Consider the following 57,671-nt stretch of genomic DNA (forward strand, 5'->3'; position numbering starts at 1 on the left):
CCCACGCACCCGGGAAATGGCCGAGAGCCTGCGCGCCAAGGATATACACGCGATGCTCGACGCGAGCATCCGCGTTGATGGCCAAGTCATCGGCGTGCTGTGCCTGGAACAGAGCGGCAGCTCACGCGCCTGGCAGGCCGATGAGATCGCCTTTGCCGGCGAGCTGGCAGACCAGTTCGCGCAAGTGATCAACAACCACAACCGCCGCACCGCCACCAGCGCGCTGCACCTGTTCCAGCGTGCGGTTGAGCAAAGCGCCAACGCGTTTTTGCTGGTCAACTGTGACGGCGTGGTGGAGTACGTCAACCCGAGCTTTACCGCAATCACCCAGTACAGCGCCGAAGAAGTCCATGGCCACCGCCTGGCGCAATTGCCGGCCCTGGAAAATCTCAGCGAACTGCTATTCGACGCGCCGTCGAGCCTGGCCAAGAGCAACAGCTGGCAGGGTGAATTCAAGAGCCGGCGCAAAAACCTGGAACCCTACTGGGGCCAGCTGTCGATCTCCAAGGTGTATGGGGACAACCGTGAGCTGACCCACTACATCGGCATCTACGAAGACATCACCCAGACCAAGCTGGCCCAGCAACGCATTGAACGCCTGGCGTACACCGACAACCTGACCAACCTGGGCAACCGCCCGGCGTTTATCCGCAACCTTGATGAACGCTTTGCCCGCGACAGCGACAGCCCGATCAGCCTGCTGCTGGTAGACATCGATAACTTCAAGCGGATCAACGACAGCCTCGGCCACCAGACCGGCGACAAGCTGCTGATCAGCCTGGCCCGCCGCCTGCGCAACAGCCTGAGTGCCGGTGGCAGCCTGGCGCGGTTTGCCAGTAACGAGTTTGCGGTGTTGCTTGACGACGCTGATCTGGAGAGTGGCCAACTGGTCGCCAGCCAGTTGTTGGCAACCCTCGACAAGCCGATGTTCGTCGACAACCAGTTGATCAGTGTCACCGGCTCCGTGGGCCTGGCTTGCGCGCCATTACACGGCCGTGACCCGCAGACCCTGATGCGTAACGCCGGGCTCGCCCTGCACAAGGCCAAGGCCAACGGCAAGCACCAGGTGCAGGTGTTTACCGAGGCCCTGAATGCCGAGGCCAGTTACAAGCTGTTCGTCGAAAACAACCTGCGCCGCGCCCTGACCCAGAACGAGCTGGACGTGTTCTACCAGCCCAAGCTGTGCCTGCGCAGCGGCCGCTTGCTGGGCATGGAAGCGCTGTTACGCTGGAACCATCCGGAAAAGGGCATGATCCGCCCCGATCAATTTATCAGCGTGGCGGAAGAGACCGGCCTGATCATTCCTATAGGCAAATGGATCGCGCGCCAGGCCTGTCGTATGAGCAAGCAGTTGAGCGCCGCCGGCATGGGTAATTTGCAGGTGGCGATCAACTTGTCGCCCAAGCAATTCTCCGACCCGGACCTGGTGGCGTCGATCGCCACGATCCTCAAGGAGGAACAGCTGCCGGCCAATCTGCTGGAGCTGGAGCTGACCGAAGGCTTGCTGCTGGAAGCCACCGAAGACACGCGCCTGCAGCTGGATCAATTGAAGAGCTTTGGCCTGACCCTGGCCATGGACGACTTCGGTACCGGCTACTCGTCGCTGAGCTATTTGAAAAAATTCCCCATCGACATCATCAAGATCGATCGCAGCTTTATCCACGAAATCCCGGATAATCAGGACGACATGGAAATCACCTCGGCGGTGATCGCCATGGCCCACAACCTCAAGCTCAAGGTGGTGGCCGAAGGCGTCGAAACCTGCGAGCAACTGGCGTTCCTGCGCCGGCACCGCTGCGATGTGGGCCAGGGCTACCTGTTCGACCGGCCGATCCCCGGTGCAGAGCTGCTGGAGAAGCTTAAACGCTATCCTCGCGGGCCAATCGCCTGACAGCGCTGTAACACTCGGGCACACTGGCTGTCTGTCTTATTACATAACTCAATCTGACTGAGAGGACTGATCATGGTCTTGCGCTCGGAAATTCTGGTGAACAAAAACGTGCTGCCTACTCAAGAACAAGCTTTGCCTGGCCGTGAAACGCCGATGAATCTGCCGGAAATGCATTTCGTCAACGGCAACCCATTGCTGGGCCCATTTGTCGACAACGTAGAGTTCGCGATTTTCGGCCTGGGTTGCTTCTGGGGCGCGGAGCGCAAATTCTGGCAGCGCGACGGCGTGGTCAGCACCGTCGTCGGGTACGCCGGCGGCTACACGCCGAACCCGACGTACGAAGAAGTCTGCTCGGGCCTGACCGGCCACAGCGAAGTGGTACTGGTGGTGTTTGACCAAGACAAGATCAGCTATGAAGAACTGCTGAAAATGTTCTGGGAACTGCACAACCCCACCCAAGGGATGCGCCAGGGCAATGACATCGGCAGCCAATACCGTTCGGTGATCTACGCGGTCAAACCTGAACATCTGGAGGCGGCGAAGGCCAGCGCCCAGGCGTATCAGAGTGAGCTGACCAAGGCCGGGCTGGGCACCATCACCACAGAAATCGACGAAGCGCCGACGGTGTATTTCGCCGAGGCGTACCACCAGCAGTACCTGGCGAAGAATCCGCAGGGCTATTGCGGCATCGGTGGCACAGGCGTGACGTGCCCGATCTAAGGATCGAAGCCGCAAGTTTCAAGCTACAAGCTGCAAGTGATGGGTTTTACTTGTAGCTTGTAGCTTGTAGCTTGTAGCTCATAACTACTCAGCGATGAGCCAATCCATCTGCCACCCACCCTGGGTCTGGCCAAGCTTCTTGGACAGCCACGGCAGCAACTCACGCAATTCCTCCTCCAACCCCCACGGCGGATTGGCAATCGCCAGGCCCGAGCCGTTCAGGGTATTGGGCGTGTCCAGCGGATGCACCAGCAACTCCACCCGCAGTAACTTCGGCGCACCAGTGCCAGCCAGGTCCTGGTAGAAGCGGCGCAACATGCGCTGGTCCTTGACCGGATACCAGATCGCCGCAACGGTCTGGCGCATACGGCTGACCGCCTCCTTGAGGGACGCCGCGCAGCGCTGCATTTCATCGAGTTGCTCAAACGGCGGGTCAATCAGCATCAGTGCGCGTTTCTCCGGCACCGGTAACAGCGCACGCGGTACATGCCAGCCCTCGCCCAGGTGCACTTTGACCCGGCGATCACCTTTCATGTTGTCCTTGAGCAGCACGCCGTCTTCCGGGTGCTTCTCATTGAGCAACACACGGTCCTGGGGCCGCGTGAGGCGGCGCGCCAGCTCCGGCGAGCCCGGGTAGTAACGCAACTGGCCATCCGGGTTCATTTCGTGCAGCACGCGCATGTAGTCGGCGGTCAGCGGCGGCAGATCGCTTTCACCCCACAGACGCGCGATGCCTTCCAGGTATTCACCGGTGCGGTTGGCCTGGTCGCCCTGCAAGTCGTACAGACCTATCCCGGCGTGGGTGTCGAGGTAGGCGAACGGCTGTTCCTTGCGCGACATCAGGGCGATGAGGCGGGTCAAGGTCAGGTGTTTGAAGACATCGGCGTGGTTGCCGGCGTGAAAGGCGTGACGATAATTCATGGTTGCTCCTGCGCAGGGGGCGAAGTTTACCTTCAACAGGGGCAAAGGTGCAGGGCTGCGTGTCGGGCGGTGCTTATGTCACGAACACAGGCACACCGCAGAAAACAGTCTAATCCCACCTATGGCAGCGGGCTTGCCCGCAATGCAAGTGACGCGGTATTACCCGTACACCGCGGTGATGCCATCGCCGGCAAGCCAGTTCCCACAGTGTTCGGGGGCACCCATGAATCCAAGGAGGTCTATAACAATCATGAAAGACGCCACTATTGCACTGCATCACGGCTTCAAATCGGACCCGACCACCAAGGCTGTCGCTGTGCCGATCTACCAGAACGTCGCCTTCGAATTCGATAACGCCCAACATGGCGCCGACCTCTTTAACCTGGACGTACCCGGCAACATCTACACGCGAATCATGAACCCTACCAACGATGTGCTGGAACAGCGTCTCGCCGCGCTTGAAGGCGGCATTGCGGCCCTGGCCGTTTCGGCCGGCAGCGCGGCGATCCACTACGCGATCCAGACCCGCGCCGGTGACAATATCGTCACCACCCCGCAACTCTATGGCGGCACCTACACCCTGTTCGCCCACCTGCTGCCGAGTTTTGGCGTCGATGTGCGTTTCGCCCGCAACGACTCTGCCGAAGCCATCGCCGAACTGATCGACGACAACACCAAGCTGGTGTACTGCGAAAGCATCGGTAACCCGGCCGGCAATATCATCGACATTGAAGCCCTGGCGGAAGTCGCCCACGCCCGGGGCGTCCCGTTGATGGTGGACAACACCGTGGCCACGCCAATCCTGTGCAAGCCGATCCAGTTCGGTGCCGACATCGTGGTGCACTCAGTGACGAAATACGTCGGCGGCCATGGCAACTCATTGGGCGGCGTAATCGTCGACAGCGGCACCTTCCCCTGGTCCCAATACCCGGAGAAATTTCCCGGCCTCAACCAACCCGAGCCGGCCTACCACGGCGTGGTCTACACCGAAAAATTCGGCCCTGCCGCCTTCATCGCCCGCGCCCGTACCGTGCCGTTGCGCAATACCGGCGCAGCCCTCGCACCGATGAACGCGTTCCTTTTGCTGCAAGGTCTGGAAACCCTGGCCCTGCGCATGGAGCGCCATACCGAGAACGCGCTGAAAGTCGCGCAATTCCTGCAAGGCCACACCGAGGTGGAATGGGTCAGCTACGCCGGGTTGCCGGAGCACCCGCACCACGCACTGGCGCAAAAATACATGCAGGGCAAACCCTCGGCGATCCTGTCCTTTGGCTTAAAGGGCGGCTATGACGCTGGCGTGCGCTTCTACGACGCCCTGCAAATCTTCAAACGCCTGGTGAATATCGGCGACGCCAAATCACTGGCCTGCCACCCCGCGTCCACGACTCACCGACAGATGAACGAGCAGGAACAGGCCAAGGCAGGCGTGAAGCCGGAGATGATTCGCCTGTCAGTGGGCATCGAGGCGATTGAGGACCTGATCGAAGACCTGCAGCAGGCATTGGGTTCAACTCAACGCTGAGGCGAGGTCATCGGCCAGCGCTTCATGGCTGATGTCCGGCCTGCGCGCGAAGTAGGCGACCTTGTGCCGCAAGGTCGCCGGCTTAAAGGCGGTGTACAGGTCAGGGCGCTGTTCCTCGAGCCATTGCAGCAGGTTATCGATCAGCACGTGGGGCGATCGCGCTGCCAGGTGTTCCAGCAACGATTCCGGCACTCGCCACCAAGGGCTGGCTTTGGCGGCGGTGACGGGCCCAGTCGCAACGGTCAGCGGTTGGCCATTGATCAGATACCGCTGGAACACCGGCAATACGCTCCCCGTCTCGTTACCCAGGCTGCGCACAATCGGTAGAAACTGCGCAGCATCCCAGAAGCGCAAAAACACTGCCTGGTCATTGTGCGCAAACACCTTGGTCAAGCTTTGCAGGTGCGCGAGCACTGTTACAGGCGGGCTGGATGAAACCGCCAGCCAGCCCCAATCCATTGATTCGGTGGTTGCGACCCAGTCGAGGAAGGGACTGCCGGGCTCGATGAGCCCAACATAAGGCATTACCTCGCTCCACTGCGCGTAGGCTGTGCCTGCCCAGATCGCCCGGGGCGGCACGCCGGCAGCCATGGTTTGCCAAGCGGCAAAGGGCTTGGCGTCGCTGGTTCCGCTCAGCACCACAAACATCTGCTCATTGGGTAGCAAAGGGCATTGAGCCAGCCAAGCGCGTGGCGCCAAAGCGTGACGCATAAGGGCAATTCCTTATAATTAAAGCTTAAAGGTGTCGGGTGATATCACACTGACCGTTCTTGCAGCGCTCACACTCTTCGCAAAACGGTGCGCTGCGTTTCAGACTGGCCACTTGCACGCGGCTCAACGGTGCGGGAATAACCGCCAGCAGTTTTTCTTTTATTCCCGCCATTAACGGCGCAGCGGCAGGACCGGGCGCACCGCCAATCTGAATCGGCACGCTGCTGAATATCCCGGCCGCCGACACCGTGATCGACTGCCCTCCGGCCTGGATCGTAACGGCGGCACCCGCGTCGATGACAATGCTTTGCCCTGCGCCTATCTGAATGCTGCGACCGGCCCGCACCTGCTGCGACCCGCCGACTACCAGGTGATCGTCCTGCTTGAGCTCGGTCAGGCGGTTGCCATGGGTGATGCGTTGCTCTTCGCCTTGAAGCTCATGATGGGACTCACCACCGACCCTCACCCGGCGCAGGTTATCAACCTGTACCTGCTGGTCATGCAACACGTGCTGGGTCCAGTCACGCTGGGCACGCAGGTAGATTTCCTCGGCACCCTTGCGGTCCTCAATCCGCAATTCGTTGTAGCCCCCACCACCCGGGCTGCTGTGACTGCGCAAAATGCTGCGGGTCTTGTCCGCCGGCAAGTCCAGAGGCACCGGTGTCGATGCGTTGGGCAGACAACCCATCACCAGGGGCATATCCATGTCGCCATTGACGAAGCCCACCAGGACTTCCATGCCAACCCTGGGGATCAGCACCGAGCCATAACGGTCATGGGCCCAGGCACTGGCGACGCGCAGCCAGCAACTGGAATGGTCGTTGTGCGCCCCGTCGCGATCCCAGGCCATCTGCACTTTGACCCGACCGTATTCATCGCAATGGATTTCGCTGTCGGCAGGGCCGGTGACCACCGCGTTCTGATAACCCGCAAGGGTCGGACGCTGCTGCTCAGGCATGGGCGGACGAAAGATCACATCCCACGGCGCAGCGATAAATTCGTTGCGATAGCCCTGGCGAAAATCCCCGCCTTCGACCTCAGTCACGGCCTCCTCGAGCACTTGGGGTTGTTTACCTTCGTGGGTTACTTGCGTCACCAGCCACAAGTTGTTCCATTCTTCACGTGGGTGCCCGCTCAGCATGAGGAAACGCCCGCAGACCAACGCCGGCTCATCGCCTTCGCCGTGGGCGATGCGAGCGTCTCGGCGGTGGCGCTCCAAACCACGTTGCGCGAGGTATTTGCCATGGAGCCGATCAGAAAATTGACCGGGGTAGGTTTGCTCCTCCAGCGTGGGAAACGCCTCGCCGGCGACTTCGCTCTCCAACGCCAGGCGTGGCTTGCGGAAATCGTAATCGCGCAGGCTCACTGACGTCGTGCGGGTTTCCAATTGCACCGCGAACCGTTTGATCGCCGGGGCGCCCGCCACCATTCCGGAACCGGGTGTATACGGGGTGGGCTGGTCAGCCTGGGCAAACACTGTCTGGTCATCGCCGAACACCAGCACGTGCCCCTCGGGCGAATGCTGGAAGTGATAGTGAATCCCCAGCTCGGCACACAGACGCTGAATGAACGCCAGATCGGTCTCACCGAACTGCACACAATACTCACGCTCCGGGTAGTGACCGCTCAGCCGAAACTCGAAGCGGTCGCCCTGAATCCCCTGCCCCACCAGCACCAGCGCAACAATCTGCGGCACCGTCTTGTGCTGGAAAATACGCTGATGGCTGCTGTGCATCAGGTACGCCAATTGCGGCACAAGACTGATCTGGTAGCGCGTAAGACGTCGTCCGGAATCGCCCTGGGCCACCCGATAAACCAGGCCGTGAACGCCATGGCCCTGTTCATCAAAACCCAGATATACCTGGCGATGCAGCATGCTTTCCAGGTCGATATCGGGTTGCTCGCTGACCAACTCAAGCTCAAAACGATAGGGCTGGCTGAGCGCCTCCTGACCTTTGAAGCTAAAGACTTTAAGGTCGCACGCAACCCCATCCAGGGTTAGGTTAAAGGCACTTTGATTGGCAGGAGCGAACATCCGGTGTTTCTCTGCAAAGGGTAGGCGCCAGATTCTGCACCACCGCTGCGCCCGGCTGAGCACGTCCTGGGAAAATCAGTAAAGCCCTACACGCACACGTCCGAATGTTCTTGCCGCGGACGTAAATCGCACGCAAAAAAAGGCCCGCATCCTACGGATGGCGGGCCTTTTTTCAGCTCATCTGGCGCTAAACGCCCGAAGAATTACTTGTTGAGGTTGTAGTCTTTTTCCGCAGCATCAAAACGCTCAACCATACCCGCAGTCGGTGCGCCCAGCTTGCTCACGACGTAGATCGCCAAGCTGGCGAAGATAAAGCCCGGGATGATTTCGTACAGGCCCAGCAGGTTGAAATGCTTCCACACGATCACAGTGATCGCGCCCACCAGAATGCCCGCCAATGCGCCGTTGCGGGTCATGCCTTTCCAGATCACCGAAATCAGTACCACAGGACCAAACGCAGCGCCGAAACCGGCCCAGGCGTAGCTCACCAGACCCAGCACGCGGTTGTCCGGGTTGGCGGCCATAACGATAGCAATCAGGGCAACCAACAGCACCATGGCACGGCCGACCCACACCAGTTCAACCTGGGAAGCGTTTTTGCGCAGGAAGGTTTTGTAGAAGTCTTCGGTCAAGGCGCTGGAGCACACCAGCAACTGACAGCTCAGGGTGCTCATAACGGCCGCCAGAATGGCCGACAACAGCACGCCAGCGATCCACGGGTTGAACAGCAGCTTGGCCAGTTCAATGAACACACGTTCGTGGTTCTCGTTGACCGGCCCCGCCACTTCAGGGTGCGCCGAGAAGTAAGCGATGCCGAAGAAGCCCACCGCCACGGTGCCGCCCAGGCACAGGATCATCCAGGTCATGGAAATACGGCGCGCCTTGGCAATCGACTTCACCGAATCCGCCGCCATGAAGCGCGCGAGGATGTGCGGCTGGCCGAAGTAACCCAAGCCCCAGCCCATCAGCGAGATGATGCCGATGAACGAGGTGTTTTTCAGCATGTTGAAGTTGTCCGGGTTCTTGGCTTCGATCGCCAGGAACGTGGTGTCGATGCCGCCGGTAGCCAGCAGCACGATGATCGGCGTCAGGATCAGGGCGAAGATCATCAGCGTGGCTTGGACGGTATCGGTCCAGCTGACGGCAAGGAAACCACCCACGAAGGTGTAGGCAATCGTCGCCGCAGCGCCGGCCCACAGCGCCGTCTCGTAGGACATGCCGAACGTGCTTTCAAACAGGCGGGCACCGGCCACGATGCCGGAGGCACAATAGATGGTGAAGAACACCAGAATCACCACCGCAGAGATGATCCGCAGCAGGCCGCTTTTGTCTTCGAAGCGGCTGGAGAAGTAATCCGGCAGCGTCAGGGCGTCACCGTTGTGCTCGGTCTGCACTCGCAGGCGGCCGGCCACGAACAACCAGTTCAGGTAGGCACCAACGATCAGGCCGATGGCGATCCAGCTTTCCGACAGGCCGGACATGTAGATCGCGCCCGGCAGGCCCATCAACAACCAGCCGCTCATATCGGAAGCACCGGCCGACAAGGCTGTGACCACGCTACCGAGGCTGCGACCGCCGAGGATGTAATCGGAAAGGTTGTTGGTGGAGCGATAGGCCATGAAGCCGATCAGCACCATTGCTGCGATGTAGATCACGAACGTGATCAGGGTAGGATTACTAACGCTCATAAGAGTGACGCCCTGGCTTTGTTTTTATGTAGCGACGGTCTGTCAGACGCCACCCACTGGTTCAGTGAGTAAACGTAACTGGTTGCCGCGCATTTATGACTGACGTTTCCCCAGGAAAGCCGCCAGCCGATGAACCGAACCTTGAAGGTGGTTGCACCTTGGCCGCGAATGCTATTCAACAAAGCAAATAAGGTGCAACCAGTTTCTTGAGAATAAGTTGCACCTTAGCGTGATTCGTCGAAAACCCTTCTTTTTTGCTCCTTTTCGGAGCAAGAACAGCCGATCTCAGAAGCAAATGCACCAAGGTGAAGCCGATTCGGTTGAAGGCCGGATTTTTTCCTGTGAACCGTCGAAAATTTCCTGAACAAAAGGGTTGCACCCGGTTGCACCTCTTGTTGGGCAAAGCTAATCTTGCCGCCAGCAGATGCCACTCGGTAGTGGCACCCATGAGGATAAAAAGATGGCAACGACCACCCTTGGGGTCAAACTCGACGACCCGACCCGCGAACGCCTGAAGGCGGCCGCGACCTCCATTGATCGCACGCCGCACTGGCTGATCAAGCAGGCAATTTTCAATTACCTGGAGAAACTTGAGGGTGGTGCAACCCTGACCGAGCTCAATGGTTTGGGCAGTAAGGACGCTGAAGACGCCGGCGAAGTCCAGCCCGACCACGCCCACCAGTGCTTCCTGGAGTTTGCCGAGAGCATCCTGCCGCAATCGGTACTACGCGCATCGATCACCGCCGCTTACCGCCGCCCTGAGCCGGAAGTGGTGCCGATGCTGATCGAGCAGGCACGCCTGCCGCAGGCAATGGCCGAAGCCACCAACAAGCTGGCCGCCTCGATTGCGGAAAAACTGCGCAATCAGAAGAGTGCCGGCGGCCGTGCCGGTATTGTTCAGGGCCTGCTGCAAGAATTTTCACTGTCGTCCCAGGAAGGCGTGGCCCTGATGTGCCTGGCCGAAGCGCTGCTGCGTATCCCGGACAAAGGCACCCGCGATGCGCTGATCCGCGACAAGATCAGCACCGGCAACTGGCAGCCGCACCTGGGCAACAGCCCGTCGCTGTTCGTCAACGCCGCCACCTGGGGCCTGCTGCTGACCGGCAAACTGGTCGCCACCCACAACGAAGCGGGTTTGACCTCGTCCCTGAGCCGTATTATCGGCAAGAGCGGCGAGCCGATGATCCGCAAGGGCGTCGACATGGCCATGCGCCTGATGGGCGAGCAGTTCGTCACCGGCGAAACCATCGCCGAAGCCCTGGCCAATGCGAGCAAGTTCGAAGCCAAGGGTTTCCGCTATTCCTACGACATGCTTGGTGAAGCCGCGCTGACCGAACACGATGCCCAGAAGTACCTGGCCTCGTACGAGCAAGCCATTCATTCCATCGGCAAAGCCTCACACGGACGTGGGATTTATGAAGGCCCGGGCATCTCCATCAAGCTCTCGGCACTGCACCCGCGTTACAGCCGTGCGCAGTACGAGCGCGTGATGGATGAGCTGTACCCGCGCCTGCTGTCACTGACCTTGCTGGCCAAGCAATATGACATCGGCCTGAACATCGACGCCGAAGAAGCCGACCGCCTTGAGCTGTCGCTGGACCTGCTGGAACGCCTGTGCTTCGAGCCGCAACTGACCGGCTGGAACGGCATCGGTTTCGTGATCCAGGCTTACCAGAAGCGTTGCCCGTATGTGATCGACTACGTCATCGACCTGGCGCGCCGCAGCCGCCATCGCCTGATGATCCGCCTGGTGAAAGGCGCGTACTGGGACAGCGAAATCAAGCGCGCCCAGGTTGAAGGCCTGGAAGGCTACCCGGTCTATACCCGCAAGGTGTACACCGACGTGTCCTACATCGCCTGTGCACGCAAACTGCTGTCGGTGCCGGAAGTCATCTACCCGCAATTCGCTACGCACAACGCCCACACGCTGTCGGCCATCTACCATATCGCCGGTCAGAACTATTACCCCGGCCAGTACGAGTTCCAGTGCCTGCACGGCATGGGTGAACCGCTGTACGAGCAGGTTGTAGGCAAGGTTTCCGATGGCAAGCTGAACCGTCCGTGCCGCGTGTACGCCCCGGTCGGCACCCACGAAACACTGCTGGCCTACCTGGTGCGGCGCCTGCTGGAAAACGGCGCCAACACCTCGTTCGTCAACCGGATTGCCGACCACACCATCTCGATTCAGGAGCTGGTGGCCGATCCAGTGGCCAACATCGAGCAAATGGCGACGCTGGAAGGCGGCTTCGGCCTGCCGCACCCGCGTATTCCATTGCCGCGCGACCTGTATGGCAGCGACCGCGCCAACTCGGCCGGTATCGACCTGGCCAACGAACACCGCTTGGCGTCGCTGTCTTGCGCCTTGCTGGCCACGGCCCACAACGACTGGAAGGCCGAGCCGATGCTCGGTTGCGCGTCCAGCAATGAAGCCGCCGCCCCTGTGCTGAACCCATCCGACTTGCGCGATGTGGTCGGCCATGTACAGGAAGCCACCGTCGAAGACGTCGACAACGCCATCCAGTGCGCCATCAACGCCGGTCCGATCTGGCAGGCCACCCCGCCCGCCGAACGCGCCGCGATCCTGGAGCGCGCCGCCGACTTGATGGAAGGCGAGATCCAGCCGCTGATGGGCCTGCTGGCTCGCGAAGCCGGTAAGACCTTTGCCAACGCCATTGCCGAAGTGCGTGAAGCCGTGGACTTCCTGCGCTACTACGCGGTGCAGGCCCGTAACGATTTCACCAACGACGCCCACCGCCCATTGGGCCCGGTGGTCTGCATCAGTCCGTGGAACTTCCCGCTGGCGATTTTCAGTGGCCAAGTCGCTGCAGCACTGGCGGCCGGTAACCCGGTATTGGCCAAGCCTGCCGAGCAAACACCACTGGTGGCCGCCCAGGCCGTGCGTATTTTGCTCGAAGCCGGCATTCCGGAAGGCGTGCTGCAACTGCTGCCGGGCCAGGGCGAAACCGTCGGCGCGCGCCTGGTGGGTGATGATCGCGTCAAAGGCGTGATGTTCACCGGCTCCACCGAAGTGGCGCGCCTGCTGCAACGCAGCGTCGCCGGTCGCCTGGATACCCAGGGCCGTCCGATTCCGCTGATCGCCGAAACCGGTGGCCAGAACGCGATGATCGTCGACTCTTCGGCACTGACCGAACAAGTTGTGATCGACGTCGTGTCCTCGGCCTTCGACAGCGCCGGCCAGCGTTGCTCGGCCCTGCGTGTACTGTGCCTGCAGGAAGATTCGGCAGACCGTGTCATCGAAATGCTCAAGGGCGCCATGGCTGAATGCCGCCTGGGCAACCCGGAGCGCCTGTCGGTGGATATCGGCCCGGTGATCGACGCCGAAGCCAAGGCCGGCATCGAGAAACACATCCAGGCCATGCGCGACAAAGGCCGCGCGGTTTACCAAGTGGCAATTGCCGACGGCGAAGAGATCAAGCGTGGCACTTTCGTGATGCCGACCCTGATCGAGCTGGAAAGCTTCGACGAACTGCAACGGGAGATCTTCGGCCCGGTGCTGCACGTGGTGCGCTACAAGCGCAAAGAGATCGACCAGCTCATCGCGCAGATCAACGCGTCCGGCTACGGCCTGACCCTGGGCGTGCACACTCGCATCGACGAGACCATCGCCAAGGTGATCGACAACGTGCATGCCGGTAACATCTACGTGAACCGCAACATTGTCGGCGCCGTGGTCGGCGTGCAGCCATTCGGCGGCGAAGGCCTGTCGGGCACTGGCCCGAAAGCCGGTGGGCCGTTGTACCTGTACCGCCTGCTGTCGACACGTCCTACCGATGCGATCGAGCAATCCTTCGTGCGTGGCGACAAGCTGGCCGCACCGGACGTGCGTCTGCGCGATGCCATGAGCCAACCACTGACCGCCCTGAAAACCTGGGCCGACAGCAACCAGTTCAGCGACCTGAGCGCCCTGTGCAGCCAGTTCGCCGCGCAATCGCAAAGCGGTATCACCCGCCAACTGGCCGGCCCGACCGGCGAGCGCAACAGCTACGCCATCCTGCCCCGCGAGCACGTGTTGTGCCTGGCGGAAGTGGAAGGTGACCTGCTGACGCAACTGGCGGCGGTATTGGCCGTCGGCGGTTCGGCGGTATGGCCGGAAACCGACCTGACCAAGGCCTTGTTCCCACGCCTGCCAAGGGAGATTCAGGCGAAGATCAAGCGCGTTGCTGATTGGACCAAGGACGAGGTGGTGTTCGATGCCGTCTTGCACCACGGTGATTCCGACCAACTGCGCGCTGTTTGCCAGCAAGTGGCCCAGCGTGGCGGGGCGATTGTCGGGGTGCATGGTTTGTCGCAGGGTGAAACCACGATAGGCCTTGAACGCCTGGTGATCGAGCGCGCGTTGAGCGTTAACACCGCTGCAGCGGGTGGTAACGCCAGCCTGATGACCATCGGCTAACTAATGTGGGAGCGGGCTTGCTCGCGAATACGGTAAATCAGTCAGTACATTGGGTGACTGACACTCCGCATTCGCGAGCAAGCCCGCTCCCACATTGACCGCGCTCGCAGCGCCCTTCTCTCGTTCTGCCCTTCCATCACGCAAATCAATCTTGCTATCCAGCCTCCATTCGCACACTTAGACTCAGGCCTATTCCCCTACAGGTAAGCCGCCATGTCCGAGACGCTGCTCAGTTCCCGCAATCTGGCTTTCGAGCTGTACGAAGTCCTCGATGCCGAGGGCCTGACTCAGCGCGAGCGGTTTGCCGAACACAACCGTGAAACCTTTGACGCCGCCATCAGCACCGCGCGCAGCATTGCCGAGAAGTTTTTCGCGCCGCACAACCGCAAGAACGACGAAAACGAGCCGCGCTATGAAGACGGCAAGGCGATCCTGATCCCGGAAGTGAAACCCGCCGTGGACGCGTTCCTCGAAGCTGGTTTTCTGAACGCCGCCCGCAGTTTTGAAGCCGGTGGCATGCAACTGCCGACGTTGCTGTCCCAGGCCTGTTTCGCACACTTCCAGTCTGCCAACGCCGCCTCCACGTCCTACCCGTTCCTGACCATGGGCGCCGCCAACCTGATCGAAAGCTTCGGCACCGAGGAGCAGAAACAGCGCTTCCTGCAACCGATGATCGACGGCCGTTTCTTCGGCACCATGGCCCTCACCGAACCGCATGCCGGCTCGTCGCTGTCGGATATTCGTACACGCGCCGAGCCCGCTGCTGACGGCAGTTATCGGCTCAAGGGCAATAAAATTTTCATCTCCGGCGGCGATCACCCGCTGTCGGAAAACATCGTGCACATGGTGCTGGCCAAGTTGCCGGATGCACCGGCCGGGGTGAAGGGCATTTCGCTGTTTATCGTGCCCAAATTCCTGGTCAACGACGATGGCAGTCTGGGCGCACGCAACGACGTGCTGCTGGCCGGGCTGTTCCACAAGATGGGCTGGCGCGGTACAACGTCCACGGCACTGAACTTCGGCGATAACGGCAACTGTGTCGGCTATCTGGTGGGCAAACCGCATCAGGGCCTGAGCTGTATGTTCCAAATGATGAACGAGGCGCGCATCGGCGTAGGCATGGGCGCGGTGATGCTGGGTTACGCCGGCTACCTCTACTCGCTGGAGTACGCTCGCGAACGTCCGCAAGGGCGCCTGCCCGACAGCAAAGACCCGAGCACCGCGCCGGTCTCGATCATTCAGCACGCCGATATCAAGCGCATGCTGCTGACCCAGAAAGCCTATGTGGAAGGTGCCTTCGACCTCGGCCTGTATGCAGCGCGGCTGTTCGACGACACCACCACGCTGGCCACCGATGCCGAGCGCAAGCACGCCCACGAATTGCTCGATTTGCTCACGCCCATCGTCAAGTCCTGGCCGTCGGAGTTCTGCCTCAAGGCCAATGAACTGGCGATCCAGATTCTCGGCGGCCATGGCTACACCCGCGAATACCCGGTGGAGCAATACTACCGCGACAACCGCCTGAACCCGATCCATGAAGGTACCCACGGCATTCAGTCGCTGGATTTGCTCGGGCGCAAACTCGCGCAAAACGGCGGTGCGGGGTTGAAACAACTGATCCGCCTGATCGCCGAAACCGCCGCGCGCGCTCAGGAACACTCATCACTGACGGCATTGCGAGAACCCCTGGAACACCTGGTGGCACGCCTGCAAAGCGTGACGATTGGCCTGCTGACCGATCTGGCCCAAGGCAAGGTCAACAGCAGCCTGGCGAATTCGGCGTTGTACTTGAAGGTATTCGGGCACACGGTGATTGGCTGGCGCTGGCTGGAGCAGGCGATTCGCGCCGAGGAAGGGTTGGCCAAGGGCAATGCGGCCGATGTCGCCTTTTATAAAGGCAAGCTCCAGGCCGCTCGGTACTTCCTGACCTGGGAAGTGCCGAGCTGCCATCATGAACTGGCGATTCTGGAGGCACGCGATGACACGTGCCTGGGGATGCAGGATGAGTGGTTCTAAGGCGTTCCGATCGCCTTGGAAATCACATCGACCGTGGCGCTGACTTGCTCTTGGTAACGGTCGAGTTCCTGCTGGTGGTGCTTTTGCATTTCGATCTGCTCGGCGCACAGGTTCAGTGCGGCCAGTACCAATAATTTGTCACCGATCAGGGTCGGGTACTTTTTCTTGGTGGTGGCCAGGGACGCCTTGAGCATGGTCACGGCGTGCATCAGGGTTTGATCTCCCCCGTCCGGCGCCTTGATCGAGTAATCCTCTCCGAGAATCGAAACGACCTTTATCCCTTCATTCATGCGCCGACAGGCCCTGCGCTAACACGCTCAACCAACGCCTGGATGCGAGCGGCGGTGGCGCCGTGCTTTTCTTCCTGCTCCATCAGATTCAGTTGCAGGCTGTCATTTTCATCCTTGGCGCGGGCCAGTTCCGCTTTGAGGGATTCGTTGCTGCCCAGTAGGTCCTGATTCTGCTGTACCAGGTCGCTGACCAGTTGTTCCAATTGGCTGAGGGATGCTTCTAACATTTTGATTTCTCGGGCATTTTCAAAGGGCGGTGACGATAAAGAAAATTCACCTCGGATGCCAGGGTTATCCCCGGCGCGCAGCCCGTTTTTTAAGGGCCGGGCCGCACTTTCGAGCCTTAGTGACTGCATTTACCCGATCTGGTTCCTGAATCCGCGCAACTGCTCGTCAGATGCGACAAAAGCGCGCGCCCCCTTAAGACTTTAGTCGCATGGCCGATAGTTCATACACACCCCGTCTCACGGCCGCACGGATCGCGCTTCTCCCCAGGATTCCAGCATGTCTCTTCGTAATATGAATATCGCGCCGAGGGCCTTTCTTGGCTTCGCGTTTATTGGCGCACTCATGTTGTTTCTCGGCGTGTTCGCCCTGAACCAAATGAGCAAGATTCGCGCAGCCACCGAAGACATCACCCTGTCCAGCGTGCCAAGCATTCGCGCCCTCGACGAGTTCACCCAGCTGACTCTGCGCCTGCGGGTGTTGTCGTATCGCCTGCTGACCAACCGCGAGCCGGACGTGCAGCAAAAGACCCTTGAGGCGTTTGAACTGCGCAACCAGCAGATCCGCAGCGCCCAGGGCGTCTACGAAAAACTCATCGAAAGCGGCGAAGAGCGGGCCGCCTATGACGAATACGTGCGTTTGCTCAGCCAGTACCATCAGATCGAGGAGCGCATGAAGAGCTTGTCTCGCGCCAACCAGATCGACGAGCTGCGGGCCTTGCTCAACACCGAGTTGCTGAGCAACTCCGAGCAGGTCAACACGGTGCTGACGCGCCTGCTCGACATCAACAACAAGATGGCCAACGCCACCAACCAGCAAGCCAAAGACCAGTACGACATGGCCTTTGAGCTGGTGGTGGGACTGTTGATCATTGCCACGGCGCTGACCCTGTTGTTCGCGTGGCTGCTCACCCGCAGCATCACCCTGCCAATCGCCCAGGCCCTGGAAGCCGCCGAAGAAGTGGCCGAAGGCAACCTGACGCGCCCGATCAAGGTCGACGGCAACGACGAAGCCGGCCGCCTGCTGGCCGCCATGGCCAAGATGCAAGACAAGCTGCGCGACACCCTGCAACGCATCGCCGGTTCCGCCACCCAGCTTGCGTCGGCAGCGGAAGAGCTGAACGCCGTCACCGACGAAAGTGCGCGCGGCCTGACCCAGCAAAACAATGAAATCGAACAAGCCGCCACCGCCGTCAACGAGATGACCAGCGCCGTCGAAGAAGTCGCACGCAATGCGGTGAGCACTTCCGAAGCGTCGCGCAATGCGACCACTTCTGCAGGTGATGGCCGTGATCTGGTGCAGGAAACTGTCAGCGCCATCGAGCGCATGAGCGGCGACGTGCAAGCCACGGCCACCTTGATTGGCGACCTGGCCAATGAATCGCGGGATATCGGCAAGGTGCTGGACGTGATTCGCGGCCTGGCTGACCAGACCAACCTGCTGGCGCTGAACGCTGCGATTGAAGCCGCGCGTGCCGGTGAAGCCGGCCGTGGGTTTGCCGTGGTGGCGGATGAGGTGCGGGCCTTGGCCCATCGCACCCAGCAGTCCACCAGCGAGATCGAGCGGATGATCGGCAGCATTCAAGCCGGCACCGAGCATGCGGTGAATTCGATGCGCAACAGTACCGAGCGCGCGGAATCGACGTTGAATATCGCCAAAGGCGCCGGGATGTCGCTGGACACCATCAACACCGCGATCGTCGAAATCAACGAGCGCAACCTGGTCATCGCCAGCGCGGCGGAAGAGCAGGCACAGGTAGCGCGGGAAGTGGACCGTAATCTGGTGAATATCCGCGATCTGTCGGTGCAGTCGGCGACCGGCGCCAGCCAGACGAGTGCGGCGAGCAGTGAGCTGTCGCGATTGGCGGTGGATTTGAATGGGATGGTGGGACGCTTCAGGCTGTAACCCACAACCTGCCTGGCGAAGTCGATTCCTGTGGGAGCTGGCTTGCCTGCGATAGCATCGCCTCGGTGAACCTGGCTTACCGGGTTGCCCGCATCGCAGGCAAGCCAGCTCCCACATTGGATGGGTGCAGGCCCGCGAAAGCTTTTTGACAGCACTGCAATTCAACAGGTTAGAATCGCTGGCACGCAGACTGCATGGTCAGTTCGCGCCCGTCTTCCCAGTTCTGGAGTACTGCCTTTGAATGCGACGACCATCAACAGCCTGTTCTTGATCGGCGCGTTGCTGGTGGGTGCGAGCATTCTGGTAAGTTCTCTTTCGTCACGCCTGGGCATCCCGATTCTGGTGATCATCCTGGCCGTAGGCATGGCCGCCGGCGTCGACGGCGGCGGCATCATCTTCGATAACTACCCGACCGCCTACCTGGTGGGCAACCTTGCGCTGGCAGTGATCCTGCTCGACGGCGGCTTGCGCACACGGGTGGCGAGTTTCCGCGTGGCACTCTGGCCGGCATTATCGCTGGCCACGGTGGGGGTGTTGATTACCACCGGCCTCACCGGCATGGCTGCGGCCTGGCTGTTCAACCTTAATATCATTCAAGGCTTGTTGATCGGCGCCATCGTCGGCTCGACGGACGCCGCGGCAGTGTTCTCGCTGCTGGGCGGCAAGGGCCTGAACGAACGGGTCAGCGCCAGCCTGGAAATCGAATCCGGCAGCAACGACCCAATGGCCGTGTTCCTCACCGTCACCCTGATCGACATGCTGGCCAGCGGCCAAACCGGCCTGCACTGGAGCCTGTTGGGCCACCTGATCCGTGAATTCGGCATCGGCGGTATTGTCGGCCTGGGCGGCGGCTGGCTGATGCTGCAAATGGTCAACCGCATCAACCTGGCCACCGGCCTGTACCCGATTCTGGTGATCGCCGGTGGCCTGCTGGTGTTTGCCTTGACCAACGCCCTGCACGGCAGCGGTTTCCTCGCCGTATACCTGTGCGGCCTGGTCATCGGCAACCGCCCGGTGCGCAGCCGTCACGGCATTTTGCACATGCTCGACGGCATGGCCTGGCTGGCACAGATCGGCATGTTTTTGGTGCTGGGCCTGCTGGTCACGCCCCATGACTTGCTGCCGATTGCCCTACCAGCATTGGGCCTGGCGCTGTGGATGATCCTGTTTGCGCGGCCGCTGTCGGTGATGGTCGGCCTGCTGCCGTTCAAAGCGTTCCACGGTCGCGAAAAAGCCTTTATCGCCTGGGTCGGCCTGCGCGGCGCGGTACCGATCATCCTGGCGGTGTTCCCGTTGATGGCCGGCCTGCCTCACGCGCAGCTGTATTTCAACCTGGCGTTCTTTATCGTGCTGGTGTCGTTGCTGGTGCAGGGCACAAGCCTGCCGTGGGTGGCCAAGCTGCTGAAAGTCACCGTACCGCCGGAACCTGCGCCGATTTCCCGCGCGGCCCTCGAAGTACACGTCACCAGCGAGTGGGAGCTGTTCGTCTACCGCCTGGGCGCGGAGAAGTGGTGCATCGGCGCGGCCCTGCGCGAGCTGAAAATGCCCGAGGGCACACGCATCGCCGCCCTGTTCCGCGGCCAGCAACTGCTCCACCCGTCGGGTAGTACGGTGCTGGAAGTCGACGATTTGCTCTGTGTGATCGGCCACGAACACAACCTCCCGGCCTTGGGCAAGTTGTTCAGCCAGGCACCGCAACGCGGCCTCGACCTGCGTTTCTTCGGCGATTTTGTGCTCGAAGGCGACGCCCAGTTGGGCGCGGTCTCCGCCCTGTACGGCCTCAAGCTCGAAGGCATCGACCCGGATATGCCATTGAGCCGCTTCATCACTCAGAAAGTCGGCGGCGCGCCGGTTGTGGGCGACCAAGTGGAATGGAACAACACCCTGTGGACCGTCGCAGTCATGGACGGGAACAAGATTGGAAAAGTCGGCGTCAAATTCCCCGAAGGAAGTCGTCCAGGCCCTGGACTCTTCCTCTAAACTGCGGGGCTATGGCGCCACGCCACCACCTTCTTTACCTTGCTCGACCGGTATCCATGACAACTCTGCGCACCTTTATAGCCACTGCCCTGCTGGGCCTGACCCTTTGTGTCGGCAGCGTTTACGCCGCCGACCCGCCCAGCGCCGACGCCATCCAGCAAACCCTGGACAAGCTGCCCGACCGCAAGCTGCCCGATGCCGACATGAAGGCGCTGCAAACAATCCTGCAACAGACCCTGACCTACCTGGGCAACAAGCAGGATTACGAGCAGCGCCTCGCCGACCTCAAACGCCAGCTGGAAGCCGCCCCGCGCCAGACCACCGACAACCAGCGTGAATTGGTGCGGCTCAAGGCCACCAAAATCATCCCGGTGGCCCAACGCTACGCCACCCTGCCGGTGCCGCAGCTCGAGCAATTGCTGGTGCAGCGCACCACCCAGCAAGGCGACCTGCAAAAAGAGCTGGCCGAGGCCAACAGCCTGACCATCGCCGCCCAGACACGGCCCGAGCGCGCCCAGACTGAAATCAGCAGCAGCCAGACGCGCATCCAGCAGATCAACTCGATCCTCAAGGCCGGCAAAGACAACGGCAAGACGCTCAGCGGCGACCAGCGCAACCAGTTGAACGCCGAACTCGCGGCCCTCAATGCCCTGATCCCGCTGCGCCGCCAGGAACTGGCCGGCAACAGCCAACTGCAAGACCTGGGTAACAGCCAGCACGATCTGGTGGTGGAAAAAACCGCGCGCCTGGAACAAGAGATCCAGGACCTGCAAACCCTGATCAACCAGAAACGCCTGGCCCAATCCCAGCAGACCGTTACCCAACAATCCATCGAAGCGCAGAAAGCCGGCGGCAGCAGCCTGTTGGCCACGGAGAGCGCAGCCAACCTGAAGCTCTCCGACTACCTGCTCAAAAGCACCGACCGCCTCAACGACCTGACCCAGAAAAACCTGCAGACCAAGCAGCAACTGGACACCGTGACCCAAAGCGACTCGGCGCTGGACGAACAGATCAACGTGCTCAAGGGCAGCCTGCTGCTCTCCAAGATTCTCTATAAACAAAAACAGGCGCTGCCACGCCTCACCGTGGATCGCAACCTGGCAGACGATATCGCCAACATTCGCCTGTACCAGTTCGAGGTCAACCAGCAGCGCGAGCTGATCAGCACCCCCAGCACGTATGTGGATAACCTGCTCGCCAACCAGCCACCCGACGACGTAACGCCGCAACTGCGACGTACCCTGCTGGAGCTGGCAATCACCCGCAGCGACCTGCTGGAGCGCCTGAGCCGTGAGCTGAGCGCGCTGCTCAACGAATCGATCACCCTGCAACTGAACCAGAAACAACTGCTCAGCACCGCCACCAACCTGCGTGCGACCCTCGACGAGCAAATGTTCTGGATCCCCAGCAACAAGCCGCTGGACACCGAGTGGCTGGAAACCGTACCGGACCACCTGAGCAAGCAGGTCACCACCCTGCCCTGGGCTTCCAGCGTCAGCGAACTGTATGACGGCCTGACCCAGCGCCCACTGCTGTTCCTGCCGTTACTGCTATTGATCGGCGCGCTGTTGTGGCGGCGCAAAGCCTTGTACCAGCGCCTGAACAAGGTGCACCTGGACATCGGCCACTTCAAACGCGACAGCCAGTGGCACACGCCGCAGGCGATTTTGATCAATATCCTGCTGGCGATGCCGGTGTCCCTGGGCCTGGCGCTGTGCGGCTACGCATTGCAAATTGACGCCCGTGGGCAAAACGCCAACCTGGGCGCTGCCTTGTTGCAGATCGCCCAGGCATGGCTGGTGTTCTACACCGCTTACCGAATCCTCGCCCCGGGCGGCGTGGCAGAGCTGCACTTCCGTTGGGAGCGGCCTCAGGTCCACTTTCTGCAGGGATGGGTACGCAAGCTCGGGCTGGTGGTGCTGGCCCTGGTGGCGGTGGTGGCGATCGCCGAGCACCAGCCGGCAGCGCTGGCCGACGACGTGCTGGGCATCGGCGTGGTGCTGACCTGCTACGCGCTGATGGCCTGGCTGCTGGGCCGCCTGCTGTTGAACAGCCCGACCCACGAAAAAGCCTCGCTGTTTCGTAAAGCCGTAGGCTTGATGTTTACCGCCCTGCCCATCGCCCTGTTTATCGCGGTGTGCTTTGGCTACTACTACACCGCGCTCAAGCTCAGCGACCGCTTGATCAACACCTTGTACCTGCTGATGTTCTGGCTCGTCATAGAGGCCACCTTCGTGCGCGGCCTGGGAGTGGCCGCACGGCGCCTGGCCTATGCGCGCGCCCTGGCCAAACGCCAGGCCGCCAAGGAAGCCGGTGACGGCGAAGCGGTGATAGAAGAACCGACCCTGGACATCGAGCAAGTCAACGAACAGTCCATGCGCCTGATTCGCCTGGCCCTGCTCGGCGGTTTTATCGCCGCGCTGTATTGGGTGTGGAAAGACCTGATCACCGTCTTCTCCTACCTGGACAACGTCACCCTCTACGAATACACCAGCGGCACCGGCGCCAATATCAGCATGGTGCCGATCAGCATCGGCGACTTGCTCGGGGCGTCGATCATCATCAGCATCACCTTTGCCCTGGCGCGCAACCTGCCCGGTTTGCTCGAGGTGCTGGTGCTGTCCAAGCTGGATCTGGCCCAAGGCAGCGCCTACGCCACAACCACCTTGCTGTCGTATGTGATTGCCGGCGTGGGTTTCGTCTCCACGCTGTCTACCCTCGGCGTGAGCTGGGACAAGTTGCAATGGCTGGTGGCGGCGCTGTCGGTGGGGTTGGGCTTCGGGATGCAGGAGATCTTCGCCAACTTTATCTCCGGCATCATGATCCTGTTCGAACGCCCGGTGCGCATCGGGGACACCATCACCATCGGCAACCTGTCGGGCACGGTCAGCAAGATCCGCATCCGTGCCACCACCATCACCGACTTCGACCGCAAAGACATCATTGTCCCGAACAAAACCTTCATCACCGGGCAACTGATCAACTGGTCGCTGACCGACACCATCACCCGCGTCACACTGAAACTGGGCGTGGACTACGGTTCAGACCTGGATCTGGTGAAGGATCTGTTGCTCAAGGCCGCCAGGGAAAACCCCCGCGTGCTGAAAGAGCCGGAACCCCATGTGTACTTCCTCAACTTCGGCGAAAGCACCCTCGACCACGAACTGCGCATGCACGTGCGCGACCTGGGTGACCGCAACCCGGTAATCGACGAGGTAAACCGCTTTATCAACCGTGAGTTCAAGAACCACCACATCAACATCTCGTTCCGTCAGATGGAGGTCTACCTCAAAAACCTCCACGGCCAGGAATACAAACTGGTAGAAGTCGACACCCCGGCCAAGCCCGCCAACGACGGCGGTGCGCAAGAGCCGCCGCCGAGCAAACTCGACTAACGCGTCTATCCCCAGCAGAATGCTCGGACATTCTGCTGGAGATGGCCGGTGAAAGCCCTCGACGAACTGACCTTCGACAACCGCTTCGCACGCCTGGGCGACGCGTTCTCAACCCACGTACTGCCCGAACCCCTCGACGAGCCGCGCCTTGTCGTGGCGAGCAGTGCCGCCATGGCACTGCTTGACCTCGACCCGGCGGTGGCCGAAACGCCGGTGTTCGCCGAGCTTTTCAGCGGGCACAAGCTGTGGGCCGAAGCGGAACCACGGGCGATGGTCTATTCCGGGCATCAGTTCGGCGGCTACACACCGCAACTGGGTGATGGCCGTGGGTTGTTGCTGGGTGAGGTGTACAACGCGGCTGGCGAGCATTGGGACTTGCACCTCAAAGGCGCCGGGATGACGCCTTACTCGCGCATGGGCGATGGTCGCGCGGTGCTGCGTTCTTCGATTCGTGAATTTCTCGCTTCCGAAGCCCTGCACGCACTGGGCATTCCCAGCAGCCGCGCGTTGTGCGTGGTCGGCTCCAGCACCCCGGTATGGCGCGAGAAACAGGAACGTGGCGCCATGGTGTTGCGCCTGGCTCACAGCCATATTCGCTTCGGGCATTTCGAATATTTCTACTACACCAAAAAGCCCGAGCAGCAGGCAGAACTGGCCGAACACGTGTTGAACCTGCACTACCCCGAGTGCCGCGAACAGCCCGAGCCCTACCTGGCAATGTTCCGCGAAATCGTCGAACGCAATGCAGAGATGATCGCCAAATGGCAAGCCTATGGCTTCTGCCACGGCGTGATGAACACCGACAACATGTCGATCCTGGGCATCACCTTCGACTTCGGGCCGTTTGCGTTTCTCGACGACTTTGATGCGCACTTCATCTGCAACCATTCCGATCATGAAGGGCGTTACTCCTTCAGCAACCAGGTGCCGATCGGGCAGTGGAACCTGAGTGCGCTGGCCCAGGCACTCACGCCGTTTATCAGCGTCGACGCCTTGAAAGAAGCGCTCGGTCTGTACCTGCCGCTGTATCAGGCGCACTACCTGGACTTGATGCGCCGCCGGTTGGGGCTCACCACCGCCGAAGAGGATGACCAGAAGCTGGTGGAGCGCTTGCTGAAACTGATGCAGAACAGCGGCGTGGACTACACGCTGTTCTTCCGGCGCCTGGGCGATGAGCCGGCGGCGTTGGCCGTGGCGCGGTTGCGTGATGACTTTGTCGGTTTGGCCGGGTTTGATGCGTGGGCTGAGCTGTACAAAGCCCGGGTTGCCCGGGATGGGGATTACAGCGAAGTGCAGCGCCGTGAGCGGATGCATGCGGTCAACCCGCTGTACATCCTGCGCAACTATCTGGCGCAGAACGCCATCGCCGCCGCCGAGTCAGGTGATTACAGCGAAGTAAGGCGGCTGCATGAAGTGCTGAGCAAACCGTTCGAAGAACAGCCGGGGATGGAGCAATACGCCCAGCGGCCGCCGGATTGGGGCAAGCATTTGGAGATTAGTTGTTCGTCATAAAACCCCTAGATAAAGGTTTCCACTGACACCCCAAATCGGTCGGCCAGCCATCTAATCTGCCGCAGATTGAGCTTGCGCTTACCGCTCAGGACTTCCGAAACGACCGACTGCGTGCCTACACCTGGCAAATCACTCTGGTTCAAACCGTGCTCGCGCATCATTGCGCGCAGCACGTCCACACCACTGGCGACGGGCATCGGGCGATGCTCAAGGTCGTAGGCTTCAATCCAATCACTGAGAATATCCACCAAGCTCATCAGAGGATTTGATTCATCCTCACCGATCAGGTCCAGCAGTTCGTCGAGAGCAGTCACCAGTACGTCGTAATCCGCCTCATTTTTAGGCTTGCGCAGCAAGGGTGAAACAAATTGCCAATGTTCAGCAGCGAGCCGAATGAGTGCGCTCATCTGATTTTCTCCTTCCAGTTGTCCTGTTCATAGGCGCGGTGATCTAGCAGATACTTGATGTAAATTCGTTGCTTTTGGTACCGCACGAAAGCGATTAGCCTCAGCTTGTTTCCCCCAATGTCGAACACATGGAGCTGCCCAACTTTATCTGTTGCGGGAAAAATGCCTTTCATAGAAGCGAAGTCAGCCGGGCTGTTGCGCTTAATCCGGCGGTACCACTCATCTAAAGCACTTGCTGAACGTGGCCATTTTTCCTTTGCCTCCCAAATCCTTTTCTCGCTGATCACTCGCATGCAACATCCTTATCGCATCGTGCCATGAAGGTTAAACCCGAATCCGAACTATCGCAATTTGCTATATCCGCAAACAGACAGATGGCGCAAAACAGAACAAGCTCCGACAGCGCAGACAGGCGGCCTCACATCAGCATCGGCAAACTGTGAGGGGATAAGTCATTTGCTCCACGCCTTGATAAACCCGGGCGCTGACTCCAAATTCACTCCATTGGCCATACCCAAGGAGCCCACCATGTCCGAACCTCTTGTCATCCCCTGCCCGCATTGCAACGGCCTCAACCGTATCCCCGGCGAACGCCTGGCTGATGCGCCGAAGTGCGGGCGCTGCAAGCAACCCGTTTTGCTCAACAAGCCTTTTGAGCTGAAACAAGGTGACTACGCCAGCCAGATCAAGGGCGACCTGCCGCTGCTGGTGGACGTGTGGGCCGAGTGGTGTGGGCCGTGTAAGTCTTTTGCGCCGGTGTTTGAGCAGGCAGCCGCTCAGTTGGAAGGCAAATGTCGCTTGGCCAAGCTGGACAGCGAGGCTAATCAGCAGCTCTCGGCGCAGTTGGGGATTCGTTCGATCCCCAGTTTGATTCTGTTCAAGAACGGCCGCGAAGTGGCGCGCCAGAGTGGGGCTTTTCCGTTGCCGCAGTTGATGAGCTGGTTGCGTAGCCAGGGCGTGTAATTCGGATTTTGCGAGCACCGCGACCAATGTGGGAGGGGGTTTGCTCCCGATGGCAGTGGGTCAGTCAATGTATGCAGTGACTGGCACACCGCTATCGGGAGCAAGCCCCCTCCCACATTTTTGTCCGCGTTTTACCTTGAGGCTACGGGGGATTCGCGGTCCATCATCTGGCCTACGAGTTGTACACCGAGTTCGCTTAATTGATGGATAGCCAGGGCGACGTCGCGGTGTTCGACGGTGAGATCGTTGGACAGGTTGAGCAATAGGGTTCGAACGGAAGAGAAGGTCTCGTAGCTGTTGAGCACGAGGGCTTCTGTGGAGAGGTTGGGGGTAATGCTGTAAAGATTACTGGTTTTCATCGTTATTCCCGGAGTGGGCCGCCCTTACCTCGCTACTAAACGAGGGTGGCAGCTGTGCGCAGGTTAGTAGACCGGGGAACAACGCAAAGCCGGCGCACCCGAAGATGCCCTACGCACAGCCACCATCAAACACAGACAAAAGTCTGCTAGATGAAGCTCGTGCACTTTACGCCGTTCTTCGGGCTACTAAACCCGACCACTGAACATTCAGCGTTCCGAGAACCTTAGAGACGCCCATCCAGACGCACAAGCCGGCGGATTCTGGCTTACCTGTAGGCAACGATACAAGGCACAACCCCGTTTGCCAGACCCTTCCTACAGCCTCTGTGGGCCCCATCCAAATCCCCCTACAACAATGCAAAAACAAAGGTGGGAGCTGGCTTGCCTGCGATGGCATCGCCTCGGTGTGCCTGACAGACCGGGTCACCTGTATCGCAGGCAAGCCAGCTCCCACAGGTTATGCGGTGACAGCAAGGATCAGGCGTTTTCCAGCAAGTTATGCAACTCCACAAACTGTTGCGTCAGCTTATGCCGTGGGTCGAGGTGGATCAGCGGCTTGTTCTCCTGGTGCGACTCGCGCATGCGCACGGAGCTGGCCAGGTACACCGGCAGCACCGGCAGGCCTTCGGCAATCAGCTCATCGAGCATCTGCTGCGGCAGGCTCGCACGGGCCTGGAACTGGTTGACCACGATGCCTTCCACTTCCAGGCCTTCATTGTGGTCTTCCTTCAATTCTTCGATTTCCGCCAGCAAGCCGTACAGCGCCTGGCGCGAGAAACTGTCGCAATCGAAGGGGATTAGTACCCGATCAGCGGCAATCAGCGCCGAAACCGCATAAAAATTCAGGGCTGGCGGCGTATCCAGGTAAATCCGGTCGTAATCCTCGCTCAGCTCATCCAGCAGCTTTCGCAACTTATTGATCTTGTGCTTGGCCTCAAGCTTGGGCTGCAGGTCCGCCAACTCGGCGGTCGCGGTGATGACATGCAGGTTATCGAACGGCGTTTCGTAGATATCCACCCGATTTTTCTTCGAAAACGGCCCGGAAGACAGGGTTTGCTTGAAGAATTCGGCAATGCCCATCGGGATATCGTCGCCGGTTAGCCCAGTGAGGTACTGGGTTGAGTTGGCCTGTGCATCGAGGTCCACCAACAGGGTTCGATAGCCTTCACTGGCGCTCACCGCCGCCAGGTTGCAGGCGATGCTGGACTTGCCAACGCCACCTTTCTGATTGAACACCACACGCCGCATGGAAAAACCTCCGTGTATCAATGAATGTCCGAGTGTAGAGGGCAAAAGCGCCTGTTAGCTACCTCGTTCATCCATGCACTGCCGCATCACGGCGGTCAGATTCTCCCGCCCCCCGACACATTAAAAGGAATAGTCCGACAATCCTCTTGGCCTGAGGTAAAGGACAATGTGTAAATCCTTTCCAGAAAATTGTAATAAGCAGTGAACAATTATTTACCAATGTTTGCTAGAACCCCGCAGCACCGGGATAATGCGCGCCATTCGGTCATTGTTCCCTGTCCCGGTATTCGGGGCCAACGGCCGCACATGGAAGCCCGCAGGGGCGGGATAACTTCTCAGTGATCACTTTCAATATCGCCCAATGGCGCGCCTGGGCTCCTGGCCTGGAGACTGCGCACGACTGGCACGCCTGGTGCCAGGCGCCCGTGATGCTGCCCGCAAGCGATGCGTCCCCCGATGTGTCATTCCTGCCCGCCATGCAGCGCCGCCGCCTGAGCCGACTGGCGCGCATGGCGTTCAGCGTGGGCTGGCCGCTGGCCGAGGGCCTGCAAGACCTGCCGCTGGTGTTTATCTCCCGGCACGGCGAAACCCCGCGCACCCTCGACATCCTCAGCGACCTGGCCAACGAGCAGCCGCTGTCGCCCACACAGTTCAGCTTGTCGGTGCATAACGCGGTGATTGGCCTGTGGTCGATCCTGCGCAACGAAACCAGCGAAATGACCGCCCTCGCCGCTGCCGGCGATGGCCTGGAACACGGCATGCTCGAAGCGGCCGCGCTGCTCAACGAAGGCGCCCCCGCAGTATTGCTGGTGATTACCGAAGAACAACCGCCCGAGGCCTACGCCAGCTGGATCGTTGACGTGCCCTTTCCCTATGCACTCGGCCTGCTGTTGACACCGGGCGACGAGTGGCGATTGGAACTAAACAGCGGCGCTGTCCAACTCACTCAAAACCAGTGGCCTCATGCCCTGAACCTGCTGCGCACCCTGCTCACTGAACAGGCCGCCTGCCAACATGCCTGGAAGAACCGCGTATGGAACTGGCAACGCCAGCCATGACCGACAAGCCACGGGACGCCTATTACTGGCGCCTGTTTGCCACCGCCGCCAGCTTCTTCCTGTTCGGCGTCGGCGGGCTGTGCCTGCGTCTGCTGGTTTTTCCCTTGCTCGCCTGCCTGCCGGGCAGCGCTGAAAAACACCAGCGCCGTGCCCGTCACACCATCAGCAAGCTGTTCTGGTTCTTTATTCGCCTGATGCAACGCGCCGGCGTGCTGACGTACAGCGTCGAAGGCGCGGAAAAACTCGGGCGCCCCGGCCAGATGATCATTGCCAACCACCCGTCGCTGATCGACGTGGTGTTTTTGATCGGCCTGGTGCGCCAGGCCAACTGCGTGGTCAAGCAGAGCCTGTGGCAAAACCCCTTTACCCGTGGGCCGGTGCGTGATGCCAGCTATATCAGCAACGACGGCAGCGCCGAAATGCTTGATGCCGCCGCCGATGCCCTGCGCGAAGGCCAGACACTGATCATCTTTCCCGAAGGCACCCGCACTTCACCCGGCGCGGTGCCCGCCTTTCATCGCGGGGGCGCCGCCATTGCGCTGCGCGGTGCGACAATCATCACCCCCGTGGTGATCAAGGTCAGCCCCAGCACCCTGACCAAGGCCGAACCCTGGTATCGCATCCCTAAATGCCGCGTGCACTTCAGTTTGCGGGTAGGGGCCGATATACAACCACAAGCGTTTGCCGCACTCGGGCCCGCGCCCCAGGCTTCACGCAAGCTCAACGATTACCTGCACGACTATTTTATTAAGGAGCTCGCCGAAGATGAGCGACCAACACAGCCTTGAGCACGACATAAAGACACTGATCATCGAGGCCTTGGGCCTGGAAGACATCAGCGTCGACGACATCGGCAGCGAACAAACCCTGTTCGGCGAAGGCCTGGGCCTGGATTCAGTCGACGCCCTGGAATTGGGCCTGGCGATTCAGAAAAAGTACGGCATCAAGATCGATGCCGACGCCAAGGACACCCGCAATCACTTCACCAACGTGGCCAGCCTTGCGGCGTTCGTCACGGCCAGACAGGCAGCTTGAGACCGGACCATGCAAACTCGTGACGATATTTTCAACACCCTGCGCAACGCCATGGTGGAACTGTTTGAATTGCCGCCGGAACGCGTCACCCTCGACGCGAACCTCTACCAGGACCTGGAAATCGACAGCATCGATGCCGTGGACCTGATCGACCATATCAAGCGCCAGACCGGCAAGAAGATCGCCGCCGAAGAGTTCAAGGCGGTGCGCACCGTCGATGACGTGGTTGAGGCGGTGTACCGTCTGGTCAGTCCAGCCGCATGAGACGCTTGATCGGCCTTGGCCTGTTGCTGGCGGGGCTGCTGTACCCCTTTGCGGTGTATTACGGCACCGAACACTTTGCGCCATGGCAATTCGGCTTGCTGCTGGGCAGCCTGTGGCTGTTGCGTGCGCTGACCGGAGCGCGCCGCCCCGGCAGCCGCTGGATGGCCGTGGCGGTGATCCTGTTCTGCCTGCTGCTGGCCTGGTTCGACAACCCGCACCTGCTGCGCTGGTACCCGAGCCTGGTCAGCGCGTTCATGCTGGCGCTGTTTGGCCTGAGCCTGAAATATGGCCCGCCGATGGTCGAACGCCTGGCGCGCATGACCGAGCCGCAACTGCCGCCCGAAGCGGTTGTGTATACCCGCCGGGTCACCGTGGTATGGAGTGTGTTTTTTCTGTGTAATGGCCTGCTCGCCGCCGCCCTCACCCTGTGGGCGCCGCTGAGCTGGTGGACGTTGTACAACGGGCTGATCGCCTACGGGCTGATGGGGCTGTTGTTTGCCGTGGAATGGCTGGTACGACAAAGGGTTCGAGGCCGCGTATGAATGGGTTGAAACTTGAGCACTTGCTGCTTGAGCCGCTGGAACAACGGTCGGTCACCACCGAACCTGCGATGAATCACGCCCAACTGTGGGCCCAATCCCTGAGCCTGGCGGCGGGCCTGCAAGCGCGGGGTATCCAGCGTTTGGCGGTGCACCTTGAAGATGCCGGCCAGCTGGCGATTGCCCTGCTGGGCGCCTGGCGAGCCGGGGTCAGCGTGCTGCTGCCCGCCGACCTGCAACCCCAGACCCGCCAACGCTGGGACGGTGCGGTAGACGCCTGGCTGGTTGACGCCGCCGATCTCGATGCGTTGTATCAAGTGCCATTGAGCCCTGCCGCGCTCGACCTGGATACTTGCCAACTCAGCCTGTGCACCTCTGGCTCAAGCGGCGAGCCCAAGCGTATCGACAAGACCCTGCGCCAGCTGGCCAATGAAGTCGAGGCCCTGGAAGACCTGTGGGGCGCGGACCTCAAAGACGCCTGCATCATCGGCAGCGTCGCCACCCAGCACATTTACGGCTTGCTGTTCCGCGTGCTGTGGCCGCTGTGCGCCGGTCGTACCTTTGTGCGCAAACAACTGGCCTTCCCCGAAGACATGCAGCGCGCCAGCCGTGAGCACCCGCAATTTGCCTGGGTCGCCAGCCCGGCGTTGCTCAAGCGCATGGGCGATAACCTCGACTGGCCCGCGCTGAGCCAGGTGTCGCGTGTCTTCTCTTCTGGCGGCGCGTTGCCCGTGGAGGCTGCCGGCAGCTTGTACGACCGCTTGCAGCAATGGCCGACGGAAATCCTCGGCAGCTCCGAAACCGGCGGCATCGCCTGGCGCCAGGGTGCACAACCCTGGCAGCCGTTTGCCGATGTGCAACTGAGCCAGGACGCCGATGGCGCCCTGCGCATCGCCTCACCGTACCTGCCCGCCGGGCATATCGAACAAACTGCCGACGCTGCGCGCATCCATTCCGATGGCCGTTTCGAGCTGCTGGGGCGTCTGGACCGTATCGTCAAACTGGAAGAAAAACGCATCTCGCTGCCCATGCTGGAACAGGCGCTGATGGCCCATGACTGGGTCGCCGACACCCGGCTGGGCGTGGTGCAGGAAAACCGCGCATCACTCGGCGCGCTGGTGGTGCTCAGTGCCGAAGGCTTGCATGCCCTGCGCAACCAGGGCCGCCGCACCGTCACCCAAACCTTGCGCCAGCACCTGAGCCAACATTGCGAAGCGCTGGCCCTGCCCCGCCGCTGGCGTTTGCTGCGCCAGTTGCCGCTCAATGCCCAAGGCAAACTACCCCAGGCCGACGTCGCCGCGCTGCTGCTGGCGCCACGGCCAAAAGCGCCGGAAGTGCTGGAGCAAGTCCAAGCCAATGGCGAATGGACCGTGCAGCTGAACATTCCGCCGGACCTGGCCTACTTCAGCGGCCACTTCCCCGTCACACCGGTACTGCCAGGCGTGGTGCAAGTGGAGTGGGCGTTCAACCTCGGCCAGCAACTGCTCGACCTGCCCGCCACCTTTGCCGGCATGGAAGTGCTCAAGTTCCAGCAACTGGTGCGCCCCGGCGATCAAGTTGAGTTACACCTGCGCTTCGACCCGGAACGCGGCAAGCTGTACTTCGCCTACCGCAACGGCGTCGCAGCCTGCTCCAGCGGCCGGATTCAACTGGTGACCGCGCATGCATAACCCCTGCGCCCTGATCCCGGTCTACAACCACGAAGCCGCCGTACCCGCCGTGGTTCACAGCCTGTTGAACAGCGGCCTGCCGTGCCTGCTGATCGACGACGGCAGCAGCCCGGCCTGCGCGGCGGTATTGGCGCAATTGGCGACGCTTGAAAACGTTACCTTGCTGACCCTGCCGAACAATCAAGGCAAGGGTGGCGCGGTCATGGCCGGTTTCCGCGAAGCTGCGCGCCTGGGCTTCACGCACGCCCTGCAAGTGGATGCCGACGGCCAGCACGACCTGCGTGAAGTCGAGTGCTTCCTCGACACCTCCCGCATGCAACCGGACGCCGTGATCTGCGGCTACCCGGAATACGACGAGAGCGTGCCCAAGGGCCGCCTGTACGCACGTTACCTGACCCACGTATGGGTGTGGATCAATACCTTGTCGCTGCAGATTCGCGACTCGATGTGCGGCTTTCGCGTGTACCCGCTGGCGCCCACCCTGGCGTTGATGGACTCGGCCTACATCGGCACGCGCATGGATTTCGACTCGGACATCCTGGTGCGCCTGGCCTGGCGCAACCAGCCGATGCGCTGGCTGCCGACCAAAGTGCATTACCCCGCCGACGGCTTGTCGCACTTCCGTTTGTTCCGCGACAACGTGCGTATCTCAGCCATGCACACGCGGCTGTTCTTCGGCATGCTGGTGCGCGCGCCAATGATCCTGTGGCGACGGTGGCAGGCATGAGCGACAGCAGCAAACACTGGGCCGACCGTGAGGAGCGTGGCAGCTTCTGGCTGATGAAACTCACCGCCGTCGCCGCCAAGGTGCTCGGCCGCCGCCTGTTAAGCCCGGTGCTGTACGGCATCGTGCTGTACTTCTTCCTGTTCGGCCGCACGGCACGCCAGAGTGCCTGGGAATACCAGCAGCGCCTGGCCGACTGGAGCGGGCGCGATGCGTTGCGGCCCACCCACAAACGTGTATTCGGGCAGTTCATGGCCTTCGCCGACTCCTTGCTCGACAAGCTCGACGTGTGGAACGGCAAGCTGCGCATCGAACAGATTGAAATCAACGACCCCGCGCAATTGCGTGGGCAACTGCGCGGCGAGCGCGGGCAGATGCTGGTGGGCGCGCACCTGGGCAACCTCGAAGTGTGCCGTGCGCTGGCCGAGATCGGTGAACAAGTCACCATGAACGTGCTGGTGCACACCAAGCACGCAGAACGCTTCAACCGTCTGCTGGGCGAAGCCGGGGCAACCCATTTGCGCCTGATCCAGGTCAGCGAGCTGGACCCCGCGACCATGCTGCTGCTCAGCCAGCGCCTGGACGACGGCGAGTGGCTTGCGATTGCCGGCGACCGCGTGCCGCTGCACGGTGGGCGCAAGGTCCGCGTAGATTTCCTCGGCCATCACGCCGCGTTCCCCCAAGGCCCGTGGCTGCTGGCCGGCCTGTTGAAATGCCCGGTCAACCTGCTGATGTGCCTGAAACACAACGGCCGCTATCGCCTGACCATCGAGCCGTTCACCCCATTGATCGAATGGAAGCGCAGCACCCGCGAGCAGGTGATTGCCCTGTGGACCGCGCGCTACGCCGCGCGCCTGGGCCAGTTCTGCCTGGAAGCGCCCCAACAGTGGTTCAACTTTTACCCTTTCTGGAAGACCGATGACGACGCATCTTGAGCCGGTAACCTTTGGCGAACACGCTTTGCGCATTGAAGACGTATTGGCCCTGGCTAACCGTCAGGTGCCCACGCAATTGCAGGATGATGCCGCCTATCGCCAGCGCATTGCCAAGGGCGCGCAGTTTCTCGACTCGTTGCTGGACAAGGAAGGCGTGATCTACGGCGTGACCACCGGCTACGGCGACTCCTGCGTGGTGGCGGTGCCGTTGCAGCACGTCGAGGCTTTGCCGCGTCACCTCTACACATTCCACGGTTGCGGGCTGGGCAAGTTACTGGACGCCCAAGCCACGCGGGCCGTGCTGGCGGCACGTTTACAGTCGTTGTGCCACGGTGTTTCCGGTGTGCGTGTGGAGTTGCTGGAGCGTCTGCACGCATTCCTTGAACACGACGTACTGCCGCTGATCCCGGAAGAAGGCTCGGTGGGCGCCAGCGGTGATCTGACCCCGCTGTCCTACGTCGCGGCGACCCTGTCCGGCGAGCGCGAAGTGATGTTCCGAGGTGAACGTCGCCAGGCCGCTGACGTGCACCGCGAATTGGGCTGGGAGCCGCTGGTATTGCGCCCCAAGGAAGCCCTGGCATTGATGAACGGCACCGCCGTGATGACCGGCCTCGCCTGCCTGGCCTTCGCCCGTGCCGACTACCTGCTGCAACTGGCCACACGCATCACCGCGTTGAACGTGGTGGCGCTGCAAGGCAACCCGGAACACTTCGACGAGCGCCTGTTCGCCGCCAAGCCGCACCCGGGGCAGATGCAAGTCGCCGCCTGGTTGCGCAAGGACCTGGCGATTGATGCGCCGACCGCGCCGCTGCACCGCCTGCAGGATCGCTATTCGCTGCGCTGCGCGCCCCACGTGCTTGGCGTGCTGGCCGACAGCCTGAACTGGCTGCGCTCGTTTATCGAAATCGAATTGAACAGCGCCAACGACAACCCGATCATCGACGCCGAAGAAGAACGCGTGCTGCACGGCGGGCACTTCTACGGCGGGCATATCGCCTTCGCCATGGACAGCCTCAAGACCCTGGTGGCCAACGTTGCCGACCTGCTCGACCGCCAGCTCGCACTGCTGGTGGACGTGCGTTACAACCACGACCTGCCGAGCAACCTGTCGGGTGCCCCGGCCGACCGCGCGATGATCAATCACGGTTTCAAGGCTGTGCAGATCGGCACCAGCGCGTGGACCGCCGAAGCGCTGAAAAACACTATGCCGGCCAGCGTGTTCTCGCGCTCTACCGAGTGCCATAACCAGGACAAAGTAAGCATGGGCACCATCGCCGCCCGCGATGCAATCCGCGTGCTGGAGCTGACCGAGCAGGTCGCCGCCGCGACGCTGCTTGCCGCCAACCAGGGCGTGTGGCTGCGCGCCCAGGCTGACGATGCACGCGCGCTGCCACCTGCCTTGGCCGCCATGCATGAAGAACTGGCCAAGGACTTCCCGCCGGTCATCGAAGACCGCGCACTGGAAGGCGAACTGCGCCTGTGCCTCAAACGTATTGCCGAGCAACACTGGAGGCTGCATGCGTAGCCAGGGCGTGTTGCATTGCGACACCGAGATCCTCGTGCCGTTTTTCGATATCGACACCATGAATGTGGTGTGGCACGGGCATTACGTGAAGTACCTGGAAGTGGCGCGCTGCGAGCTGCTGGACAGGATCGGCCACAACTACACGGCGATGCTCGAGTCGGGTTACGCCTGGCCGGTGATCGACATGCAGCTGCGCTACGTGCGCGGCGCCACCTTTGGCCAGACGATCAATGTGCGCGCCAGCCTGGTGGAATGGGAGAACCGTTTGAAGGTGAATTACCTGATCACCGACCTCGCCAGCGGCGAACGCCTGACCCGTGCAAGCACCGTGCAAGTCGCGGTGGAAATTGCCAGCCGCGAGATGCAATTGGCCTCGCCCAAACCATTCACCGACGCCGTCGAAAGGGCCCTGAAATGAGACCTCCTGTGGGAGCGGGCTTGCCCGCGATGGACGTTAACGATAACGCCGGGCGCCTGACACTGCGCAGCGCCCTCAGGTTCTTCGCGAGCAAGCTCGCTCCCACAGGAGCCGGATTGTTGCTCAGTCTCAGCGCCCACGCCTTCGACCTGCAGCAGCTAAGCGATCAGTTGGCAAAACCGTCCGTGATCCACGGCAGCTTCATCCAGGAAAAACACCTGCGCGCCCTGCCCCAGCCACTGGTCAGCAAGGGCTCCTTCGTGCTCGCCAAAGACCACGGCCTGTTGTGGCTGCTGAAGGCCCCGCTGCAACAGGATTACCGCATCAGCGCCCAGGGCATTGCCCGACGTGACGCCAACGGCTGGCAACTGCTGCCGAACAAGAGCGCCGGCGCCGAGCAGAATCGCCTGTTCCTCGCCGTGCTCCAGGGCGACAGCAGCGGCTTGCAGCGCGACTTCGAACTGCAACTGCAAGGCGCAGCCAACCAGTGGAAGCTGACGCTGACCCCACGTTCACTGCTGCTCAAGCAGGTCTTCACCCAGATCAATATCGACGGTGGCGAGCTGGTTAACACCATCGAATTGCTGGAAACCCAAGGCGACAGCACCGTGCTGCGCATGCAGGACAGCTCAGCCAGCCAGCCGTTGAGCGAATCGGAGCAACACGACTTTGCCCAGTGAGCGCCTGCTGCCGCGCCTGTTCCTGATCCTGCTGGTGGCCGTGCTGGCCCTGGCCGGCTGGCAATGGCGGCATGGCGCGCCGCTGTCGGCCAACTTGATGGAGCTGGTGCCCGGCAACACGCCGGATGCCCTCGAGCTGAAAGCCGAGCAGCGCATGCAAGAGCCCTTGAACCGCGAAATGCTGGTGCTGGTGGGGCATACCGACCGCCAGCAAGCGGTGGCCGTGGCACAACAACTGGGCGAGCGTTGGCAAGCCAGCGGCCTGTTTGAAAAGGTGCAGTGGAACCTGCAAGCCGACTTGCCGGCGCTGCGTGAGCAATTGCTGCGCGGGCGACTGGCGATGCTCTCGGCCAAAGACCGCGAACAACTGATCGAGCACCCCGACGCCTTTATCCAGCAGCGCGTGCAAGCGCTGTTCGACCCTTTCACCGGGTTCAGCCTGGTGCCGAGCCAGGACGACTGGCTGGGCCTCACCGGGCGCATCCAGAACAGCCAGCCGCAACACGGCTCGGTACAACTGGATATCGGCAGCGGCGCGTTGATCGCCGACGCCGACGGCAAAAGCTGGGTGCTGCTGCGTGCACGCACCACCGGCAATGCCTTTGATATGAAACTGCCGCTGCAAGTGGCGGATTTGCTCAAGGCCAGCCGCGCGCAGGCCAGCGAGCAAGGCGCGCAATTGCTCGCCGCCAGCGGCTTGCTCTATGCGGCCAACGGGCAGCAGCAGGCCACCCGGGAAATCACCTGGGTCGGCGGCGGCGCGACCCTTGGCATTCTGCTGCTGTTGCTCCTGGCGTTCCGCCGCTGGCGCGTGCTGCTGGCCTTTGTGCCGGTGCTGGTCGGCATGCTGTTTGGCGCGGTGGCCTGTGTAGCGCTGTTCGGCCATATGCATGTGATGACACTGGTACTCGGCTCCAGCTTGATCGGCGTGGCGGTGGATTACCCGCTGCACTATCTGTCGAAAAGCTGGAGCCTGCAGCCGTGGCGCAGTTGGCCGGCCTTGCGCCTGACCCTGCCGGGGCTGAGCCTGAGCCTGGCGACCAGTTGCATCGGCTACCTGGCGCTGGCCTGGACGCCCTTTCCGGCGCTGACGCAAATCGCGGTGTTCTCGGCTGCCGGCTTAGTCGGTGCCTACCTCTCGGCCGTGTGCCTGTTGCCCGCGCTGCTCAAGGGCCTCGAACTGCGCCCGGCGCAATGGCCGCTACGCATTGCCGAATGCCTGTGGCTGTTGCGTGCGTCCTTGATCAAGCGCATACCGAGCCCGTTTTTGCTGGCGTGGGTGTTGGTGTTTTGTGCCGGTGGCCTGTGGCAGCTGAACAGCAAAAACGACATCCGCCAATGGATCGGTGCCCCGCCGCAACTGCTGCAAGAGGCCCAGGCCGTGGCGCGCATCACCGGTTTCCAGCCCACCAGCCAGTTCTTCCTGGTGCGTGCAGACAACCAGCAACAGTTGCTGGAACGCCAGGCCGGCTTGGGCAAACGCCTGGACCAACTGGTGAACATGAACAAGCTGCAAGGCTACCTGGCGCTCAACCAACTGGTCAGCCAGCCTGCCGAGCAGCAACAACTGCGTGATGCGCTGGACCAACTCCCGCAACACTGGCAGCCACTGCTGGACCTCGGCGTTCCCGCCAGCGCCCTGCACGCTGAAGTCGCGCAACTCAAAGCACTGCCCACCGAAGACATCGACGCTGCGCTGGTGGGGCCATTGGCAGAACCGTGGCGCACGCTGTGGCTCGGCCCGGTAGACGGCGGCGTGGCCGCGATGGTCAGCTTGCAAGGCTTGAACAACCCGGCGCTGCTGCGGGTGCAGGCGCTGGACTTGCCCGGCGTGCAACTGGTGGATCGCCTGGGGGATTTGAACCGGGTATTCGCCGACACGCAGATCAGCGCGGCTGAACTGAAATTGATGTCATGCGTGCTGATCGTAGTGTTGCTGATCCTGCCGTTCGGCTTTGGTGGTGCCTTGCGCATCGTCGCCCTGCCACTGCTCGCGGCGCTGTGCAGCCTGGCGAGCCTGGGCTGGCTGGGCCAGCCGTTGACGCTGTTCAGCCTGTTCGGCCTGCTATTGGTCACCGCCATCAGTGTCGACTACGCGATCTTGATGCGTGAGCAGATCGGCGGCGCCGCCGTGAGTCTTTTAGGTACGCTGCTGGCGGCGCTGACGACCTGGTTGTCGTTTGGCCTGTTGGCAGTGTCGAGTACACCGGCCGTGAGTAATTTCGGCCTGTCGGTCAGCCTGGGCCTGGCTTTCAGCTTTATGCTGGCGCCTTGGGCCGGCCATCAGAAGCACGCCTTATGAATGTGATTATCGCCAAAGTGGCAAGGAGCCCTCGTGCCCACAGTTGAAATGGAACGTCGCCAGGTGGTGGTGATCGGTGCCGGCCCGTCCGGTGCCATCGCCGCTGCGCTGTTAAAGCGCAACGGGCATGATGTATTGATTATCGAGCGCCAGCATTTCCCACGCTTCTCGATTGGCGAAAGCCTGTTGTCGCACTGCATCGACTTTATCGAAGAAGCCGGCATGCTCGACGCCGTGCAGGCCGCGGGTTTCCAGGTAAAAACCGGGGCCGCATTCGCCTGGGGTGAGCGCTACAGCGCGTTTGATTTCGGTGACACGTTCAGCAACGGCAAGCCCACCACCTTCCAGGTGCAGCGGGGCGAATTCGACAAATTGCTGGCTGACCAGGCCGCCTTGCAAGGCGTGGAAATTCGCTACGGCGAAACCATCGTCGGCGTGGATTTCGCCGGCGAAAGCCGCTACCTGCATGTGCGCCGCGAGAACGGCAGCGAATACCACCTCAAGGCCAAGTTCGTGCTCGACGCCAGCGGTTACGGCCGTGTGCTGCCGCGCCTGCTGGACCTTGAAGCACCGTCGAATTTCCCGGTGCGCCAGGCGGTGTTCACCCACGTTGAAGACCACATCGCCCACCCGGACTTCGACCGCAGCAAAATCCTTGTCACCACCCACCCAACCCAGCGTGATATCTGGTTCTGGACCATCCCGTTCAGCAACGGCCGTTGCTCGGTGGGTGTGGTCGCGGCCAAAACGCATTTCGACGGCCGCGACGGCGACCTCGACGCCTGCCTGCGCGGGTTTATCGACGAAACCCCAAGCCTGTCCGGCGTGCTGCAAAACGCCGTCTGGGACACGCCTGCGCGCACCATCGGCGGCTACTCGGCCAACGTCAAAACCCTGCACGGCCCGGGCTTTGCGCTGCTGGGCAATGCGGCGGAATTCCTCGACCCGGTCTTCTCCTCTGGCGTGACCATCGCCATGCGTTCGGCGAGCATGGCCGCCGGGCTGCTGCATCGCCAACTCAAGGGCGAAACAGTGGACTGGCAAACCGAGTTTGCCGAACCGCTGAAACGCGGTGTCGACACCTTCCGCTGCTACGTCGAAGGCTGGTACGCCGGGACCTTCCAGGACGTCATTTTCCACCCGGGCAGTTCGCCGGAGATTCGCCGGATGATCAGCGCAATCCTCGCCGGTTACGCGTGGGATGAGCGCAACCCGTTTGTCAGCGAGCCCAAGCGGCGGTTGCGGATGCTGTCGGAGATTTGTGCGAGTGAGCCGGTATGAGCAGCCAGTATTTAAGTAAGAACTACGTCGAAGAAACCAAATTCGGCTTCTGGTTCCTGCGCAGCCATACGTGGCAGCACCACGTATTGCGCGTAGCGATCAACGACCTGCGCGGCCTGTTCAGCGAGCCGCTCCCCGTGGCACCAGTGTTGCTGGACGCCGGGTGCGGCCAGGGCAAATCCTTCAAGCTGTTGCAGCACGCATTTGCGCCCAAGCACCTGATCGGCCTGGATGCCGACCTCCACAGCCTGGAGCTGAGCAAGGCCGAAGCCGCACGCCAAGGCCTGGCCATCGAGTTGATCGGCAGCGACTGCGCCACCCTGGAGGTGCCGGACGAAAGCGTCGATATCCTGTTCTGCCACCAGACGTTCCACCATCTGGTCGAACAGCATCGCGCGCTGAAAGAGTTCTACCGCGTGCTCAAGCCGGGCGGCTATTTGCTGTTTGCCGAATCCACCGAAGCGTATATCGACACCTGGGTAATTCGCTGGTTGTTCCGCCACCCGATGCACGTACAGAAAAGCGCCGAAGAATACCTGGAGATGCTCCGCGAGCAGGGCTTTGAATTTGGCCCGCAGAACGTTTCCTACCCGTATTTGTGGTGGAGCCGTTCGAGCGATTTTGGCCTGCTCGAGCGCTGGGGCCTGCGTAACCCGCCGCCGGTGGGCGAGCGCGAAGAAACCCTGGTCAACTGCGTCGCACGCAAACCTTTAGTGAGCGCCACAGCATGATCCGCATGCTGTTGATCGGTTGCCTGCTGCTGTTGAGCGCCTGCGCCAGCCAGCCGCCGCTGCCGGAGAGAACGCCGGTGTTGAGCTTGCCCATGCAACTGCACGTGCAGCGCCGGGCGGGCGGCCAGAGCCAGGACTGGCTGCTGGTGATCCAGCGCGAAGGCGCTGCCCTTCGCTGGTCGATGATGGACCCGCTGGGCATTCCCCAGGCCCGGCAAAAGCTGATCAATGGCGAGTGGCAGGCCGATGGCTTGCTGCCGCCCAATCCCCAGGCGCGCGAGCTGTTTGCCGCCTTGCTGTTTGCCCTGACCTCGGCGGATGACGTGCACACGCTTTACCCGAGTGCCCAGGCGAGGGACCTCACACGCACGCTGCCGGGCCATTGGCAAATCGTGTACCAGTCTTCCGAGGTGTTTAGCGTGAACATGACGGGCCAACCCTTGAGCTACCGCATCACGCCGCTTGGGGTCGCCCGATGACGGCTTATCTCAACGCGCTCGGCGTAATCTGCGCCCTGGGCCGCGACCCGTCCGAGGTCAGCCGCAGCTTGTTTGCCGGCGACTGTTCCGGCATGCGCGCCGAAAGTGGTTGGGTGCCGGAGCGTGTGGTGCCGGTGGCGGGTGTGCATGGCGAACTGGCGAGTATCCCGGCTGAGTTGAACCAGCAAAGCAGCCGCAATAACCAGTTGCTGCTGGAAGCGGCGTTGCAGATCGAGGTTGAGATCCGCCAGGCGATCCACACCTACGGTGCCTCCCGCGTCGGCGTGGTGCTGGGCACCAGCACCTCGGGCATCGACGAAGCCAGCCGTGGCATCGCGCACTACCTGCGCGACCAGCAGTTCCCCGGCGACTACGACTACCAGCAACAGGAACTCAGCGCCCCGGCGAACTTCCTGGCCGACTGGCTGCAATTGAGCGGCCCGGCTTATGTGATTTCCACCGCCTGCACTTCCAGCGCCCGCGCGCTGATGAGTGCCCAGCGCCTGCTGGACCTGGGCGTGTGCGACGCGGTGATCTGCGGCGGTGTCGACAGCCTGTGCAAGCTGACGCTTAACGGTTTTACCTCACTGGAAGCCGTCTCCAGTGAACGCTGCAATCCATTTTCGGTGAACCGCAACGGCATCAATATCGGCGAAGCAGCGGTGCTATTCCTGATGACCAAAGCGCCCGCGCCCATTGCCTTGCTCGGCAGCGGTGCCAGTTGCGATGCGCACCATATCTCCGCCCCCGAGCCCACCGGCAAAGGCGCACTGCTGGCCATGCGCAAGGCCTTGGCCAGCGCGAAACTGGCGCCCGAGCAAATCGGTTACCTGAACCTGCATGGCACCGCGACCCATCATAACGACGCCATGGAAAGCCTCGCTGTCGCCAGCCTGTTCCCCGATGGCGTTGCCTGCTCATCGACCAAACCCATGAGCGGCCACACCCTCGGTGCGGCCGGCGCGCTGGAAGCGGCGTTCTGCTGGCTGAGCCTGACCCATGGCCGGGTGCCGCCGCACGTGTGGGACGGCCAGGCGGACCCGGCGTTGCCCGCGTTGCAATGGGCGCACACTGGCGACACCTTGAAAAAACGCTGCCTGATGAGCAACTCCTTTGCCTTCGGTGGCAACAACGTCAGCCTGATTATCGGAGAGGCCCCATGATCGATTGGCCACTCGCCGAACTGCTGCCTCACGCGGGCGACATGATCCTGATCGACCAGGTGCTGTCGTTCGATGAGGAGCAAGTTCACACCCGCACCACCGTCAAGCCCGGCGGCCTGTTCAACCGCCCGGACGGCAGCCTGCCGGCCTGGGTCGGTATTGAGCTGATGGCGCAAAGTGTCGCCGCCTATGCCGGTTGCCGCGCCCGCCAAAAAGGCGAAGCCGTGGAACTGGGTTTCCTGTTGGGCACACGTAAGTTCGAGTGCAACGTGGAATGCTTCCCGGCCGGCGCCGAACTGCGCATCCATGGCCTGCGCTCCCTGGAAGACGACAACGGCATGGGTGTGTTCGAATGCCACCTCACCGGCGACGGTATCCAGGCCAGTGCGCGCTTGAACGTATTTCGACCGCCCCAGGCGGCCAACTATTTAGATGAATCGAAGGACGAAACGCCATGACTGAATCCGTACTGGTCACCGGCTCCAGCCGTGGCATCGGCCGCGCCATTGCCCTGCGCCTGGCCCAGGCCGGGCATGACATCGTGCTGCATTGCCGCAGTGGTCGCGTTGAAGCCGACGCGGTGAAGGTCGAGATCGAAGCCCTGGGCCGCAACGCGCGTGTGCTGCAATTTGATGTGGCGGACCGCGCCAGCTGCAAAGCCATCCTTGAAGCCGATGTGGAGCAACATGGCGCCTATTACGGCGTGGTGCTCAATGCCGGCCTGACCCGCGACGGCGCGTTCCCGGCCTTGTCCGAAGACGATTGGGACGTGGTGATGCGCACCAACCTGGATGGCTTCTATAACGTTTTGCACCCGGTGATGATGCCGATGATTCGTCGTCGCGCGGCGGGCCGTATCGTCTGCATTACCTCGGTTTCCGGGCTCATCGGCAACCGTGGCCAGGTCAACTACAGCGCCTCGAAAGCCGGCTTGATTGGTGCGGCCAAAGCCCTGGCCATCGAGCTGGGCAAGCGCAAGATCACCGTCAACTGTGTGGCTCCCGGCTTGATCGACACCGCCATGCTCGATGAAAACGTGCCGGTGGAAGAGCTGATGAAGATGATCCCTGCGCAGCGCATGGGCACCCCGGAAGAAGTCGCCGGCGCAGTGAATTTCCTGATGTCGGCCGAAGCCGGCTATATCACCCGCCAGGTCCTGGCCGTGAATGGAGGCCTGTGCTGATGAAACGCGTCGTCGTCACCGGCATGGCCGGCATGACCTCCCTGGGCAGCGACTGGGACACCATCGCCGCCAACTTTCGCGCCAACCGCAGCGGCATTCGGCGCATGGACGAGTGGGACCGTTTCACCGAATTGAACACGCGCCTGGCCGGGCCGATCGACGATTTCGTGGTGCCCGCCCACTGGACACGCAAGCAACTGCGCAGCATGGGCCGTGTGTCGCGCCTGGCGGTGTGGGCGGCGGAGCAGGCGTTGCAGGACGCCGGTTTGCTCGGCGACGAGTCGATCAAGGACGGGCGCATGGGTGTGGCCTGCGGCTCGTCCACCGGCAGCACCGACGAGATCAAGGCGTTCGGCAATATGCTGCTGAATTCGGTGGCCGAAGGGCTGAACGCCAACTCCTATGTGCGCATGATGCCGCACACTACGGCGGCGAATATCAGCATCTTTTTTGGCCTCACCGGGCGCTTGATTCCCACGTCCAGCGCCTGCACCAGCGGCAGCCAGGGCATCGGCTATGCCTATGAGGCCATCAAGTTCGGCCGCTTGCCGTTGATGCTCGCCGGTGGCGCCGAGGAATTGTGCCCCACCGAAGCCATGGTGTTCGACGCGCTCTACGCTACCAGCCTGAAAAACGATGCGCCACAGACCAGCCCGCGCCCTTATGACAGTGGCCGTGATGGCCTGGTGATAGGCGAAGGCGGCGGCATGCTGGTGCTGGAAGAACTGGAACACGCCCTCGCGCGTGGCGCGCATATCCATGCCGAGATTGTCGGTTTCGGCAGCAACGCCGACGGCCAGCACACCACCCGCCCGGAGCAGAAAACCATGCGCCGCGCGATGGAGCTGGCCCTGGAAGATGCCGGGCTGGAGCCGTCCGCCATCGGCTACGTCAACGGCCATGGCACCGCGACCGATCAAGGCGATATCGCCGAGACGTTGGCAACAAGCAGCTTGTTCGGCAGCCGTATGCCCATCAGTTCGCAGAAGAGCTTCCTTGGCCACACCTTGGGCGCCTGCGGGGCGCTGGAGTCCTGGTTCAGCATCGAAATGATGAACCGCGACCAGTACGTACACACCTTCAACCTGGATACCGTCGACCCGCAATGCGGCGAGCTGGATTACCTGCAAGGAGGCTTTCGCGAGATGCACCACGACTACGTGATGAACAACAACTTTGCGTTTGGCGGCGTCAACACCTCGCTGATCTTCCGCCGCTGGTCCTGAATTTTTTAATCGATTGGAGAAAACGGAATGTCTTCCTTGCTACGCGCCACCCTGATCACCCTGGCCCTGCTGAGCACCGCCGGCTGCACCAGCAAGCCGGTCCTGAACACCCAGCACGACCTGCCAACCGCAACCCAGGTCAGCGAAGAAACCATGAAACAGGTGATCGTCGCAGCCCTGCAAAAACGCGAGTGGACTGTACAACGCCTCAGCCCGCAACTGGTGCAGGCCGAGATCACTGTGCGTAACCAGTATTACGCGGCCATCGACATTCGCTACACCCGCAACAGCTACGCCATCACCTACCGCGACAGCCGCGACCTGGGCTACAAGGACGGCAAGATCCACCGCAACTACAACCGCTGGGTGAGCATGCTCGACCGCGACATCATGGCGGGCTTGCAGAGCAGTGGTGCGAATGTGCCGGGTTCGGCGGCGCAAGTGCTTGAGCAGCCGGGGGCTTCGAAGCAGAACTGAAGTTTTCCGATGCTGCAGAAACGACAAAGGGCGCCTTTCGGCGCCCTCTTCACAAACAGGTAGGCTTGTCATCGCCGCGTCCTGCCTGGCTCTGCGATGGCTGGATGCCCAGGATCCTCAGAGTCTCACAAGCCCCTTTCGGGAACTCGGCCAGTATGCCTGAAAACAGCTCGCCTGCAATCGGTGGCAAAGCGCCGCTCATCTCTGACCCACTTCATCGCAACCCCAGCGCACTGCGCACCGCCGCTTTATTCTTGCGAATGACTAAGCCGGTTGCGTTACCTGATAGGTGATAGTCCCTACATCGCCGCCTTGCGCGTCAGAAGTTCCACAAACGCCCTGGCCATCGGGGTTTGCGCGCCCTTGCGTTGCACCAGCCACACGGCCGTCACCGCTTCCTGATCGAGCAAAGTGCGATACACCACGCCATCAATGCGTATGCGCTGATAAGACGCCGGCAACACTGACACCCCCAAGCCTGCCGCCACCAGCCCAATGATGGTCATCGCCTCCCCCGCTTCCTGCGCGAAGTGCGGGCTGAAGCCGGCGTCACGCGCCAGGGTGAGCAATTGTGCGTAGAGGCCGCTGCCGTAGCTGCGAGGGAAAAACACGAACGGTTCTTCAGCCAGCTGCGCCAAGTACAAGCCGCGCTCGCTGCCTTCCACCAAGGGATGGCCGGCGTTCAGTACGGCGACCAGGGGCTCACGCATCAGCTCAATGACACTCAACGAGTCCGGCAACGGCAACGGGCGCATCAGCCCCACCTGGATCGACTCATCCACCAGCGACTCGGCCACTTCGGTGCTGCTCATTTCCTGCAAACTCAGGTGCACCGCCGGGAAGGCCTGGCGAAATGCAAAAATCGCCTGCGGGATGCTGGCGTTGAACGGCGCCGACGAAGTGAAGCCGATCTTCAACTCCCCAAGCTCGCCCAACTGCGCGCGACGCGCCACATCGGCGGCTTTATCGACCTGCGCCAGCACCAATCGCGCCTCGTGCAGGAACAACCGCCCCGCCTCGCTCAGCTCGACCCGGCGATTGGTCCGCTCAAACAAGCGCGCGCCCACCTCTTGCTCCAGCGCCTGAATCTGCTGGCTCAGCGGCGGTTGCGAGATGCCCAGCACCTGCGCGGCACGGCCGAAATGCAGTTCTTCGGCGACGGCGATGAAGTACCGCAGGTGACGCAATTCCATGCAAGCCTCATTAGGTCGTAAAAGCTATCAAACAGGTCGAACAATATATTGGAAAGAATCATTAGGCAGCTATATTCTTTTTCGCATTGCCAGTCCTGGCAGGCTTTCCCTCGCCGAGGTCCCCGTGAAATCTGCTGTCGCTCCCTTTGCTCAAGAAGTCCCGCCTACCGCCCTGGATGAGGTGGTGGCCCAGCTCAACGAGACGTTCATCGAAAAAGGCACGCCGATGTTCATGCGCACGGTGCTGGCGCTGTTCTCCGGCGGGTTTGCGACCTTTGCCCTGCTGTATTGCGTGCAGCCGATGATGCCGGCGCTGTCTCACGAGTTCTCCATCAATGCCGCGCAAAGCAGCCTGATTCTCTCTGTAGCAACGGCGATGCTCGCCTTGGGCTTGCTGATCACCGGCCCGATTTCCGACACTTTGGGGCGCAAACCGGTGATGGTCGCCGCGCTGTTCTGCGCGGCACTGGCCACCATTGCCAGCGGCTTGATGCCAACGTGGGAAGGGATTCTGCTGATGCGTGCGCTGGTGGGCCTGTCATTGAGCGGCCTGGCCGCCGTGGCGATGACCTACCTGAGCGAAGAGATCCACCCGCAACACATCGGCCTCGCGATGGGCTTGTATATCGGCGGCAACGCGATTGGCGGCATGAGTGGGCGCTTGATCATCGGCGTGTTGATCGACTTCGTCAGCTGGCACACCGCAATGCTGATCATCGGCGCCCTGGCTCTGATCGCGGCCACCGTGTTCTGGAAAATCCTCCCCGAATCGCGCAACTTCCGCGCCAGCAGTCTCAAGCCGCGCAGCCTGGTCGACGGCTTCGTCATGCACTTCAAGGACGCGGGCCTGCCGTGGTTGTTCCTCGAAGCCTTCCTGCTGATGGGCGCGTTCGTGACGATGTTCAACTACATCGGCTATCGCCTGCTGGCCTCGCCCTATGAATTGAGCCAGGCCGTGGTTGGCCTGCTGTCGCTGGTGTATTTGTCGGGCATCTACAGCTCGGCAAAAATCGGCTCCCTGGCTGACCGCCTCGGCCGTCGCCGCGTGCTGTGGGGCACCATCGTGCTGATGCTCGCCGGCATGGCCCTGACCCTGTTCACCCCGCTGTGGCTGGTGGTGCCGGGCATGCTGATCTTCACCTTCGGCTTCTTCGGCGCCCACTCGGTGGCCAGCAGCTGGATCGGCCGGCGTGCAGTGAAAGCCAAGGGGCAGGCGTCGTCGCTGTACCTGTTCTGCTACTACGCAGGCTCGAGTATTGCCGGTACGGCGGGCGGGTTCTTCTGGCACTTTGCCGGGTGGAATGGGATTGGTGGGTTTATCGTGGCGCTGCTGGTTGGCGCGCTGTTGGTGGCGCTGAAGCTGGCGAAGTTGCCGCCGCTGGGGAATGTAAAGGCCTGACGCGGTCCTGCTTTATGTGGGAGCGGGCTTGCTCGCGAAGGCGGTGCTTCAGTGACGAATTTATCGACTGACACTCCGCATTCGCGAGCAAGCCCGCTCCCACATTTGTTTTGCGTTTACTCGTGGTACTGCGCCGACAGCTCATGCACCGCGCGCAGGAACGCGCCGGCGTGTTCCGGGTTCACTTCCGGCGTGATGCCATGGCCGAGGTTGAACACGTGCCCGCTGCCCTTACCGTAGCTGGCGAGGATGCGGCCGACTTCAGTGCGGATCGCTTCCGGCTTGGCGTACAGCACGGTGGGGTCCATGTTGCCTTGCAGCGCAACGCGGTTGCCCACGCGCTGACGGGCTTCGCCAATGTCGCAGGTCCAGTCCAGGCCCAGGGCATCGGCACCGGCGTCGGCGATGCTTTCCAGCCACAGGCCGCCACCTTTGGTGAACAGGATGACCGGCACTTTGCGGCCTTCGTGCTCGCGGATCAGGCCGCTGACGATCTTGCGCATGTAGGCCAGGGAGAACTCCTGGTACGCCGCCGCTGACAGGTTGCCGCCCCACGTGTCGAAGATCTGCACCGCTTGGGCCCCGGCCATGATCTGGCCGTTGAGGTAGCTGGTGACCGACTGCGCCAGCTTGTCGAGCAGCAGGTGCATGGCTTTCGGGTTGTCGTAGAGCATGGCCTTGGTCTTGCGGAAGTCTTTCGACGAGCCGCCTTCGACCATGTAGGTGGCCAGGGTCCATGGGCTGCCGGAGAAGCCGATCAGCGGCACGCGGCCGTTGAGCTCACGGCGGATGGTGCTGACAGCATCCATCACATAGCCGAGGTCTTTGTGCGGGTCAGGGATCGGCAGGGCTTCGATATCGGCCAGGGTGCTGACGACTTTCTTGAAACGCGGGCCTTCGCCGGTTTCGAAGTACAGGCCTTGGCCCATGGCGTCAGGGATGGTGAGGATATCGGAGAAGAGGATGGCCGCATCCAGTTGTGGGTAGCGGTCCAGCGGCTGCATCGTGACTTCGCAAGCGAACTCCGGGTTCATGCACAGGCTCATGAAGTCGCCGGCGTGGGCGCGACTGGCGCGGTATTCCGGCAGGTAGCGACCGGCTTGACGCATCATCCATACGGGCGTGACGTCTACGGGTTGCTTGAGCAGGGCACGAAGGAAACGGTCGTTCTTGAGGGCAGTCATGTCGGCATCCGCAAAAAAAGTGCGGGCATTTTCTCAGAGCGCGACGCAAAAGGCACGGAGTGAGCCGTGCCTTTTGTCTATCGGGTCAATTTGTCGCAATGGCTGGCACTCCAAGCCTCAATGTGAAATGAGGTTTGTGTGGGAGCTGGCTTGCCTGCGATAGCATCACCTCGGTGCATCTGATACACCCAGTTGCCTGCATCGCAGGCAAGCCAGCTCCCACATTTGACTGCATTCCACCTTTGGATCGGAGTCAGACTTGCAGGTAGTCCAGGATCCCTTCGGCGGCATTGCGGCCTTCGAAGATCGCCGTCACCACCAGGTCAGACCCGCGCACCATATCGCCACCTGCGAAGATTTTCGGGTTGCTGGTCTGGTGTTTGTACTGACCTTGTTCCGGGGCTACAACGCGGCCCTGGCTGTCGGTCTGGATCTCGAACTGCTCGAACCACGGCGCCGGGCTCGGGCGGAAGCCGAAAGCGATGACCACGGCGTCGGCCGGGATGATCTCTTCGGAACCCGGGATCGGCTCGGGGCTGCGACGGCCACGGGCATCCGGCTCGCCAAGACGGGTCTCGACCACCTTCACGCCTTCGACGCGGTCTTCACCGACGATAGCGATCGGCTGGCGGTTGTAGAGGAATTTCACGCCTTCTTCCTTGGCGTTCTTCACCTCTTTACGCGAGCCCGGCATGTTGGCTTCGTCACGACGATACGCACAGGTCACCGACTTGGCGCCCTGGCGGATCGAGGTGCGGTTGCAGTCCATCGCGGTGTCGCCACCGCCGAGCACCACAACCTTCTTGCCTTTCATGTCGACGAAATCTTCCGGCGACTTTTCAAAGCCCAGGTTGCGGTTGACGTTGGCGATCAGGAAATCCAAAGCATCGTAAACGCCCGGCAAGTCTTCACCGGCAAAGCCGCCCTTCATGTAGGTGTAGGTGCCCATGCCCATGAACACGGCATCGTATTCGGCGAGCAGTTGCTCCATGGTGATGTCTTTGCCGATCTCGGTGTTCAGGCGGAACTCGATGCCCATGCCGGTGAACACTTCACGACGGTTGCTCAGTACGGTTTTTTCCAGCTTGAACTCGGGGATGCCGAAGGTCAGCAGGCCGCCGATTTCCGGGTTCTTGTCGAACACCACCGGGGTCACGCCGCCACGCACCAGCACGTCGGCACAGCCCAGGCCCGCCGGGCCTGCGCCGATGATCGCGACGCGCTTGCCGGTCGGCTTGACCTTGGACATGTCCGGGCGCCAGCCCATGGCGAACGCGGTGTCGGTGATGTACTTCTCCACCGAACCGATGGTCACCGCGCCGAAGCCGTCGTTAAGGGTGCACGCACCCTCGCACAGACGGTCTTGCGGGCACACCCGGCCGCAGACTTCCGGCAAGGTGTTGGTCTGGTGCGACAGCTCGGCGGCGGCGAGGATGTTGCCCTCGGCCACCAACTTGAGCCAGTTGGGAATGAAGTTGTGCACCGGGCACTTCCATTCGCAATACGGGTTACCGCACCCCAGGCAGCGGTGGGCCTGGTCGGCCGAGTGCTGGGGTTTGAAGGGTTCGTAGATTTCCACGAACTCTTTCTTGCGTTGACGCAACAGTTTCTTCTTCGGATCTTTGCGCCCGACATCGAGGAATTGGAAGTCGTTGCTGAGACGTTCGGCCATCTTTAAAACCTCGTACACGACAGTTTCAAGCTACAAGCTTGAAGCTGCAAGAAATCAAATAAACCGGCACACCGCGCACTGCTCTTAGCTTGCGGCTTGAAGCTTGCGACTTGCCGCTGCGTCGTCATTGCGGGCTCGCAAGTGTGCTGGAGAGCAGAGATTTCAAACTCGCTGCCTTCGGTTTGACCAGCCAGAAACGACGCAGGTAATCATCGAGGTTTTCGGCGAGGTTGCGGCCCCATTCGCTGCCGGTCTCCTCGACGTACTCGTCCAGCACGTGCTGCAAGTGGTTCCGGTAGGACTCCATGGCTTCGCCGCTGATGCGCTGGATCTCGACCAACTCGTGGTTGACCTTGTCGACGAAGGTGTTGTCCTGGTCCAGCACGTAGGCGAAACCGCCGGTCATGCCCGAACCGAAGTTGTAACCGGTCTTGCCCAATACCGCGACAAAACCACCGGTCATGTACTCACAGCAGTGATCGCCCGTGCCTTCCACCACGGTGTGGGCACCGGAGTTACGCACGGCGAAACGCTCACCGGCAGTACCGGCGGCGAACAGCTTGCCACCGGTGGCGCCGTACAAGCAGGTGTTGCCGATGATGGCACTGTCCTGGGTCTTGTAGATGCTGCCTTTAGGCGGAACGATCACCAGCTTGCCGCCGGTCATGCCCTTACCCACGTAGTCGTTGGCGTCACCTTCCAGGTACATGTGCAGGCCACCGGCGTTCCACACGCCGAAGCTCTGGCCCGCAGTGCCGTTGAAACGGAAGGTGATCGGCGCCTTGGCCATGCCCTGGTTGCCGTGCTTGCGCGCGATTTCACCGGAGATGCGTGCGCCGATGGAACGGTCGCAGTTGCAGATATCCAGGGCGAAGTCGCCACCGCTGGCGTCGTTGATCGACGAGCTGGCCATTTCGACCATCTTCTCGGCCAGCAGGCCTTTGTCGAACGGTGGGTTGCGCTCCACCTGGCAGAATTGTGGCTTGTCTGCCGGGATATGGTCGCTGCCCAACAGCGGCGTCAGGTCCAGGTGCCGTTGCTTAGCGGTCTGCCCTTCAAGGATGTCGAGCAAATCAGTACGCCCGATCAGCTCTTCCAGCGAACGCACACCCAGCTTGGCCAGCCACTCGCGGGTTTCTTCGGCGACGTAGGTGAAGAAATTCACCACCATGTCGACGGTGCCGATGTAGTGGTCTTTGCGCAGCTTCTCGTTCTGGGTCGCGACGCCGGTGGCGCAGTTGTTCAGGTGGCAGATGCGCAGGTATTTGCAGCCCAGGGCGATCATTGGCGCAGTACCGAAGCCGAAGCTTTCGGCGCCGAGGATCGCGGCCTTGATCACGTCGAGGCCGGTTTTCAGGCCACCGTCGGTCTGCACCCGCACTTTGCCGCGCAGGTCGTTGCCGCGCAGGGTCTGGTGAGTTTCAGCCAGGCCCAGTTCCCACGGCGCGCCGGCGTACTTGATGGAGGTCAGCGGCGATGCGCCGGTGCCGCCGTCGTAGCCGGAGATGGTGATCAGGTCGGCATAAGCCTTGGCCACACCGGCGGCGATAGTGCCGACGCCAGCTTCTGCGACCAGTTTCACCGAGACCAGGGCCTGCGGGTTGACTTGTTTCAAGTCGAAAATCAGCTGCGACAAGTCCTCGATGGAGTAGATGTCATGGTGCGGCGGCGGCGAAATCAGCGTCACACCTGGCACTGCATAACGCAGCTTGGCGATCAGGCCGTTGACCTTGCCGCCTGGCAGCTGGCCGCCCTCACCGGGCTTGGCGCCCTGGGCGACTTTGATCTGCAGCACTTCGGCGTTGACCAGGTATTCCGGGGTTACACCGAAACGGCCAGTCGCCACCTGCTTGATTTTCGAGCTCTTGATGGTGCCGTAGCGCGCCGGGTCTTCACCGCCTTCGCCGGAGTTGGAACGCGCCCCCAGGCGGTTCATGGCTTCGGCCAGGGCTTCGTGGGCCTCAGGCGACAAGGCGCCCAGGGAAATACCGGCGGAGTCGAAACGCTTGAGGATCGATTCCAGTGGTTCGATTTCGCTGATTGCCAGCGGCGTGTCCAGGGTTTTCACCTTAAACATATCGCGGATCATCGACACCGGGCGGTTATCCACCAGCGCGGTGTATTGCTTGAACTTGGCGTAGTCGCCCTGCTGCACAGCGGCTTGCAGGGTGCTGACCACGTCGGGGTTGTACGCATGGTATTCGCCACCGTGGACGAACTTGAGCAGGCCGCCTTGCTGGATCGGCTTGCGCGCGCTCCAGGCTTCGGCCGCCAGGGCTTTCTGTTCGGCTTCGATGTCGACGAAACGCGCGCCCTTGATGCGACTCGGCACACCCCGGAAACTCAGGTCGCAGACTTCTTCGGACAAGCCGATGGCTTCGAACAATTGAGCGCCACGGTACGAGGTGACGGTAGAGATGCCCATCTTCGACAGGATCTTCAACAGGCCCTTGGTGATGCCCTTGCGGTAGTTTTTGAAGACCTCATAGAGGTCGCCCAGCACTTCACCGGTGCGAATCAGGTCGCCCAACACTTCGTACGCAAGGAACGGGTACACCGCCGAGGCGCCGAAACCGATCAGCACCGCAAAGTGATGCGGGTCGCGGGCAGTGGCGGTTTCGACGAGGATGTTGGAGTCGCAGCGCAGGCCTTTTTCGGTCAAGCGGTGGTGCACCGCGCCAGTGGCCAGCGAAGCGTGGATCGGCAGTTTGCCTGGCGCGATGTGGCGGTCGGTCAGCACGATCTGGGTACGACCGGCGCGCACAGCTTCTTCGGCCTGATCGGCGACGTTGCGCACAGCGGCTTCAAGGCCGAGGCTCTCGTCGTAGTTCAGGTCGATGATCTGGCGGTCGAAGCCTGGGCGCTCCAGGGTCATCAACGAGCGCCATTTGGCCGGGGAAACAACCGGCGAACTGAGAATCACGCGGGAAGCGTGCTCAGGCGATTCCTGGAAGATGTTGCGCTCGGCACCGAGGCACACTTCCAGCGACATCACGATGGCTTCGCGCAGCGGGTCGATCGGCGGGTTGGTCACCTGGGCGAACTGCTGGCGGAAATAGTCGTACGGCGTGCGCACGCGCTGGGACAGCACGGCCATTGGCGTGTCATCACCCATGGAGCCGACGGCCTCGTAGCCTTGCTCGCCGAGCGGACGCAGCACTTGGTCGCGCTCCTCGAACGTGACCTGGTACATCTTCATGTACTGCTTGAGCTGGTCGACGTCATAAAAAGCCGAACCGTGGTCGTTGTCTTCCATGGTCGCCTGGATGCGCAGGGCGTTCTTGCGCAGCCATTGCTTGTACGGGTGACGCGACTTCAAGCGGTTGTCGATGGCGTCGGTGTCGAGGATCTGCCCGGTTTCGGTATCCACGGCCAGGATCTGACCAGGGCCGACACGGCCTTTGGCGATGACATCTTCAGGCTTGTAGTCCCATACGCCGATTTCCGACGCGAGGGTGATGAAACCGTTGGTCGTGGTGACCCAACGCGCCGGGCGCAGCCCGTTACGGTCGAGCAGGCACACCGCGTAGCGGCCGTCGGTCATGACCACGCCGGCCGGGCCGTCCCACGGCTCCATGTGCATCGAGTTGTACTCGTAGAACGCACGCAGATCCGGGTCCATGGTTTCGACGTTCTGCCACGCTGGCGGAATGATCATGCGCACGCCACGGAACAGGTCGATGCCGCCGGTGACCATCAGCTCGAGCATGTTGTCCATGCTGGAGGAGTCGGAACCCACGCGGTTGACCAGCGGGCCGAGCTCTTCGAGGTCCATCAAGTCGTTGGCGAACTTGGTGCGACGGGCCACAGCCCAGTTGCGGTTGCCGGTGATGGTGTTGATCTCGCCGTTGTGGGCGAGGAAGCGGAATGGCTGAGCCAGCGGCCATTTCGGCAGGGTGTTGGTGGAGAAGCGCTGGTGGAACACGCAGATTGCGGTTTGCAGGCGCTCATCGCTCAGGTCTGGATAGAAGGCGGTCAAATCCGCCGGCATCATCAGGCCTTTATAAATGATGGTCTTGTGCGAAAAGCTGCAGATGTAGTGGTCAGTATCGGCGGCGTTGGACACCGACGAGCGACGACGCGAGGTGAACAGCTTGATCGCCATGTCCTGATCGCTCAGGCCATCGCCGGCGATGAACACTTGCTCGATCTGAGGCAGGCGCTCCAGGGCCAGGCGGCCGAGCACACTGGTGTCGATCGGCACTTTGCGCCAGCCGACCAACTGCAGGCCGGCAGCGACGATCTCGCGGTTCATGTTCTCGCGCGCGGCTTCGGCTTTGACCGGGTCCTGGTTGAAGAACACCATGCCCACGGCGTACTGCTTGGGCAGGTCGGCAGCAAATTGTTCTTTTGCGACAGCGCGCAGGAACTGGTCGGGCTTTTGAATCAGCAAGCCGCAACCGTCACCGGTTTTGCCGTCGGCGTTGATCCCACCGCGGTGGGTCATGCAGGTCAGGGCCTCGATGGCCGTTTGCAAAAGGGTATGACTGGGCTCGCCCTGCATGTGGGCTATCAGGCCGAAACCGCAGTTATCCTTGAATTCATCGGGTTGGTACAGACCTGCTTTCATAGACACTTTCTCACCAGGCTGCCTCTGTTACCGAGGCAAATTTCTTTTCAATTCAACCCGTTACCTTCCACGCCGAACGTACGCCAGCTTTGCGGGGGCAAAAGGGAGGTCATTGTACACACCGACACGAACGCTCACAAATTTAGCGACGAAATGTCGCAAATCTATGTCGCATTTATGAAAGGTTTAAAGCGATATGCTGTGCTAGTCAAAACTTTTTTAATTCTGACCGCTACGACTCAAAAGCCACTGTGACGCAGACACCACAAAGCGCGCGGCCTTGAGGGCAGCACGCACTTACGGATTTTTTTGAGGTGCCGGGAGAGGCGGCCTGGGTAAGGCCGCCGAATCTTCAGCGAGTTGTTGCGAGTTCTTGTTGAACGCTGGCAACAGTGCGAGGCCAAGGTTTACCAGCCTGAACCTTCGCTGGCAAGGCTTTGATAGCGGAATCAGCTGCTGCACGGCTTGGGAAGCTGCCGTAAGTGATCACGTAGAGAGGCTTGCCGTTGAGCACTTTCTTGAAATAACGGTACTCGCCGCCCTGCTCCTTCACGAAGGCCTGAGCATTGGCTTCGGAACTGGTGCCGAGGATCTGCACCACGAAGTGGCCGGCCGGCTGGCTGGTGTACCAGCTGCTACCGGCGGCGGCAGGGGCAGCTGCTTTGGCGACGGCGGCAGGTTTTTCCGCAGGTTTGGCGGCTGGCGCCGGTTTAGCCACTGGCGCAGGCGCGACAGGCTTGGCAACCGGAGCTGGCTTGGCAGTGGCGACGGCCGGGGCCGGGGTCGGCTTGGCCGCTGGAGTGGCTGCAGGGCCGGCAGGTACGCCCGCAGGCGGCGCAGTAGTGGTCACGGTTGGCGGCGTGGCGCTGGAGCCTTCCACCGGCACACCGTCGTCGCCTTCGGAGATACCACCGGCTGCTTCGGCGAGCGGGCCGCGCATCACCGGCTGACCCACCATCGGCAGGTTGGTCGGCTGGCCGGAGTTGGCGAATTCAACATTTGGCGTGGGCTTGCCCAGTGGCAACTGCGCCTGTTCGGTTGGCGCACCGGCGGTGGCGGGTGCCTTGCTGCGGCCCGGAATCAACCAGGCGGCGGCAACAGCGACCACGACAACGGCGGAAATAGCCAATACGTGCTTCTTAGGCATAGTAAACCCCATCTTTGGACGCTTAACCGCAGAGCGGCTTGCAATCATGGCTTCGATCAAGGCATCCCGGGCAACCTGGTTGATGGTGCCAGGCCAGCCGTCGGAGCTTTCGTGAATATCAGAGATCTGCGAAGCGGAGAAAAGTTCGATACCGGCACCGGCGCCTTCGAGGCGTTGAGCCAGGTATTCGCGGGTTTCTTCCTCTTCGTACGGTTGCAATTCGATGACGTGAAACAGCTCCTGGTCGCCACTGATCTGCTCCAGATCGGCGATCAACGACGACTCGCCAAACAGGAATACGTGCGGGCGACCTTCGGGCGTGCCCGCGGCCAGCGCCAGCAGCGCTTCCAGGGCGGACTCATCGAGTTGTTCGGCGTCATCTACCAGCAAATACACTTCTTGCCCGGTGAGGCCCAGTTGCACCACTTGCTTGAGAATCGCGTTTGGCTCGGCATTGGAAACGTTCAGCGCCTGGGCCACCTGGCGCAGCACGCCAGCCGCATCACCGGCGCCACGGGCCGACACCACCACGCTCTGTACCGATTGCTTGTTGGTACTGGCAACCAGCGCCTGGCGCAGCAGGGTCTTGCCACTGCCCAACGGGCCGGTCACAA

At 61.5% G+C, this 57,671-nt stretch carries 45 protein-coding genes and 2 pseudogenes (2 of these 47 cut by a window edge); 32 read left to right on the top strand and 15 right to left on the bottom strand.

The genetic code is table 11. The annotated features are described in order from the left end of the window. Both ACDZ94_RS06205 and msrA read left to right on the top strand, forming a co-directional pair. On the top strand, positions 1-1,891 hold the 3' portion of the coding sequence (locus ACDZ94_RS06205; protein WP_064450353.1) for a putative bifunctional diguanylate cyclase/phosphodiesterase. Its footprint begins 803 nt before the window's first position; the window shows 1,891 of its 2,694 coding nt (coding positions 804-2,694); its start codon lies beyond the left edge, outside the window; it ends in the stop codon at positions 1,889-1,891. Positions 1,892-1,963: 72 nt separating this feature from the next. Beyond that, on the top strand, positions 1,964-2,611 hold the full coding sequence (msrA, locus tag ACDZ94_RS06210) for a peptide-methionine (S)-S-oxide reductase MsrA (RefSeq protein ID WP_064450352.1): 648 nt from the start codon (positions 1,964-1,966) through the stop codon (positions 2,609-2,611). A gap of 84 nt (positions 2,612-2,695) precedes the next feature. On the opposite strand, the gene ACDZ94_RS06215 is transcribed toward msrA, so the two are convergent. Continuing rightward, on the bottom strand, positions 2,696-3,532 hold the full coding sequence (locus ACDZ94_RS06215; protein ID WP_064450351.1) for a 23S rRNA (adenine(2030)-N(6))-methyltransferase RlmJ: 837 nt from the start codon (positions 3,530-3,532) through the stop codon (positions 2,696-2,698). Positions 3,533-3,782: 250 nt separating this feature from the next. Between ACDZ94_RS06215 and ACDZ94_RS06220 the strand changes: the two genes are divergently transcribed. Then, on the top strand, positions 3,783-5,054 hold the full coding sequence (locus ACDZ94_RS06220; RefSeq protein WP_432751208.1) for an O-acetylhomoserine aminocarboxypropyltransferase/cysteine synthase family protein: 1,272 nt from the start codon (positions 3,783-3,785) through the stop codon (positions 5,052-5,054). Here ACDZ94_RS06220 and ACDZ94_RS06225 read toward each other — a convergent pair. The 3 genes from ACDZ94_RS06225 to putP all read right to left on the bottom strand — a co-directional run bounded on the left by ACDZ94_RS06225 (position 5,040) and on the right by putP (position 9,488). Further along, positions 5,040-5,765, bottom strand: a complete 726-nt coding sequence (locus tag ACDZ94_RS06225; RefSeq protein WP_432751209.1) for a DUF4123 domain-containing protein — start codon at positions 5,763-5,765, stop codon at positions 5,040-5,042. The two genes, ACDZ94_RS06220 and ACDZ94_RS06225, sit on opposite strands and share 15 nt — an antisense overlap. A gap of 25 nt (positions 5,766-5,790) precedes the next feature. Further along, complete coding sequence (locus tag ACDZ94_RS06230; protein WP_432751210.1) at positions 5,791-7,800, bottom strand: type VI secretion system tip protein VgrG; 2,010 nt, start codon at positions 7,798-7,800, stop codon at positions 5,791-5,793. Positions 7,801-8,003: 203 nt separating this feature from the next. Continuing rightward, on the bottom strand, positions 8,004-9,488 hold the full coding sequence (putP, locus tag ACDZ94_RS06235; protein WP_262666845.1) for a sodium/proline symporter PutP: 1,485 nt from the start codon (positions 9,486-9,488) through the stop codon (positions 8,004-8,006). A 460-nt stretch (positions 9,489-9,948) separates the two neighbouring features. Between putP and putA the strand changes: the two genes are divergently transcribed. Both putA and ACDZ94_RS06245 read left to right on the top strand, forming a co-directional pair. Then, entirely contained in the window at positions 9,949-13,902 is a 3,954-nt protein-coding gene (putA, locus tag ACDZ94_RS06240; RefSeq protein ID WP_221293754.1) for a trifunctional transcriptional regulator/proline dehydrogenase/L-glutamate gamma-semialdehyde dehydrogenase, read from the top strand. A gap of 213 nt (positions 13,903-14,115) precedes the next feature. Beyond that, on the top strand, positions 14,116-15,918 hold the full coding sequence (locus ACDZ94_RS06245) for an acyl-CoA dehydrogenase (protein ID WP_262666843.1): 1,803 nt from the start codon (positions 14,116-14,118) through the stop codon (positions 15,916-15,918). Here the strand turns inward: ACDZ94_RS06245 and ACDZ94_RS06250 are convergent. Together ACDZ94_RS06250 and ACDZ94_RS06255 are read right to left on the bottom strand one after the other, a co-directional pair. Then, positions 15,915-16,208 (bottom strand): cell division protein ZapA, encoded by a 294-nt coding sequence (locus ACDZ94_RS06250; RefSeq protein WP_053253988.1) that lies wholly within the window; start codon positions 16,206-16,208, stop codon positions 15,915-15,917. The genes ACDZ94_RS06245 and ACDZ94_RS06250 overlap by 4 nt on opposite strands. Next, positions 16,205-16,435, bottom strand: a complete 231-nt coding sequence (locus ACDZ94_RS06255) for a hypothetical protein (protein ID WP_038844376.1) — start codon at positions 16,433-16,435, stop codon at positions 16,205-16,207. Before ACDZ94_RS06255 ends, ACDZ94_RS06250 begins: the two co-directional genes overlap by 4 nt. 343 nt (positions 16,436-16,778) lie before the next feature. On the opposite strand from ACDZ94_RS06255, the pseudogene ACDZ94_RS06260 reads away from it, so the two are divergent. From ACDZ94_RS06260 to selO, 5 genes and pseudogenes are all read left to right on the top strand, one after another. Continuing rightward, positions 16,779-17,435 (top strand): annotated as a pseudogene (locus ACDZ94_RS06260) (MCP four helix bundle domain-containing protein); the annotation flags it as partial. Positions 17,436-17,738: 303 nt separating this feature from the next. Continuing rightward, positions 17,739-18,338 (top strand): annotated as a pseudogene (locus ACDZ94_RS06265) (methyl-accepting chemotaxis protein); the annotation flags it as partial. A gap of 237 nt (positions 18,339-18,575) precedes the next feature. Continuing rightward, positions 18,576-20,318: a potassium/proton antiporter gene (locus ACDZ94_RS06270; protein WP_064450342.1), complete on the top strand. Its 1,743-nt coding sequence runs from the start codon at positions 18,576-18,578 to the stop codon at positions 20,316-20,318. A gap of 56 nt (positions 20,319-20,374) precedes the next feature. Then, on the top strand, positions 20,375-23,713 hold the full coding sequence (mscK, locus tag ACDZ94_RS06275) for a mechanosensitive channel MscK (protein ID WP_064450341.1): 3,339 nt from the start codon (positions 20,375-20,377) through the stop codon (positions 23,711-23,713). A 48-nt stretch (positions 23,714-23,761) separates the two neighbouring features. Continuing rightward, the gene (selO, locus tag ACDZ94_RS06280; RefSeq protein ID WP_432751211.1) at positions 23,762-25,225 is read left to right on the top strand and encodes a protein adenylyltransferase SelO; all 1,464 of its coding nucleotides are present in this window, start codon (positions 23,762-23,764) and stop codon (positions 25,223-25,225) included. A 5-nt stretch (positions 25,226-25,230) separates the two neighbouring features. Here the strand turns inward: selO and ACDZ94_RS06285 are convergent, their stop codons facing one another. Continuing rightward, positions 25,231-25,632 carry a helix-turn-helix domain-containing protein gene (locus tag ACDZ94_RS06285; RefSeq protein WP_221293750.1) on the bottom strand — a complete coding sequence of 134 codons (402 nt, stop codon included), beginning with the start codon at positions 25,630-25,632 and terminating at the stop codon, positions 25,231-25,233. Beyond that, entirely contained in the window at positions 25,629-25,925 is a 297-nt protein-coding gene (locus ACDZ94_RS06290) for a type II toxin-antitoxin system HigB family toxin (RefSeq protein WP_221293749.1), read from the bottom strand. The genes ACDZ94_RS06285 and ACDZ94_RS06290 overlap by 4 nt, the downstream gene beginning before the upstream one ends. 235 nt (positions 25,926-26,160) lie before the next feature. Between ACDZ94_RS06290 and trxC the strand changes: the two genes are divergently transcribed. Further along, positions 26,161-26,595 (top strand): thioredoxin TrxC, encoded by a 435-nt coding sequence (trxC, locus tag ACDZ94_RS06295; protein ID WP_221293748.1) that lies wholly within the window; start codon positions 26,161-26,163, stop codon positions 26,593-26,595. Between the two features lie 131 nt (positions 26,596-26,726). Here the strand turns inward: trxC and ACDZ94_RS06300 are convergent, their stop codons facing one another. Next, a complete protein-coding gene (locus ACDZ94_RS06300; RefSeq protein WP_221293747.1) occupies positions 26,727-26,954 on the bottom strand; it encodes a DUF6124 family protein in 228 nt (75 codons plus the stop codon). Positions 26,955-27,431: 477 nt separating this feature from the next. Beyond that, positions 27,432-28,202, bottom strand: a complete 771-nt coding sequence (locus ACDZ94_RS06305) for a ParA family protein (RefSeq protein WP_012721840.1) — start codon at positions 28,200-28,202, stop codon at positions 27,432-27,434. A gap of 338 nt (positions 28,203-28,540) precedes the next feature. Here ACDZ94_RS06305 and ACDZ94_RS06310 point away from each other — a divergent pair, with 338 nt between their 5' ends. Genes ACDZ94_RS06310 through ACDZ94_RS06405 form a run of 20 tightly spaced genes read left to right on the top strand, consistent with a single transcriptional unit; the run spans position 28,541 to position 45,892 of the window. Further along, positions 28,541-29,260: a beta-ketoacyl synthase chain length factor gene (locus tag ACDZ94_RS06310; protein ID WP_064450335.1), complete on the top strand. Its 720-nt coding sequence runs from the start codon at positions 28,541-28,543 to the stop codon at positions 29,258-29,260. Further along, positions 29,236-30,048, top strand: coding sequence for a lysophospholipid acyltransferase family protein (locus tag ACDZ94_RS06315; RefSeq protein ID WP_221293746.1), 813 nt, complete (start codon positions 29,236-29,238; stop codon positions 30,046-30,048). The genes ACDZ94_RS06310 and ACDZ94_RS06315 overlap by 25 nt, the downstream gene beginning before the upstream one ends. After that, positions 30,026-30,295 (top strand): phosphopantetheine-binding protein, encoded by a 270-nt coding sequence (locus tag ACDZ94_RS06320; protein WP_064450333.1) that lies wholly within the window; start codon positions 30,026-30,028, stop codon positions 30,293-30,295. Before ACDZ94_RS06315 ends, ACDZ94_RS06320 begins: the two co-directional genes overlap by 23 nt. Positions 30,296-30,304: 9 nt before the next feature. Next, a complete protein-coding gene (locus ACDZ94_RS06325; RefSeq protein WP_064450332.1) occupies positions 30,305-30,559 on the top strand; it encodes an acyl carrier protein in 255 nt (84 codons plus the stop codon). Then, on the top strand, positions 30,556-31,101 hold the full coding sequence (locus ACDZ94_RS06330; RefSeq protein WP_064450331.1) for a hypothetical protein: 546 nt from the start codon (positions 30,556-30,558) through the stop codon (positions 31,099-31,101). The genes ACDZ94_RS06325 and ACDZ94_RS06330 overlap by 4 nt, the downstream gene beginning before the upstream one ends. Beyond that, positions 31,098-32,768: an AMP-binding protein gene (locus tag ACDZ94_RS06335; protein WP_432751212.1), complete on the top strand. Its 1,671-nt coding sequence runs from the start codon at positions 31,098-31,100 to the stop codon at positions 32,766-32,768. Before ACDZ94_RS06330 ends, ACDZ94_RS06335 begins: the two co-directional genes overlap by 4 nt. Further along, complete coding sequence (locus tag ACDZ94_RS06340) at positions 32,761-33,495, top strand: glycosyltransferase family 2 protein (RefSeq protein WP_064450329.1); 735 nt, start codon at positions 32,761-32,763, stop codon at positions 33,493-33,495. Before ACDZ94_RS06335 ends, ACDZ94_RS06340 begins: the two co-directional genes overlap by 8 nt. After that, entirely contained in the window at positions 33,492-34,427 is a 936-nt protein-coding gene (locus tag ACDZ94_RS06345; RefSeq protein WP_064450328.1) for a glycosyl transferase, read from the top strand. Before ACDZ94_RS06340 ends, ACDZ94_RS06345 begins: the two co-directional genes overlap by 4 nt. Continuing rightward, positions 34,411-35,952, top strand: coding sequence for an HAL/PAL/TAL family ammonia-lyase (locus ACDZ94_RS06350; protein ID WP_432751213.1), 1,542 nt, complete (start codon positions 34,411-34,413; stop codon positions 35,950-35,952). The genes ACDZ94_RS06345 and ACDZ94_RS06350 overlap by 17 nt, the downstream gene beginning before the upstream one ends. Beyond that, complete coding sequence (locus ACDZ94_RS06355; RefSeq protein ID WP_432751214.1) at positions 35,945-36,370, top strand: acyl-CoA thioesterase; 426 nt, start codon at positions 35,945-35,947, stop codon at positions 36,368-36,370. The genes ACDZ94_RS06350 and ACDZ94_RS06355 overlap by 8 nt, the downstream gene beginning before the upstream one ends. Before the next feature lie 29 nt (positions 36,371-36,399). Beyond that, on the top strand, positions 36,400-37,050 hold the full coding sequence (locus tag ACDZ94_RS06360) for an outer membrane lipoprotein carrier protein LolA (protein WP_221296024.1): 651 nt from the start codon (positions 36,400-36,402) through the stop codon (positions 37,048-37,050). Then, positions 37,040-39,352: an MMPL family transporter gene (locus ACDZ94_RS06365; protein ID WP_407015909.1), complete on the top strand. Its 2,313-nt coding sequence runs from the start codon at positions 37,040-37,042 to the stop codon at positions 39,350-39,352. Before ACDZ94_RS06360 ends, ACDZ94_RS06365 begins: the two co-directional genes overlap by 11 nt. A 33-nt stretch (positions 39,353-39,385) precedes the next feature. Continuing rightward, entirely contained in the window at positions 39,386-40,633 is a 1,248-nt protein-coding gene (locus ACDZ94_RS06370) for an NAD(P)/FAD-dependent oxidoreductase (RefSeq protein ID WP_082895815.1), read from the top strand. Next, entirely contained in the window at positions 40,630-41,364 is a 735-nt protein-coding gene (locus ACDZ94_RS06375) for a class I SAM-dependent methyltransferase (RefSeq protein WP_262666831.1), read from the top strand. Before ACDZ94_RS06370 ends, ACDZ94_RS06375 begins: the two co-directional genes overlap by 4 nt. Further along, positions 41,361-41,843, top strand: coding sequence for a hypothetical protein (locus tag ACDZ94_RS06380; RefSeq protein ID WP_064450321.1), 483 nt, complete (start codon positions 41,361-41,363; stop codon positions 41,841-41,843). Before ACDZ94_RS06375 ends, ACDZ94_RS06380 begins: the two co-directional genes overlap by 4 nt. Next, positions 41,840-43,006 (top strand): beta-ketoacyl-[acyl-carrier-protein] synthase family protein, encoded by a 1,167-nt coding sequence (locus tag ACDZ94_RS06385; protein WP_064450320.1) that lies wholly within the window; start codon positions 41,840-41,842, stop codon positions 43,004-43,006. Before ACDZ94_RS06380 ends, ACDZ94_RS06385 begins: the two co-directional genes overlap by 4 nt. Then, the gene (locus ACDZ94_RS06390) at positions 43,003-43,464 is read left to right on the top strand and encodes a hotdog family protein (protein WP_064450319.1); all 462 of its coding nucleotides are present in this window, start codon (positions 43,003-43,005) and stop codon (positions 43,462-43,464) included. Before ACDZ94_RS06385 ends, ACDZ94_RS06390 begins: the two co-directional genes overlap by 4 nt. After that, positions 43,461-44,189 (top strand): 3-oxoacyl-ACP reductase FabG, encoded by a 729-nt coding sequence (gene fabG / locus ACDZ94_RS06395; protein ID WP_064450318.1) that lies wholly within the window; start codon positions 43,461-43,463, stop codon positions 44,187-44,189. Before ACDZ94_RS06390 ends, fabG begins: the two co-directional genes overlap by 4 nt. Then, positions 44,189-45,415, top strand: a complete 1,227-nt coding sequence (locus ACDZ94_RS06400) for a beta-ketoacyl-ACP synthase (RefSeq protein ID WP_064450317.1) — start codon at positions 44,189-44,191, stop codon at positions 45,413-45,415. The genes fabG and ACDZ94_RS06400 overlap by 1 nt, the downstream gene beginning before the upstream one ends. Positions 45,416-45,442: 27 nt before the next feature. After that, positions 45,443-45,892, top strand: coding sequence for a hypothetical protein (locus tag ACDZ94_RS06405; RefSeq protein WP_407015913.1), 450 nt, complete (start codon positions 45,443-45,445; stop codon positions 45,890-45,892). Between the two features lie 299 nt (positions 45,893-46,191). On the opposite strand, the gene ACDZ94_RS06410 is transcribed toward ACDZ94_RS06405, so the two are convergent. Continuing rightward, positions 46,192-47,085, bottom strand: coding sequence for a LysR family transcriptional regulator (locus ACDZ94_RS06410; protein WP_064450315.1), 894 nt, complete (start codon positions 47,083-47,085; stop codon positions 46,192-46,194). 172 nt (positions 47,086-47,257) lie between these two features. On the opposite strand from ACDZ94_RS06410, the gene ACDZ94_RS06415 reads away from it, so the two are divergent. Then, positions 47,258-48,484: an MFS transporter gene (locus ACDZ94_RS06415; RefSeq protein WP_432751485.1), complete on the top strand. Its 1,227-nt coding sequence runs from the start codon at positions 47,258-47,260 to the stop codon at positions 48,482-48,484. Positions 48,485-48,600: 116 nt separating this feature from the next. Here ACDZ94_RS06415 and hemE read toward each other — a convergent pair whose 3' ends face one another. The 4 genes from hemE to ACDZ94_RS06435 form a co-directional block, all read right to left on the bottom strand. Beyond that, positions 48,601-49,668, bottom strand: coding sequence for a uroporphyrinogen decarboxylase (hemE, locus tag ACDZ94_RS06420; protein WP_432751215.1), 1,068 nt, complete (start codon positions 49,666-49,668; stop codon positions 48,601-48,603). Between the two features lie 253 nt (positions 49,669-49,921). Beyond that, a complete protein-coding gene (locus ACDZ94_RS06425; protein ID WP_064450312.1) occupies positions 49,922-51,340 on the bottom strand; it encodes an FAD-dependent oxidoreductase in 1,419 nt (472 codons plus the stop codon). A 124-nt stretch (positions 51,341-51,464) separates the two neighbouring features. Further along, a complete protein-coding gene (gltB, locus tag ACDZ94_RS06430; RefSeq protein WP_432751216.1) occupies positions 51,465-55,910 on the bottom strand; it encodes a glutamate synthase large subunit in 4,446 nt (1,481 codons plus the stop codon). A 352-nt stretch (positions 55,911-56,262) separates the two neighbouring features. Then, a protein-coding gene (locus ACDZ94_RS06435) for an AAA family ATPase (RefSeq protein ID WP_259763164.1) crosses the window boundary here: on the bottom strand, positions 56,263-57,671 show its 3' portion. Its footprint extends 160 nt past the window's final position; only the last 1,409 of its 1,569 coding nucleotides appear in the window; its start codon lies beyond the right edge, outside the window; the stop codon is at positions 56,263-56,265.

It is taken from the genome of Pseudomonas sp. UBT, from assembly GCF_050915955.1.
GTDB lineage: Bacteria > Pseudomonadota > Gammaproteobacteria > Pseudomonadales > Pseudomonadaceae > Aquipseudomonas > Aquipseudomonas antarctica_A.

Excerpts from the sequence above, each read along its gene's own strand:
- ACDZ94_RS06245 (WP_262666843.1), top strand. The coding sequence starts at position 14,116 with ATGTCCGAGACGCTGCTCAGTTCCCGCAATCTGGCTTTCGAGCTGTAC.
- ACDZ94_RS06255 (WP_038844376.1), bottom strand. The coding sequence starts at position 16,435 with ATGTTAGAAGCATCCCTCAGCCAATTGGAACAACTGGTCAGCGACCTG.
- hemE (WP_432751215.1), bottom strand. The coding sequence starts at position 49,668 with ATGACTGCCCTCAAGAACGACCGTTTCCTTCGTGCCCTGCTCAAGCAA.
- ACDZ94_RS06250 (WP_053253988.1), bottom strand. The coding sequence starts at position 16,208 with ATGAATGAAGGGATAAAGGTCGTTTCGATTCTCGGAGAGGATTACTCG.
- ACDZ94_RS06410 (WP_064450315.1), bottom strand. The coding sequence starts at position 47,085 with ATGGAATTGCGTCACCTGCGGTACTTCATCGCCGTCGCCGAAGAACTG.
- fabG (WP_064450318.1), top strand. The coding sequence starts at position 43,461 with ATGACTGAATCCGTACTGGTCACCGGCTCCAGCCGTGGCATCGGCCGC.
- ACDZ94_RS06350 (WP_432751213.1), top strand. The coding sequence starts at position 34,411 with ATGACGACGCATCTTGAGCCGGTAACCTTTGGCGAACACGCTTTGCGC.
- ACDZ94_RS06225 (WP_432751209.1), bottom strand. The coding sequence starts at position 5,765 with ATGCGTCACGCTTTGGCGCCACGCGCTTGGCTGGCTCAATGCCCTTTG.
- trxC (WP_221293748.1), top strand. The coding sequence starts at position 26,161 with ATGTCCGAACCTCTTGTCATCCCCTGCCCGCATTGCAACGGCCTCAAC.
- mscK (WP_064450341.1), top strand. The coding sequence starts at position 20,375 with ATGACAACTCTGCGCACCTTTATAGCCACTGCCCTGCTGGGCCTGACC.
- putP (WP_262666845.1), bottom strand. The coding sequence starts at position 9,488 with ATGAGCGTTAGTAATCCTACCCTGATCACGTTCGTGATCTACATCGCA.
- ACDZ94_RS06355 (WP_432751214.1), top strand. The coding sequence starts at position 35,945 with ATGCGTAGCCAGGGCGTGTTGCATTGCGACACCGAGATCCTCGTGCCG.
- ACDZ94_RS06375 (WP_262666831.1), top strand. The coding sequence starts at position 40,630 with ATGAGCAGCCAGTATTTAAGTAAGAACTACGTCGAAGAAACCAAATTC.
- ACDZ94_RS06315 (WP_221293746.1), top strand. The coding sequence starts at position 29,236 with ATGGAACTGGCAACGCCAGCCATGACCGACAAGCCACGGGACGCCTAT.
- ACDZ94_RS06345 (WP_064450328.1), top strand. The coding sequence starts at position 33,492 with ATGAGCGACAGCAGCAAACACTGGGCCGACCGTGAGGAGCGTGGCAGC.
- ACDZ94_RS06390 (WP_064450319.1), top strand. The coding sequence starts at position 43,003 with ATGATCGATTGGCCACTCGCCGAACTGCTGCCTCACGCGGGCGACATG.
- ACDZ94_RS06215 (WP_064450351.1), bottom strand. The coding sequence starts at position 3,532 with ATGAATTATCGTCACGCCTTTCACGCCGGCAACCACGCCGATGTCTTC.
- ACDZ94_RS06385 (WP_064450320.1), top strand. The coding sequence starts at position 41,840 with ATGACGGCTTATCTCAACGCGCTCGGCGTAATCTGCGCCCTGGGCCGC.
- ACDZ94_RS06330 (WP_064450331.1), top strand. The coding sequence starts at position 30,556 with ATGAGACGCTTGATCGGCCTTGGCCTGTTGCTGGCGGGGCTGCTGTAC.
- ACDZ94_RS06340 (WP_064450329.1), top strand. The coding sequence starts at position 32,761 with ATGCATAACCCCTGCGCCCTGATCCCGGTCTACAACCACGAAGCCGCC.
- putA (WP_221293754.1), top strand. The coding sequence starts at position 9,949 with ATGGCAACGACCACCCTTGGGGTCAAACTCGACGACCCGACCCGCGAA.
- ACDZ94_RS06230 (WP_432751210.1), bottom strand. The coding sequence starts at position 7,800 with ATGTTCGCTCCTGCCAATCAAAGTGCCTTTAACCTAACCCTGGATGGG.
- ACDZ94_RS06360 (WP_221296024.1), top strand. The coding sequence starts at position 36,400 with ATGGACGTTAACGATAACGCCGGGCGCCTGACACTGCGCAGCGCCCTC.
- ACDZ94_RS06325 (WP_064450332.1), top strand. The coding sequence starts at position 30,305 with ATGCAAACTCGTGACGATATTTTCAACACCCTGCGCAACGCCATGGTG.
- ACDZ94_RS06320 (WP_064450333.1), top strand. The coding sequence starts at position 30,026 with ATGAGCGACCAACACAGCCTTGAGCACGACATAAAGACACTGATCATC.
- ACDZ94_RS06290 (WP_221293749.1), bottom strand. The coding sequence starts at position 25,925 with ATGCGAGTGATCAGCGAGAAAAGGATTTGGGAGGCAAAGGAAAAATGG.
- msrA (WP_064450352.1), top strand. The coding sequence starts at position 1,964 with ATGGTCTTGCGCTCGGAAATTCTGGTGAACAAAAACGTGCTGCCTACT.
- ACDZ94_RS06425 (WP_064450312.1), bottom strand. The coding sequence starts at position 51,340 with ATGGCCGAACGTCTCAGCAACGACTTCCAATTCCTCGATGTCGGGCGC.
- ACDZ94_RS06220 (WP_432751208.1), top strand. The coding sequence starts at position 3,783 with ATGAAAGACGCCACTATTGCACTGCATCACGGCTTCAAATCGGACCCG.
- ACDZ94_RS06305 (WP_012721840.1), bottom strand. The coding sequence starts at position 28,202 with ATGCGGCGTGTGGTGTTCAATCAGAAAGGTGGCGTTGGCAAGTCCAGC.
- ACDZ94_RS06380 (WP_064450321.1), top strand. The coding sequence starts at position 41,361 with ATGATCCGCATGCTGTTGATCGGTTGCCTGCTGCTGTTGAGCGCCTGC.
- ACDZ94_RS06300 (WP_221293747.1), bottom strand. The coding sequence starts at position 26,954 with ATGAAAACCAGTAATCTTTACAGCATTACCCCCAACCTCTCCACAGAA.
- ACDZ94_RS06405 (WP_407015913.1), top strand. The coding sequence starts at position 45,443 with ATGTCTTCCTTGCTACGCGCCACCCTGATCACCCTGGCCCTGCTGAGC.
- ACDZ94_RS06335 (WP_432751212.1), top strand. The coding sequence starts at position 31,098 with ATGAATGGGTTGAAACTTGAGCACTTGCTGCTTGAGCCGCTGGAACAA.
- ACDZ94_RS06400 (WP_064450317.1), top strand. The coding sequence starts at position 44,189 with ATGAAACGCGTCGTCGTCACCGGCATGGCCGGCATGACCTCCCTGGGC.
- ACDZ94_RS06285 (WP_221293750.1), bottom strand. The coding sequence starts at position 25,632 with ATGAGCGCACTCATTCGGCTCGCTGCTGAACATTGGCAATTTGTTTCA.
- gltB (WP_432751216.1), bottom strand. The coding sequence starts at position 55,910 with ATGAAAGCAGGTCTGTACCAACCCGATGAATTCAAGGATAACTGCGGT.